Genomic DNA, 57,671 nt, shown 5'->3' with positions numbered 1-57,671 from the left:
GCTTTTTTAGAAGCAAGTAGATTTTATAGACAAATTTTAAATTTAACTCCACAAGGGGTTTATGAATTTGCTCATAATGAGCTTATGCAAGAGCGTTTTGATAGTCAAAAAGATAATGTTTTATTTGAAATTATTAACAATCAAGCCTTTTTAAAAGATGGATTTTGTATAAAACCTCAAGAGCTTGTGAAGACACTTTTGCAAAAAAGCAAGGCTAGGGTATTTTTTGAGTATGAATTTAAAGATTATTCTTATAAAAATGAAAAGTTTTTTTTAAATTTTAATAATCAAAAAATTTTAAAAGATTATGATGTGTTAATCTATGCTCAAGGTGCTGATGTTAAGAATTTTTTAGAGTATAAATATATGAAATTAAGTAGTGTAAGAGGTCAATGTACTCATTTAAAACCATTTTTAAAAAACCCGCATGCCTTATCTTCTAAAGGATATATTTGTCCTATTAATGAGGAGCTTAATTTACAACTTATTGGCGCAAGTTATGATAGGCTTAATCAAGATACAACGCTTTTAAAAAATGATGATTTGCAAAATATTGAAAATGTAAAAGAGTTTTTACACGATGAAAATTTAGAGATAATGGGCGGTAAAGTAGGATTTAGATCATATTCTAGTGATAGATTTGCCATAGCAGGTCAAGCCTATGATGAAAATTTTTATATGCAAAATTATAAAGCACTTTTATGGCATAAAAATAAAAATCAAGTCATACCAAATGATTTTATTCCTTTGTATTTTTCTATTGCTCATGGATCTAGAGCTTTTGCTAGTGCTATTGTTTGTGCTAGAGTGATGAGCTCATTGATTTTTGATGAGCCAAGAATAAAAAAAGAATTTTTATATGCCTTACATCCTGCAAGATTCTTAATTAGAAAGCTTAAAAAAGGACTTATTTAATCTTTGATTTATTAATTTTATATATTGGTATATTAAAATTAATATTTTAAGGAGGGTATATGAAAAGAAAAATTTTGCCAAATAATAATCAAAAATTTTTCAATGACGGACAAATGATTATTTCCAAAACAGATACTACAGGAAAAATCATATATTGCAATAGAATCTTTATTTCTCTTTCGGGCTATAGTGAGGAAGAATTATTGGGAAAACCTCATAATATAGTGCGTCATCCGGATATGCCAAAAGTTGTTTTTGAATTACTTTGGGAAAGACTTAAGAGTAAAAAAGAGATTATAGCTTATGTTAAGAATCTATCAAAAGATGGATCATTTTATTGGGTTTTGGCTTTTATCAGTCCTTCGTTTGATTCCAAAGGAGAAGTTGTTGGGTATTATTCTATGCGTTTAAAACCCAAAAAAGAAGCAGTTGAAAAAATAGAAAAATTATACAAAGAGCTTTTGATTGAAGAGCAAAAAGGTGGAAAAGGTGCATCAAGGAAGAAACTTGATGATTATTTAAATACAAAAGGGATGAGTTATGAAGAATTGGTTTTATCAATATAATATCAATCAATCTGTAAATTATTTTGCTTTATTTTTATTTTGTTTGATGGCAATCTTGGAAATAGTAGAAAATAATATTTTTGGTTTTATTTTTTGTGTGATTGGAACTTTAGTGGTGTTATTTGGGCTTGCTAGTGCTTATTATAGAAATAAAGAAGTTTTAAGGATTACTCAAGTTTTAAATGAGCTTACAAAAGGAAATTTGGAAGCAAGAATTACTCATATAGCTGTTCCAAAATCTGGAGTAGGAAAATTAAGTTGGGTTGTGAATGATTTAGCTGATCAAATGGAGGCTTTTAACAGAGAAATTCTTAATGCTATTTTAGCTGTAAAAGAACAAAGATTTTATAGAAAAGCAAGATTAGAAGGCTTAATGGGTACTTTCGCATATAATGCTAAAATTATTAATGAAGCTACTTTAGAAATAGAAAAAACTCAAAATTTATCCATAAGAAGTATTGTCGTTGAAAATGTTTCTAAGGATATGTCGGATTCTTTGCAAAAAGAATTAGCTTTGATTAATGTGAAATTAAATGATAATGCAAGCACTATGCATGATATATATGAGCAGGCAAATGATATTTCTACTCATTCTTCAAAAAGTGCCAAAAATGCAGAATTAATTTCAGTCGATTTGCAAAATTTAGGTGAAAATATCACTCAAATTCATACTTTAATGGATACTTTTTCACAGCAAATTAATAATGTTTCTTCTTTTATATCTATTATAGAAGATATTACAGAGCAAACCAATCTTTTAGCATTAAATGCAGCTATTGAGGCAGCTCGTGCAGGAGAGCATGGTAGAGGTTTTGCGGTAGTTGCAGATGAGGTAAGACATTTAGCTGAAAAAACTCAAGAGGCTGCCAAAGAAATTTCTGTGATGATTAAAGTATCAATAGAGCAAATGAGTAATATTAAAAATATAACTAATGAAGCTTATAAAGTTGCTAAAAAATCTAACTCAAGTTTAGAAGAATTCCAAGAGGTGTTTACCGGTGTTGATGAGAAAGCTAAAATTTTATTAGATGAGATTTCTAAGACAAGTGTTGATACTAATAAAATATTGCTTTATTTAGAGTGTTGTTTAAAAACATATCTAGCTTGCTCTTGTGTGATTAATTCCAAAATAGAAGATATAGAAGATAAAAATTTAGCCAAATTTGATTCTACAAGTAATATTTATGTTTTAAATCAAAATTTAAATTCTTATATAGAAAAATTATTTGATTGTATAAGAAACAATCAAATAGTCAAAGAGGAAAGAAAAATTTATGCACATATTAAGCAAATTCAAGATATAAATGAAAAAATGATAAGCGAAATAGAGCATAAAAAACATATTTAATAAGAGGTTAAATGAAAAAATACATTTTTTTAAGTTGTATATGTTTAAATGCGCTTGCTTCTAATTTAGAAGAAAGCTTAAGTGAGGGTGATGTTAATATAACTAAAGAACAAAAAACAAATGCAATTTCTAAACAAGTATTTTTTCAAAAACCGCAGGAGTATCAAGGTCAAAATGTCGATTTTGGTACTTTTGCTAGTAATTCTTTAGCACAGGTTTTAAATTTAAGCTCAAAGGACAAAACAGAAGCTAGTTTAGATTATAACGCTTTAAATGTAAATATTAAAAATATCAACTCAATTTTAGATTATGATAATGCTACTTTACTTTTAGAAAAACAAGCAAGAATAGGGCAGTTAGAGCAAGCTTATTCTTTGGGAATTATTAATCGTTATGAATTTGATGAAATCAATTTTGGTTTTAATTATTTCAATGATCAATATAAACAAGCTTATGCAAAAAATAGTTTTGGCGCTGAATTGCAATTTAGTCAATATTTTAAAGCATATGCTAATCATTATGATATAAAAGAAAATAATAGTGATGATAGTACAGAGTTTGGGGTTATATTTGATTTACCTTATTTAAATGTTTTAAATGTAAATTCTAACATGAAAGAAACACAAAATCAGTATAACATTACTTATTCTCCAATTTCTATTTTGGATTTATCGCTTAATTATCAAGATGAAAAAACAAGCGCAAAAGATCAAACAGCAATGTGGGTTAAGTTTAGACTAAATTATGAGCAAAGTTTAAGTAAGCAATTTTATAATAGCTTTTATCGTAAAAATAGTATAGCTGAGTTTAATCGCTATGATTTTGCTACTAGGACTTATTAATTGCTCATAAAACGAGTAATGTCGTTGTAAGTTACAAATACCATTAAGCTTAAAAGTAAAGCCATGCCAAAATAACTAAGATATTCAAAACATACTTTTGGTACTTCTTTTTTAAAAATTAATTCATAAAGATTAAAAAGTATATGTCCTCCATCTAGTGCTGGTATCGGAAGTAAATTTAGTACTCCAAGATTGATGGAAATTAAAGCTGTGATTAAAAATAAAACTACTATACTAGTATTTGCTGCTTTGGAGGTTATATCCACCATAGTGATGATTCCACCCATATTTTTAGCATCTAATTCCCCACTGATGATTTTAGCAAGACCTTTGAAAATAAGCAAAGAAGCATTTATGCTTTCTTCATAAGCATATTTCAAACTGCTAATTCCTGAGTGATAAATAGTAACAAACTCACCCTTAGGTGCTATACCAATAAGAGGTTTTTGAACTTTTTGATAAAACTCATTATAACCTTGGTCAATTTGCGGTGTTAAAGTGATATTGATAAATTTATTATCGCGTTCTATGTCAAGCAGGGTTGGTTTTGCGTGAACAAGTTTGCCAATTTCTTCAAAACTTTGAATTTGAACTCCATCTATAGCTAGGATTTTATCACCAATTTGTAAATTTGCTTTTTGTGCAGCTGAATTTGGTGCTATATTGCCAATAACAGGTGCAAGTTTTTGCACACCTAAAAAACCTATGGCTATATAAAGTAAAAATGCTAGAAAAAAGTTAAAAAATGGTCCCGCAAAAAGTATATAAATTCTAGCTAAAGGACTTAAAGTGTTATAGCTATTTGGCTCATAATTTTTTTCACTAGGATTTAAATCATCTTGTCCTTTAAGTTTAACATAACCGCCAAATGGTAGGGCGGATAAGCGATATTCTGTATTTTTGTAAGTTTTTTTAAAAATAGCTTTTCCAAAACCTATGCTAAAAATTTCTACATCAACCCTCATATGTTTTGCAGCTAAAAAATGTCCTAATTCGTGAAAAAAAATTAAAAAAGATATCACTAAAAGTGTTATTAAAAAACTAAAAGAATAAAATTTAAAGCCAATAGCTAAGATAATAAATAAAAATAAATATGATTTCAATTTATACCTTTTTTAAATGTTTTACATAAGCTAGTATGTATTCAAAAGCTGAATAAAGTGTAAGCACTAAAGCAATAAATAACAATGTATTGGCAAAAGGCCATTGCATGATTAAAAATATAATAGCTATCATTTGAAAAGTTGTTTTTATTTTACCTGCAAAAGAAGCACTTACATCAATTTTTTCACTTACCATAACCACTCTAAAGCCGGTGATGAAAAATTCTCTTACTAAGATAATGTAAACCATCCATGGATCAGCTTTTTGTGTAAGTAATAACCCTAAAAATGCAGCTAGAATAAGCATTTTATCTGCTAAAGGATCTATAATAGCTCCAAGTTTAGTAGTTTGATTCCAAGTTCTTGCAATATAGCCATCGAAAAAATCAGTTAAAGCAGCTATGCTAAAAATAACACAAGCAAAATAATTTACCCAACTAGGATGGATATTTTCAAAATCATTAATAAGTAAAAAAAACAAAAGTGGAGCTAATAATATCCTTATAAAAGCTAAGATATTGGGTAAATTCATACTTTTAAAATCCTTTATAAAGCACCCTTAAGGTAATATTACTTAAAGGTGGTACCACCATCTACGATCAAAGTATGGCCTGTGATCCAATTTGCCTTATCAGAGCATAAAAATAAACATGCGCCAGCTAGATCTTGTGGCTGTCCAATGCGGTTTAGCGGACTAAGATTGATAGTTGCATTTTTTACCTCTTCATAATTTGTAAATGCTTTAAGCGCGTCAGTATCAATTGGTCCACCGCTAACTACATTTACACGGATATTTTTAGAACCAAGCTCGGTTGCAGCATATCTTGCCATAGCTTCAACCGCTGCTTTAGCTGTACCATGACCAGCATAATTTTCAATATGAACTAAATTTCCTGTTGAAGAAATAGATAATATACTACCCCCATCAACTTTTTCCATTCTTTTTGCCGCTTCTTGCGCTCCAACAACAAAAGCATTTACAGTTGCTGTGAAAATATTATTAATACCTTTTGGCTTTAATTTCATAAATTTAGTATATCCACCTACAACAGCACGACCTGAAATGATAGCATTAGAGATGAAAAAATCTATTCTATCAAAATCTTGATCAATTTTTTCAAACAACTCTTTATATGTTTCTGGTTCAAGTATGTTAAATTCATAAGCTTTTGCTTTGATTTTATAATTATTTTCTAAATCTTTCACAATTTCTTGAGCTAAATCTGCATTAGAATTATAAGTAAAAGCTACATTAGCTCCTGCTTTTGCAAACTCATATACAATAGCTTTACCAATCCCTCTTGTTCCACCGCTAATTACTAAAGTTTTATTTTGAAAAAAAGTATCCATTAAAATCCTTTTATATTATAGTTTTTCATAATCGCTTCTATTTTTGTTAAATTGCAATCACTAGGTTTGCAAAGTGGCAAACGATATTCTAAAGTAGGGGTTAAACCTGCTATATACATTGCCGCTTTAATAGGTATAGGATTGCTTTCACAAAATAAAATTTTATTAATATTATATAACTCATCATTGATTTTTTTAGCTTCAATGTATTTTTCTTTTAAAGCTAGATGAGTTAATTTTGAAATCATATCAGGAAGTAAATTTGAAGTAACTGAAATCACACCCTTACCGCCATTTGAAAGTATAGGATAATTAATCGCATCTTCCCCGCTTAAAAGTATCATTCTAGGTTCATGCGCTAGCAAATCAACGCACTTATCAATGCTTCCACTAGCTTCTTTTACTCCGTAAATATTTTCACAATCTCTAAATAATCTTATAATAGTTTCTGTTTGAAGCTCACACCCTGTTCTTCCTGGGACATTATATAAAAGTACAGGTATATCTATACTTTTTGCTATTTCTTTATAATGAAGATATAAACCTTCTTGTGTGGGTTTGTTATAATATGGAGTAACGCTTAAAATTCCATCAGCTCCATGCTCTTGTGCAAACTTAGCCAAACTTACAGCTTCATGTGTGGCATTGCTTCCTGCTCCTGCTAAAACCTTACAAGAACTTCCTTTGCATGCATCTAGTGCTATTTCTATACAAATTCTATGTTCTTCATGGGTTAAGGTGGCACTTTCTCCGGTTGTTCCAACAGGCACTACTACATCAATTCCATTTGCGATTTGTCTTTTGATGAGTTTATGGTAAGTTTGCTCATCTAATTTTCCATTTTTAAACGGAGTTATTAAAGCTGTCATTGCTCCTATGATGATGTTATTGTCCATTTTCACCCCTTTTTAAGATTATTGTTGTAGATTTGTCTTCATTGAAGTATTTTCTAGCACAATGAATTAAATCATCTTTGCTTAGATTTTCTATATTTTTTTTATAATCAAGCAAAGGTTTTAAATCACCCTTTGCAAGATAAGATCCATAAATATTTGCAACGCTACTTGCATTGCTTAGTGAAAAAATAAAATCACTTTTTACGGTATTTTTGATTTTTTCCATGATAGCATCATCAAATTTGGCATTTTTTACATCTTCAAGAATTTTCAAAAGCTCTTTTTCAACATCTTCTGCTTTTATACCTTCATTACAAACACAAATAAATATAAATAAATTCTCATCTATATTTTCACTTGCATAGGCATAAAATTCATTGATTAGTTCTAATTTATCAATTAAAATTTCACTTATTAATGAGCTTTTTCCATTTCCTAAAAGCTCACTCAATGCGCAAAGTTTTGGCATATCTTCATGATTAAATGCAGGAATTTTGTATGCAAGTGCTAGTAGTTGCGTATCGCTTTCTTTGTGCAAGATCACGCGTTTAGCACCATCTTGTTCAGGTTCTTTTTCATGAACTATAGGGATTTCTTTGGTGTTTTTTATATCTTGAAAATGTTTTTTAGCAAGATTGAAAACTTCATCTTCATTAATATCGCCACTCACAAGCAAAATAGCATTTTTGGGTTGATAAAAAGTTTGATGAAAATCTTGTATATCTTCTATTTTCCAATTTTGTATATCTTTAAAAAAGCCTATTGGAGTCCAATGATATGGATGATGTAAAAAGGCATGATTGTATAATCTAAAATATAAATATCCTAAAGGATTATTATCAGTTCTCCAACGCCTTTCTTCTAAAACTACATTTCTTTCGGGTTGAAACTCATCATCTTTTAAATTTAAATTACGCATTAATTCAGCAAAAAGCCACAAAGATTTGTCTAAATTTTCACTAGAGCATTTTATAAAATAATGCGTATAGTCAAAACCAGTACTTGCATTATCCACTCCACCAAAACCCTTGACTATTTCATCAAATTCGCCTGCTTTTAAATTTTTTGTACTTTTAAAATTTAAATGTTCAAGCATGTGAGCTATGCCGCTTTTTCCCATTTTTTCATTTCTTGAGCCAACTTTATAAAAAATATCTACACTTATAACCCCGCTTTTTTTATTTACAGGTAAAGTGTAAATTTCAAGTTCATTTTCAAGGGTGATTTTTTTATAATTAATCATTTAAAATTAACTCCTATAGCTTGACTAATATGATTAAAACCATCTTGTTTTAAAAGTTCAATTAATCCTTGATTGATATTTTTAACAATGCTTGGTCCTTTGAAAATCATAGCTGTATAAATTTGAACCAAACTAGCCCCATTTTTAATGCGTTCATAAGCAAGTTCAGCACTATCTATACCACCGCTTGCTATTAAAATAGTATCTTGATAAATTTCTTTAGCTACTTCTTTAAAAAATGTCGCACTTTTTTGAGTGATTAATCTACCACTAATTCCACCAAAGGTTCTTGTATTATCAATTAAAGAATAATCTATACTAGTATTTGCCATGATAATACCATCAGCTTTTGCACTAATAGCACTTTTGCAAAGTGAAATTGCACTATCTATACTCATATCTGGAGCAATTTTTAAAATCACAGGTTTTTTTGTGATTTCTTTTGCTTGATTAAATAGGGTGTTTACAAATTCCTCACTTTGTAAATCTCTTAAATTTTTGGTATTTGGAGAGGATATATTAATCACAAACAAATCGCACAAATCTTTAAATTCTTTTAATAAAATAATATAATCATTAATAGCTTCTTCATTTGGAGTGATTTTATTTTTGCCTATATTTGCTACTAAAGGTATGCTAAAAGGATAGACTTTTTTTACTTCTTTTGCGATAGCATCTTTACCTTTATTATTAAAACCCATAGCATTTTGAATACTTTCTTGTTCAACAAGTCTAAAAAGTCTAGGTTTTTCGTTACCATTTTGAGGTTTTGGGGTGAAAGTTCCATATTCTAAAAAACCAAAACCTAAAGCACTTAGCGGTCTTATCATAGTTGCATTTTTATCAAAGCCACCTGCTAAGCCCACAGGATTGTAAAAATTTAAATTAAAAATTTCTTGATTTAAAATTTCATCATTTATTATACAATCTTTTGCAAAAAAACTAAGCCCTCCAGGAAATATACAATCTAGCGTTCGCATACTAAATTCAGCTAAAGCATGGGCATTTTCTGGATCTAATTTATATATTAAAGGTTTTAAACTTTCATAAGTCATATTTTTCCTTTTTTACAAAATAGCATATTTTACTAAAAAAATGATAATTCTTAGTTTTCATTTTCTTTAACTTTATCAGTTTTTTGTACTTTTTGTTTTAATTTTTGATAAATTTCACAATGTTGCATTAAATAAGCATCATTTCCTATAGAAGCTATTTTTCCTTTATCAAGCACAGCAATTTTGTCAGCATTTTCTATAGTGCTAAGCCTATGAGCGATGATGAGTATTAAGCGATCTTTTTTTAAGCTTTCTATAGTTCTTACTATGGCTTTTTCACTTTCATTATCAAGTGCTGAAGTTGCTTCATCAAAAATTAAAATTTGAGGATTTTTATATAAAGCCCTTGCTATGGCAATGCGTTGTTTTTGTCCACCTGAGAGATTTTTTCCATGCTCTTTTAATTCAGTATGTATGCCACCAAGCTCTTGAACAAAATCATAAGCATTAGCTTGTTTTAAAACCTCTATCACGCGTGTTTCGTTATATTCTTTAGCATAAGCAATATTTTGAGCTATAGTGTCATTAAATATATAAATATTTTGAGTTACCAAAGAAATATTTTCTCTTAAACTAATAATATCAAAAGAGCTAATGTCTTTTTGATTGATTAAAATCTCACCACTATCTTTTTCAAAAAAATACATCAAAAGATTGATAATAGAAGATTTTCCTCCACCACTTGATCCAACTAAGGCTAGAATTTCTCCTTTGTTAAAAGAAAAATTTACATCTTTTAATACCATTTTATCTTTTTGATAGCTTAAAGAGACATTTTTAAAATGAATATTTTGGATATTTTCTGTAAGTTTTTCATCGCCACCTTTAATTTGTGGTTCTAAATCAGTTAGATAAAAAGTTCTCTCACTAGCTGCTACTGCATTTTGCAATCTTGTATAAAGTGAAGAAAGTCTTTTAATAGGAGTATAAGCCATAAATAAAGCTGTAGTAAAGCTAAAAAAAGAACCTATGCTTAAACTTCCATCAATTACTTCTTTACCACCTATTATAATTACTATTGCAAAGCCAATTGAACCCATAGATTCCATTAAAGGGCTACTTAAAGCTTCAATTCTAATGCCTTTTAAGGAAAGTTTGCAAACTTCGCTATTAGTTTGGCTGAATTTTTGCATTTCACTTTTACCTGCATTAGAAGCTTTAATAAGTTCTATATTAGAAAAGATTTCACTTAATCTTGAAGTAAGATCAGAATTTTTTTCTTGAGTATTGCGTCCTATTTTTTTGATTTTTTTAGCAAAAATAGCAAGAGGGTAAATTGCTAAAGGTAAAATAACTAAAGCAAAAAAAGCAAGTTTTGGACTTTGATAAATTACCACACTTAAAAGTCCAATCGCGGTTAAACTTTCTCTTAAAATTTCAGGTATTATAGTAGAAACTATATTTTGTAAAGCTCCAATATCAGAAGTACACCGGCTGATTAATTCTCCGCTTCTGTATTTATGAAAAAAGCTCATATCTAAGCGTAAAAGATTGCCAAGAACTAATTCTCTTAATCTTCTTAAAATATCTATCCCAACATAAGATATATAATAAACTTGCATATAAGCACCAAGATTTTTTAAAACATAAATTAAAACAACAAGTAAAGGCATATAATAAAGCAAATCAACATTTTTTTCTATAAAAATTTTATTTAAAATAGGCTCTATGATGTATGCACTAGCAGCTGTGCCACCACTAGTTAAAAGCATGCCAATAATAGCTAAAACAAAATAAAACCAATAATCTTTATAATAAGGCTTAAAGCGAGTAAATACCTCTTTAAGCTTCATTTCTTTGTAATTTTTATCCATTTTTCTCCCATACCACACCATTTGGTGTATCCATTAAAAGAATATTCTCTTTAGCTAAATCATCACGGATTTGATCTGCTAGGGCATAGTTTTTTTCTTGCTTTGCCTTGTTGCGTAGAGTGATTTTTTCTTCTATTTCTTGACATTTTTCTTGACTAATGCCAAATTGAAAATATTTTATAGTATCCATAAAACCTATACCAAAAATAAAAGCAAGTTCTTTTAAGTTTTTTTCTACTTGTATTTTATAAGCTTTGTCTTTTAGGTTTTGATCTAAGTAAATATTACTTTCATTGATAAACTCATCAAGTAAAGCCAAGGCTTTAGAGGCATTTAAATCATCATTTAAAACTTCTAAGATATTTTTAGCTACTTCGCTTTCTATGGTAGTTTTTTCATCTATAAAAGCATTTAAATTTAAGCGTTTTTTTAAGCGATAAAATTTATCAAGTCTTTTTTTAGCAGCTTGTAAGTCTTCTAAAGCGTAGTTAAAATGCGCTCTATAATGCACACTTAAAAGATAAAATCTCAAAACCTCTCCGCTAAAAAGTTTTAAAGAATCTTTTAGAAAAAAGCTGTTTCCTAAGCTTTTGCTCATTTTTTCACCATTAATTTGCACAAAGCCATTATGCAGCCAAAAATTAGCCAGCTCATGATTGTTTTTACAACGACACTGACAAGCTTCATTTTCATGATGAGGAAAAAGTAAATCTATGCCTCCTGCATGAATATCAAGTTTATCTTTAAAAATACTTTCTATCATCACAACGCATTCTGTGTGCCAGCCTGGTCTTCCTTTGCCAAAACTTGCAGGATAAAATTTTTCATCAAATTTCCATAAAACAAAATCGCTATCATTTTTTTTAGCCACGCTTTCTTCTAGGCGTGATTGATTATCTTCTAAATTTCTTTTAGAGATATAAAAGTATTTATCATCTTTGCTGGTATCAAAATAAATTCCATCTTCAAGTTTATAAGCTAGGTTTAATTCTAAAAGTTTTTCTATATATATAATCATTTGCTCAATATAAGCTGTAGCCTTTGGTTTAAAATCAGGTTCTAAGATATTAAGCGCTTGCATATCTTCTTCATATCTTTTAATATAAAAATTTGTAATTTCTTCTAAACTTTTACCACTTTCTTGTATTTTTTTTAAAATTTTATCATCAATATCAGTGTAATTTCTAGCAAAAACCACTTCATAATCACTTGCTAGTAAAACTCTTCTTAAAAAATCAAAACAAACACTACTTCTTGCATGTCCTAAATGTGCATCATCATATACAGTAGGTCCGCATAGATAAATGTTTGCTTTTTTTGCCTCATTTGGGATAAATTCGCATTTTTTCTTTAAAACACTATCAAAAAAAACCATTAAAATAAACCTTTAAAAAAATGATAAATTCCAATTAAAAATTGTATTAAAATATCTTTAATTTCAAATAAGCCTAGAGCAAATAAACTTAAAAATACTATACTAATAAGCCAAAATTTAACCCTAAAAATACCCCAAAGATTTTTAAAGCCAAATTCTTTAATATTAGCATATAATAAATAAAAAGCACTAATAGATGAAGCTAATGCAATGCCTAAGCTCTTATAGGCTTCTTCTTTGATAAGTAAAATAATCACTATACTAAAAAATGCTGATATAAAAAGTGTTTTAAAGGCTATTATAGCGGCTATTTTTTGTTTAAATTTAGCATAAAGCCATAAAGAAAAAAGTTTTTGCAAACCAAAAGGTAAAAGTCCTAAAAGATAAGCTTGTAATAAAAATGCAGTGATTTTTGTATCTTCTTGATTAAAATTTCCTCTTTGAAATAAAAACTCTACAATTTCTTTAGCTAAAATAATCCCTACTATGCTAGCTAAAATCAAAAGCACGCTTAAATATTCAAAAGCTTTTTGCATAAAAGCTAAGGCTTTTTGTTCTTCATTTGCTTTTAAATGTCTTAGTATTTTTGGAAAGCTTACTTGACTTAGAGCGATTGCAAAAAGAGCTAAAGGAAGCTGAAAAACTCTGTTAGAATAATACAAATACGAAATACTTCCAGCCATTAAAAAACTAGCTATAGTAGTATCTAATAATGAACTAATTTGATTTGCCGAAGAGCCTAAAAGTCCATGGGTAAAAGTAGAGTGGAATTTATCTAAATTGGTCTTTGTTTTTTTAAGTTTTATGCTTAAATACATGCTTTTTAAAATTCTAGTATTTTTTAAAGCAAAAATATGCCATATAAGTTGAGCTAAACCACTTAAGACAGTCGCATATGAAAAATAATACAAGGCCTCTAAAGGCTCATCTTGATTGACAAAAAAACCTGCAATCACAACAAAAAGATTAAAAAATGAAGCAGAAAAAGAAGTGATGAAAAAATTTTGTTTATAATTTAATAAAGAGCCTAAAAAAGTTACCAAAAAAATAAAAAACAAATACCAAAAATTAATAGAAACCAAAGGCGCAGCCAAGATAATTGTTTCTTTATTAAAGCCAAAAGCAAAAATCTTTGTAAAAAATTCAGCAAAAAAACTCACTAAAATACAGGTTAAAAACACTATAATACTAAATTGCAATAAAACATTTATACAAAAAGCACCTTTTTTACTTGCTTTTAAAAAACTTGGTAAAAAAGCTTGTCCAAAGGCCCCTTCTGCAAAAATTCTTCTAAAAAAAGCAGGCATTTTTAAAGCCACAAAGAAAATATCGCTATAAATTCCAGCTCCTAAGTACAAAGCTAAAACAATATCTCTTAAAACGCCCATAATCCTAGAAAATAAAATTCCTAAGGCATTGATGATGAAATTTTTAAAAACAATATTTTTTCTCATTAGTTTTCATTCTTTAAACATTAGTTTGAGTATTATAAAATTTTTAATAGAGCTAATTTTAACTAAATTTTGATTTTATTTTTGCTAAAATCAAAATTTTATATATAATAAGGAAGCTTAAGCTATGGAAGAAAAGAAAATTTTATACACTAAAGACCCTTATAGAGAGCTTTTAATATTTGCTTCTGAAAATAAATGTGAAGTTGATGAACTTGATTTTAGGTTGTTAAGTTTTAGTACTTCTTATACTTATGATAATCAAGAATGGATAAAAGTTAATGAAAAAGAATTGAAAATTTTTGAAGAAGATGAGAAATTTTTAAATCATGAATTAAATATAGAACAAGAATATAAAATAGAAATTTATTTTAAAAAATTTGCACGCATTTCAACTTTTGAAGTTAGTTTATATACTAATGAGCTTTGTACTTTATTAAAAGCCAGCATTAGAGCTAGTGAAACTATTGCTTTTCATGACAAATTAGCTCTAGAGCTTTTAGAGGCTATTTATAAAGCGATGATAAAAGAAAAATATTTGCTTGGGTTTAGAATTTTTGATTTTAAAAAGCAAATTATTGATTTTAATGCTAAGGTTAAAGAGAAGCAAAAATTTGATTTTGAAGTTGAATTTGAAGTATGTAAAGGAATTAATCCGCAAGAGCCTACAAATGAAGAAATAAAATATCATTATTTAGAAAATCTAAAAAAGTATAATGATGTGATGAATAGAAACTATGTAGCACCTATAGGAAAAGACGAGGTGGCTATTGAGAGAATTAAGCCAAAAGAGGGTAGCGATGGCAAGGATTTAAGATTTAAAATTTTAAAAGCACTTCCACCAAAAATAAATAAAGAAAAAGTTATTTGTTCTGATAAATTTGAAGTTAAAGAAGATGATGAGAGTATAAAATATATTGCTAAAAAAGATGGTTTTATTATACAAAGAAAATCCATTTATGAGATAGAAAATTATTTAGAATTTAGTAAGGTTGATTTTAAAAGTACAGGTTCTATTTGGGCGGGTTTTGATAAGCAAGTTATTATTGTGATTAAAAATACAAACACTCTAGAAGATGCAATAGGTCCTAGAATTACTGTTGAGGCTCAGGAATTAGAAGTTACTGGTAATATGGCTCAAGATTCTGTTTTAAGAGGTAAAAAGATAATTCTTAAAGGCAATATGCATCATAAAAGCACTATTATAGGACAAAAGGTTGAGGTTAATATCTTAAGAGGATATTGTGAGGCTGAGGAGGTTTTTGCTGAAACTTTGGAAAATGGCTCTATCAAGGCTAAAAAAGTAAATATTAAAAAGGCTATGGGTGGAGAGATTATTGCTGATGAAATTTACATACAAGAACTCGGCGGAAATTGTTTATGTAGCGCTAAAAGTTTAATCCATGTTGAAAAAATTCAAGGCAGTGGAAATAAATTTATAATTCAAGATCTTAAAGCTTTTGGAGAAGAAAAAAGCGGAGAAGAGATACTAATACATGTTGATGGATTGAAAAAAGAACAAGAAAATTTAGCTAAAGAAATAGAAGAGACTAAACACACAATCAATATAAGTAAAGACTCCATACGAATTTTACAGCAAAAAGTAAAAGAATTAATGAGTGCAAAAAGAGCTATACCGCAAGCTTATAAAGCTACTATTAAAGATTTTAATCAAAAGATTGAAAATCTAAGTATTTTTGCCAATAAAATAGAATCTTTAAAAGAAGAAGAAAAAGCAAATATAGAAAAGCTTAAGAAAATTCAAGAAAAACTTTTAAAATCTAAGATTATTAATAAAAGTGGAAAATGGATGGATTTAAATGAAATTAAATTCATTTTGTTAAATCCTAGAAAAGAATTAAGCTATTATCCTCATGATGAAGAAAAAATTCAATGTTTTGAGCTTCAAAAAATTGATACAGAAAATGAGATGGAAGTTTTTGAAATTCGTGCTATTAGCAATTACAAGGAAGAAACTAAATGATAGTGGCAATAGAAGGAATAGTGAGTAAAAAAGAACCTACTTTTGTAGTTTTGAAAACTTCAAGTGGGGTAAGTTATGGTGTTTTTGTTTCGCTTTTTTGCTCAAGTAATTTTGAAAAAGATCAAAAGGTTGAGTTTTTAATCACACAAATTATCAAAGAAGACTCTCATAAATTATATGGATTTTTAGATATAAATGAGCAAAAAATGTTTGAGTTGTTGATTAAAATTAGTGGTATAGGAGCAACTACTGCTATGGCGCTTTGCTCAAGCTTAGATACTAATACTTTTTATGCAGCTTTGCAAAGTGGCGATGAGAGTGTATTTAAAAAGGTTCCTGGTATTGGTCCAAAGAGTGCAAAAAGAATTATAGCTGAGTTAAGTGATGCAAAAATCAATATAGAAAATTCTAATCAAGACCAAGCACAAGCTTTGGCAGCTTTACTTTCACTTGGTTTTAAACAAGAAAATATTTTAAAGGTTTTAAGAACTTGTGAGAGTAAAAATACTAGTGAGCTTATTAAAGAGGCTTTGAAAAAATTAGCATAATAAAAGGAAAAATATAATGATATATGGTGTAATTTTTGGCGCAAATTCTTATGAGCATGAAATTAGCATTGTAAGTGCTGTGGTATTAAAAAAAGTACTCAAAGCACAAAAAAAATTTATATTTTGTGATAAAAATAAGGAATTTTTTCTTATAGATGAAGAAAAAATGAATGCAAAAACTTTTAGCAGCGGTGCTTATAAAAAAGAAAAAGCCTTGGTGTTAAAGCAGGGTGGGTTTTTTATAAAAACTATGTTAGGTGAGAAAAAACTTGACATTGATATAGCGATAAATATCATACATGGAAAAGATGGTGAAGATGGCAAAATAGCTGCTTTGCTTGATTTTTATGGTATAAAATACATAGGCCCACGCATAGAAGCTAGTGTTTTATCTTTTAATAAGGTTTTAACTAAACTTTATGCACAAAGCGTAGGGGTGAAAACACTTGATTATAAGGTTTTAAATTTGCATAAAGAGCAAAATGTATCTTTGGATTTTCCTTGTATTTTAAAGCCTGCAAGATTAGGTAGTAGTATAGGTATAAGCATAGTTAAAGATGAAAGCGAGCTTAAGTATGCCAAAGATGTTGCTTTTGAATTTGATGAGGATGTTGTGATAGAACAATTTGTAAGTAACATTAAAGAATATAACTTAGCAGGTTGTATGATAGATGAAAAAATGGAATTTTCTATTATTGAAGAGCCTAGAAAAAATGAAATTTTAGATTTTGAACAAAAATATTTAGGTTTTTCAGAAAGTTCTAAAGTAAGTGAAGCAAATATTAGTGAAGAATTAAAACAAAAATTAAGGGATAATTTTATTAGAATTTATAATCCTTTATTTAAAGGAGCTTTGATTCGCTGTGATTTTTTTGTGATAGATGATGAGGTTTATTTAAATGAGATCAATCCAAATCCAGGATCTTTAGCAAATTATTTATTTGAAGATTTTACTAATGTAATTAATAGTCTAGCTAAAAATATAGAATTTGAAAAGCAAATTAAGATTGATTATGCTTTTATTCATAGTATTAATGGACAAAAAGGTAAGCTATAATCATGGCTACTTTTAGCAAAGATGAAATTTATACTGCAACTGAAGTGGTAAGAAATTTCAGTACTATGCTTGAAAAAACAAAAAAAAGTGAAAATGGTAGAGTGGTGATTGTAAAAAACAATAAATTTGAAGCTGTACTTTTGAACTTTGAAGAATATGAGCGTTTAAATGAAGCTGTGATGCTTTTAGAAAAGATTTACAAAGATAAAAAAGGCTAGAAATGGCAAAAACTAGAGTGTATTCTAATGGATATTTTTATAATTTAAGTTATGAAATCATCAATCCAAAATGCAAAAAAACAATTCTTATTTTACATGGTTGGGGTGCTAATAAAGAGCTTATGAAACAAGCTTTTGAAAAGCCTTTGAGTGATTTTAAGCAAATTTATTTAGATTTACCTGGTTTTGGAAATTCAAGTATAGATGCACCTATGGATTCTTATGCTTATGCAAAGGTTGTAGAAGACTTTTTAACTACGATAGAGCAAAAAGCAGATTATTTAATGGGGCATTCTTTTGGCGGAAAAGTTGCGACTATTATGTGCCAAAATGCTAATTTTCAAGGTTTGATTTTGCTTTCTAGTGCAGGCGTGGTTTTACCAAAAAGTTTTAAAGTGAAGTTTAAAATAGCCTTGTTTAAAATTTTGAAAAATCTCCCTTATGGGGATTTTTGGAGGAAATTTTTTATTAGTAAAGACGCTCAAGGCATGAATGAAGTGATGTATGAAACCTTTAAAAAGGTTGTTAATGAAAATTTAGAAAATGAATTTCAAAAGCTTAAAAATCCTATTTTGATTTTTTGGGGTAATGAAGATAAGGCTACACCTTTAAAAAGCGGAGCAATTATCCATTCTTTAGCACAAAAAGGGAAATTTTTTGCATTAGATGGGGATCATTTTTTCTTTTTAAAACATGCTGATTTTATAAATGAAAAAATACATGAGGAATTTTTAAAAAATGATTAGTATGATAGCTTTTTTAAGTTTGAATTTTTTACTTGGATTTTATCTGATTTTAGCCTTACAATGGTATTCTTATAAATTTTCACGCATATTTTTACACTTTTCCAAACCCTTATGGCATTTGTATTTTTTAATAATTCCTTATTTTGCTTTTGTGTTTTCTTTGTATAGTGGAAATTTTTATTTATATTTTATAGTTTTTGCTCTATCTTTACTATATGGTGGATATTTATATAAAAATTTAGATAAAAAGCTAGTTTTTACTGCTAGGATTAAGCGTTATTTTTTATTTTTGTTACTTTTTAGCTTGATATTTATGCCATTTTTTTGGATAGGTTTAGAAGCTTTAGTAGTTACATTTTTATTAAGCTTTTTTGTGGAAAAAATTAATCAGAAAAGTTTTATAAAAAAAGCAAGTAAAAAGATTTGTGATAATCCAAATTTAAAAATTATTCTAATAACTGCAAGTTTTGGAAAAACAAGTATAAAAAATTTTTTATACGAACTTTTAAAAGATGAGTTTAAGTGCTATAAGACTCCAAGAAGTGTTAATACTTTTATGGGTATAGTAAAAGATATCAATGAAAATTTGGAAAATAATACTGAAATTTATATCGTAGAAGCTGGTGCAAGAGAGCAAAATGATATTTTAGAAATTACAGAGTTTTTAAATCCTCAAATTTGCATAGTAGGTGAGATTGGTTTGGCACATTTGGAATATTTTAAAACTCAAGATAATATCCGCAAAGCTAAGTTGCAAGCTTTAAAATCCAAGCGTTTAGAAAAATACTTTTTACACTCAAGCACCTTATATGAAAATGAATTTTATGATGAGTATTTAAGTGATGTTAGGGCAAGTTTGGAAGGATTGGATTTTAAAATAAGATTAGATGATAGTATTTATGACTTTCATGCAAATTTACTAGGTGCTTTTAATGCTTATAATATTAGTGTGTGTATTTTGCTTGCACATTATTTAGGAATTAAAATAGAAAATATTACAAAAAGCGTATCGAATTTAAAGGCAGTAGAACATCGCTTGCAAGTGATTTCTAAAGAGCCTAAATTTATCATAGATGATGGTTTTAATGGAAATTTTAAGGGTATGAGTCAAAGCTATGAGCTTTGTAAAAGCTATCAAGGAAGAAGAGTTTTAGTAACTCCTGGTATAGTTGAAGTTAATGAAGAAGAAAATATAAAATTATGTAAAATTATTAATGAATGTTTTGATTTTGTGATTATTACTTCAGAGACTAATAGCGTGATTTTACAAAAACATATCACATTAGATTTTTATGTATTAAAAGAAAAATCTCAACTTGTGCAAACTTTATCAAGATTAACTCAAAATGGGGATCTGATTTTATTTTCCAATGATGCGCCAAGTTTTATGTAAAACCATTTAGCTTAAAAAGGCCAGATGGTCTCCATAAATTTTGTTCCCCAAGGCTTGCGTGTAGATTTGTCTATATCGCCTTCAGTTTTATAAAGAATTTTTGCATCAGCTATATATTTACTATCTATCATATTATCTTGAGAAATATCATAAGGTCTTATAACCCCACTTAGTTGAATGATTTGTTTTTCTCCATTGATTAAAAGCTCACGACTTCCTTCTATAAAATAATTTCCATTAGATAAAACCTTAATTACTCTAGCAGAAATTGTAGTTTGGAAATTTTCACTTCTAGTTTGACTTCCTGTGCCTTGATATTGTGAAGTACTTGCTGTGGTATAGCCTATATTTGTATAGTCATTAACAAAATCTCTAACTTTGCTAAGTCCAGCACCTGTAGTTATTTGTCCACCGCCTAAATTTACATTGTTGTTTTTGCTTGTAGATTTAGAGCCTTGTGAATTTTGTGTAGCATTTTCTCTAATGACTACGGTTACCAAGTCATTTACATTCATTGCTTTTTTATCAGAAAATAAAGGGTTATCTCCTTTACCAAACAGCGATCCAGGATTGCTTTGAGTATTATGATTTTGCTTAGGAGCTAGTTCTTCTACATAAGTAGGTGGTTTCATATTAATATGTGGATCAACTGTGGCACTACAGCCAAACATTACAAAAGGTAACAAGTAAAAATTAACATTTTTAAATTTCATAGCTTTATAACCTTATATTATTATGATGAATTTTAAAATAATTATATTATAAAAAACAATTATTTTGTTAAATAAAGAGGAAAAAATGAAATCTATGTTTTTATTAAACTGCATTGATGAAAAATTTTTGCAGCAGTGTTTAGAAAAGGTACGAGGTAAAATAGCTTTTTACTTTCCTGTTTTTTGTGAAAAAAATAAAGAAAAAATTACTTCATTTTGCACAAAAAGAAATCTTAAAATAGATTTTTTTAGTAGTTTTAAAAAAAATGAGTATCAAGGTAAATTCACTCAAAATTTAAATGATTTTTTTAAAAAAATTATTGAAGATTTTGAGAAAACAAAAAAAGAAAATGATTTTACTATAGTAGTTGGAGTAGATGATTTTGGCTTGATGGGGGATTTAAATTTGAATATAGCCTTAGCTAAAGAGCTAAACACTCCATTGTATGCAAAAAGTCAAGATGAAAATCATACTATGTTAAATTTTTTACTAAGCCAAAAGCTTAGCGACTTTGTTTTGTTAAAAGAAAATGAAGATTTTACTCAAGATTTATTACAAGAATATACTTATAAAACTCAGGCAAGATTTTCTTATGAGCTTTTTGAAAAAGCAAAAGCGGATAAAAAAATAGTAGTTTTACCTGAAAGTTTTGATGAAAGAGTATTAAAAGCTAGTGAATTTTTGATACAAAATGAAATTGTTGATTTGATTTTGCTAGGTGATAGCAATGAAATTTGTGCGAAAGCCAATAGTTTAAATATCAATATCGATGGTGTGCGTATTATAAATCCTAAAAATTCTCAATATAATGAAGAATTTGAAGAGCTTTTATATGAAGCTAGAAAAAGCAAAGGCATGAGTAAAGAAGAAGCTAAAAAACTCGTGCAAGATAAAACTTATTTTGCGACTTTACTTGTGCATACTCAAAAAGCCCATGCTATGGTAAGTGGTGCAAGTACAACTACTGCTGAAACTATTCGTCCTGCTTTGCAAATTATCAAAACAAAACCTGATGTGAGTTTGGTTTCTGGTATGTTTTTTATGTCTTTAGAAGATAAGGTTTTGGTTTTTGCTGATTGCGCTGTTATGCCAAATCCAACCCCTGAACAACTTGCTGAAATTGCTTATGTGAGTGCAAATAGTGCTAAAGCTTTTGGACTTGAACCTAAAGTGGCTTTACTTTCATATTCTAGTGGAGATAGTGGGAGTGGAGCTAGCGTGGATGCAATTAAAGAAGCTACTAAAATAGCTAAAGAAAAATATCCTCAACTTGAGCTAGAAGGTCCTATACAATTTGATGCAGCATATGATATGCTAACAGCAAAAAGTAAAATGCCAAATTCTAAAGTAGCAGGAAAGGCAAATGTATATGTGTTTCCTGATTTAAATGCGGCAAATATTTGCTATAAAGCAGTACAAAGAACAGCAAATTCTTTAGCTATTGGCCCGATTTTACAAGGTCTTAAAAAACCAATTAATGATTTAAGTAGAGGTTGCTTGGTGGAAGATATTGTTAATACTGTGATTTTAAGTGCTATTCAAGCACAAGAATAAGGAGAAAAATGAAAATATTAGTTTTAAATTCAGGTTCATCTTCAATTAAATTTAAGCTTTTTGAAAAAGATGAAGCCCTAGCATCTGGTTTAGTAGAAAAAATAGGCGAGCAAAGCTCTAAAATAGAACTAAAAGATCTAAAAAGTGGTCAAAAATACCAAAAAGAATTAGCAATTAAAGATCATGAGCAAGGTATTGAATTGGTAAATGAATTATTTGCTCAAAGTGGAATTTTACATGATTTAAATGAGCTTGATGGGTGTGGACATAGGATAGTTCATGGAGGTCCAAATTTAACTAAACATTGTTTAGTAGATGATGAAATTTTAAAAGAAATTGATAGAGTTTCTCATATAGCACCTTTACATAATCCTGCACATTTAATAGGTATTAAAACTATGATAAAAGCAGCTCCAAAAGTTCCCAATGTGACAGTTTTTGACACAGCTTTTCATCAAAGCATGCCTGATTATGCTTATATGTATGCTTTGCCTTATGAGTTTTATGAAAAACACCAAGTTAGAAAATACGGCTTTCATGGTACTTCACATTCTTATGTAAGTAAACAAGCTGCACATATACTTGGTAAAAATATTAATGAATTTAATGCAATTAGTGCTCACCTTGGAAATGGTGCGAGTGTTTGTGCTATAGAAAATGGAAAATGCGTAGATACTTCTATGGGCTTTACTCCACTAGAAGGTTTGATTATGGGAACTAGATGTGGTGATATTGATCCTGCTGTATTGCCATTTTTAGCAAAAGAATTAAATTTAAATCCATCTGATTTAGATACTATAATGAATAAAAAAAGTGGTGTTTATGGAATTTGCGGGTTTAATGATTTTAGAGATATTGAAGCGCAAATTGAAGAAAATAACGAAAAAGCAAGACTTGCTCTTGATATGTTTTGTTATCGTTTGAGTAAATATATTGGCTCATATTTTGCGATTTTACCTAGAGTCGATGCGTTGATTTTTACAGCTGGTATTGGAGAAAATGATAATATTGTTAGAGCAAAAGTTTGTCAAAGACTAGCACATTTGGGATTTGATATAGATTTAGATAAAAATACACAACTTAGAAATGGTGAGATTAGTAAAAAAGACTCTAAAATTAAAATTTTAATTGTTCCAACAGAAGAAGAATTAGAAATAGCTAAAATTACCACAGAACTTATTAAAAAATAAATAACCTTGAGTTTTAAACTCAAGGTTTGTTTTAAAATGCAGGAACTACAGCACCTTGGTATTTTTCATTGATAAAATCTTTTACTTTTTGACTTTGCAAAGCCTTTATTAAAGCTTTGATTTTAGGATTATCTTTATTATCTTGTGTAGTTACTAAGATATTTGCATAAGGACTTTCTTTACTTTCTATTAAAATAGAATCTTTTACAGGATTTAAATTTGCTGATAAAGCATAGTTTGAATTAATCACTGCAAAATCAACATCATCTAAAGCTCTTGGAAGTTGTGCTGCTTTTAACTCTTTAAATTTGATATTTTTTGGATTATCTTTAATATCAAGTGGAGTTTTTAATGCGATATTTTTAAAACTAACTAGTTTAGTACTAGCGATAATATCTAAAGCTCTGCTTTCATTTGTCGGATCATTTGGTACAGCTATAGTAGCATTTTGTGGAAGATCTTGGATATTTTTATATTTTTTAGAATAAACAGCCATTGGTTCGATGTGAACTTTTGCAACGCTAATTAATTTTGTGCCTTTATTGGCATTAAACTCATCCAAATAAGGTTGGTGTTGGAAGAAATTCGCATCAAGTTCTTTACTATCTGTACTAAGATTTGGTAAAACATAGTCATTAAATTCTTTAATTTCTAATGTGTAACCTTCTTTTTTTAATAAATCTTTAGTTTGTTCTAAAATTTCAGCATGAGGCACAGGTGTTGCACCTACAGTGATAACTTCATTAGCAAATAAACTTGCACCTAAAATTGTGCTTGCAGCGAGCAATTTTAACAATTTCATATTAACTCCTTTTTTATAGTTTTTTAAAATGTTTGATTATATTGTAAAAATATTAATAAGATGAGAAAAGTTTTATTTTTGTTTGTTTTTATATTCTTTAGAAAAGCATTTAAGTTCTTTTATAAATTTTATATAACCACCTTTATACCAACTTTTTTGAGCATTAATAAGGGCTTTTCCAATTTTATAAGAATAAGTATTTTGATTTTTAACACCCTCGCTTTTGTAATCATCATAGCTTGATAAAGGTGGAAGTTTAAGGTAAGGTTTTGTTTTCAAATCTTTTTGGTATTGTTTAGCTAGTTTTGTGTGTTTGTAATAAATCTTTAGTAGAGTAAAAGGTAAAAAAGGAATTTTTTTCTTATTCTTAGTGCACTCTATAAAGGCATAACCTAGTTTGTATGATAAATGATATCTTGTGCGTTGGATGGATTGCTTGTTGTCTTTGTGAAAAGAGCCTATATATTTACTTCCTCCAAGTTTTAACCATTTTTCATAATATTCTTGCCATTTAGGCCATGTTTGATTGCAAAATTTACTATTCCAAAAACGACTGTTGGTGCCACAAGCATGAACTATAGAAGCATTTTGTGTAAGATTTGTAAGATAATGAGTACTTCCCGTGTATTTGTCTTTTAAATTTTTGACTTTAAAGTGATTTTCATAAACCATTAAGGAAAAAATTCCTTGATCTTGCCAATTTTTAGTATTTTGTGAAAGATAGTTATAAATGAATTGATAACACTGTAAAGGATTTGGTATAAGATCGTTAAAGACTAAAATTCCTGTTTGATATACACGCTTATTAAGATATTTTTTTTCTAAAGGCAGTGCTGTGTGAATTAATGTTTTACCTAATCTTGCACCAAAATGATATTTTCTAGCTCTTAATTTACTAAGTTCATCTATACTTTTTAAAAGTAAAACATCAAAATCAAGATAGATAATACTTTCGCATTCATCTAAAAACTTAAAAGCTTCAAATCTTGCAAAAGCCATATGCGTCCATCTTCTTAAGAAAAATAAATTATTAATATCATTTTGATTTTTACTAAGAGTGGTTAAAAAATCTTCTTGAGTAAAAAGAATAAATTTAATTGTTTTATTTTTAACAATTTTTTGCATGATATTTTGATCATTCAAGCTAAAACCATCATGTAAAATGTAAAACACATCTACCTTTTCACCCATAACATCCATGATATTAATGAGCAAGGTTCCTATGGTAAAGCTTGAATTTTTAGTCGCTGCTAGTAAAATACCAAGTTTATGCTTCATTGTTTATCTTTTGGTGATTTTATAAAGAATATTTCCTATAAATTGTATGATTTGCACTAGTATAATTAAAATCACAACAGTTTGAATCATAATATCAGTTCTAAAGCGCTCATAACCATAGCGAATGGCCACATCACCTAAACCACCACCACCAACAGTTCCTGCCATAGCAGAAAAACCAATAATAATAATCAAAATTAAAGTAATACCATTAATAATACTTGGTAAAGCCTCGCTAAACATAACTTTAAAGATAATTTGTGCTTTACTAGCTCCATAAGATCTTGCTGCTTCAATGATAGCAGGATCAATTTCTTTAAAAGCACTTTCTATCATTTTGGCTAAATAAGGTGCAATTCCTATGGTAAGTGGTACTATGGTAGCAGTTGTTCCTATGCTAATACCAATGAGATATTTTGTAAAAGGACTTAAAACTACAATAAGTACTAAAAATGGAAAAGATCTTAAAATATTGATAATAAAATTAAGCACACTGTAAATGCTTTTATTTTCCCATAAGCCACCTTTATCAGTAACAGTAAGCACAATTGCAGGGATAAGCGCGATTAAAAAGGCTAAAAAAGTGGCTGTAAAACTCATATAAAGAGTTTCTAGTAATGCCGGATAAAGTATATTTTCAAAATTTCTTAAAATTGTTTCTAAGTTCATTACACAAGCTCCCAAATAACGCCATTTTCTTGTAAATAATTTAAAACTCTTTCTTGATCTTTAGCTTCTATATTGATCACCAAATTTCCTAAAGCATTGTTGTTTAATTTTTCTATCTTACCCCAAACTATATTAAAATCAATATTTAAACTTCTAGCCATATGAGTGATAATGCTTTGGTTTGCTTTTTCTTTGCAAAAGTATAAGCGCACATTAACTCCATTTAGTGGTAAAAAATCACTTTCCCCTAGAAATTCACGCATTTTTTCACTTGGTTTTAAGAATAAATCTTCGATTTTCCCTTGACCTATGATTTGTCCATGCTCTAGCAATACAGCCTTTTGTGCTATTTGTTTTACTGCCTCCATTTCATGAGTTACTAATACTACACTGATGTTAAATTCTTGATTGATTTTGGCAATAAGTTCTAAAATATTATTTGTAGTATTTGGATCAAGCGCAGAAGTAGCTTCATCACTTAGTAAAATTTTAGGATTTAAAGCAAGGGCTCTAGCTATGGCTACTCTTTGTTTTTGCCCACCACTTAGCTCATTTGGATAAGCTTTGCTTTTAGCTAAAAGTCCCACAAGATCTAAAAGTTCATTAACTCTTTTTTGAATTGTGCTTTTGTCAAAATTATGAATTTCTAAAGGCATAGCTACATTTTCAAATACATTTTTTCTACTCATAAGTGCAAAATGCTGAAAAATCATCCCTATATCTTTTCTAAATACTCTTAACTCTTTTTCTTTTAAAGTAGCTATTTCTTTACCAAAAACTTCCACACTACCGCTTTGATAATTTTCTAAACCATTAATACATCTTAGCAAAGTTGATTTTCCTGCCCCGCTGTGTCCAACAAGAGCATAAATTTCTCCTTCTTTAACTTCTAAAGAAACATCATTTATAACTAATTCTTTGCCATAATATTTTTTAAGATTTTGTATTTTTATCACTTATTAGCCTTCTAAATTAGAAATTTCATCATTGATTTTTTCAAGTTGAGTTTTAATGCTTTCAAGTTGAGTTTTATTTTGCTCAACAACCGCAGCCGGTGCATTAGAAATAAATTTTTCATTTTTCATCATAGCATCTAGCTTGTTAAATTCTTTTTCAAGTTTTGTTTTTTGACTATTAAGTCTATTTAAAACACCGCTTAAATCAAGATCTTGAGTTGGTATAAATACTTCTAAATTCTCGCTTACATCTCTAATGGATTTTTCCAAATTTGTATTGATAAACTCGATGTTTTCACATTTTGCAAGTGTTGAGATGAAATTAGTGTAATTTTTTAACTCAGCCATTAAACTCTCATCGTTTAATTTTATACAAGCTTTTTGAATTTTTGCATTTGCAAGTTCTACTAAGGTTTTTGCACGGCGTAAACTCACTATGCTTTCTATAATGATATTAAATAATTTTTCGATTTTTTCATCTCTAGAATTAAATTTAGGATATTTTGAAATCATTATAGATTCATGAGTTTGGATAGAAGTTTTACTTAACTCATGGTATAAATGCTCGCTAATAAATGGCATAAAAGGATTTAAAAGCTTTAATGCTTCTTTAAAAATACTTCCAAGCTCTTTTATGCTTGATTTTTCAGCCTTACTAAGTTCGATTCCCCAATCACAAAATTCATCCCAGAAAAATCTATACAAAGTATTTGCCGCATCATTAAAGCGGTAATTATCTAAATTTTCTCTTGTTTCTTTTACGCATACTTCAAAACGAGACAGCATGTATTTTGCCAAGTTAGTTTGAATTTTGCTTTTATCTAAATCTTCAAATTTTTCTTCATTTAAAAGTAAAAATTTGCTTGCATTATAAAGCTTATTCGTAAAATTTCTAACTTGTATGAGTTTGTCATTGCTTAATTTTATATCTCTACCTTGGATAGCTAAAAGAGCAAGGGTAAAACGCAAGATATCAGCACTGTATTCATCCACGCTTTGCACAGGATCAATGACATTACCTAAAGACTTACTCATTTTTCTACCTTGCTCATCTTTAACTAAAGCATGCAAATATATATCTTTAAAAGGAAGTTCACCTAAGGCATTAGTGCTTTGAAACATCATTCTAGCAACCCAGAAAAATAAAATATCAAAACCAGTGATTAATAAAGAATTTGGATAAAAATCTTTTAAATCATCTTTATGCCAAAGTGTATTTTTACCCCAGTCTTTATTACCCCAACCTAAAGTACTCATAGCCCAAAGACCTGAAGAAAACCAAGTATCTAAAACATCAGGATCTTGTTTGAAATTAGTGCTTTGGCATTTTGGGCATTGGCTTGGAGTTTCTTCGCTTGCCCATTCATGAGAGCATTCACAGTAATACACAGGAATTTGATGACCCCACCAAAGTTGTCTTGAAATACACCAATCTTTTAAATCTCTCATCCAAGCATTAAAACTATTAATCCAATGTGCAGGGTAGAATTTGCTTCCACCAAGATTAACTTTTTCTATACTTTCTTTTGCGATTTCATTTTTTACAAACCATTGTTTAGAAATATATGGCTCAACCACATTTTTACAACGATAGCAATATCCTACTTGATTAGTATAATCTTCTATTTTTTCAACAAAACCTTTTTCTTGTAATTCTTTTATAATAATATCTCTTGCATCTAATCTTTCTAAGCCTTTAAAATGCAAGCAATGTTCATTTAAAATACCTTTTTCATCAAAGATGGTAATAAATTCAAGTTTATGTCTTAAGCCTACTTCATAATCATTATGATCATGTGCTGGGGTCACTTTTACAAAACCTGTACCAAATTCCATATCTACATGCTCATCAGCAATAATAGGAATTTTTTTATCTATTAAAGGTAAAATGACATTTTTGCCTATTAAATGCTTAAATCTTTCATCGCTTGGATTAACCATCACAGCGCTATCACCAAAATAAGTTTCTGGTCTTGTGGTGGCTACTACGATATATTCTTGAGAATTTTCTAAGAAATATTTTAAATAATATAATTTTCCTTTATTTTCTTTGTGTTCTACTTCTATATCGCTTAATGCTCCATCATGAGTGCACCAATTTACCATGTAATTTCCACGCACGATAAGCTTTTTATCATAAAGATCTACAAAAGCTTTTTTTACTGCATTTACCAAACCCTCATCCATAGTAAAACGCAAACGACTCCAAGCGGGAGTGATACCCAAAATTCGCATTTGCTTAACTATGGTACCACCGCTTTGCTCTTTCCATTCCCATACCTTTTTTACAAATTCTTCTCTACCGAGTTCTTCTTTTTTAATGCCTTGAGCTAAAAGTTGTTTTTCTACAACATTTTGTGTTGCAATCCCTGCATGATCAAGTCCTGGCTGATAAAGAGTTTTGTAACCATCCATTCTTTTATAACGCGTTGTGATATCTTGTAGAGTACAAGTTAGAGCATGACCTATATGCAAAACACCTGTTACATTAGGTGGTGGCATCATAATACAAAAGTTTTTACCTTTTTCTTGAATTTTTTCATTACCATTGATTTCAAAATATCCGCGTTCTTCGCAAATTTTATAATATTCTTTTTCTAGTGATTTATCATACATAATTGCTACCTTGAGAATGAAAATAAATTGTTATGTTAGCTTAAAATTGTTAAAGAAGTTTTGAAATTTAGAAATTAGTTATAAAAACTAATTTCTACTTTACGATTATTTTGTCTTTGAGAATCAGACTTATCTTTAGTAGGATAGGTGTCTTTTCCCAAAGATTCTATTTCTATAACCTCAGTAAAACTAAAGAAATGTTTAGCCACATTCATTGCTCTATTTAATCCTATCATATAGTTTGCAAAAGTACTACCTCTATCGTCTGCATAACCTTGAATTTTAACTCTTTTGAGTATATCTTCTCTTGCTAGATTTTGATTGATTTTTTCAAGTAGATTTTCATTGCTGTATTCACTATATCCATTTCTTTCAAATAAAAATTTCAAATCAGAAATTTTAACATCTACATAATTGTATTTTTTCTTATTTTTAGCAAAAACAATATCTTTATTATATATGCTTAGTTTCATATTGTCATTTGAAAGCATATCGATAAAAATAGTTAAATTGTAATCTTGAGAATTAATTTTAACAGGATTAATCATTTCTTTTAACATATCAACCCTATAATCACTTAAACTTTTTCCATCCAATACATAAACTTTAACAAAATCATTACTTAATCTTGGTTCATATCTGCTAGTTTTACCTTTTGTAATGTATTCTTGCATAGTATTTTTATATTTTGTTGTTTTTTCTTTTTTTATGCTTGTTTGTTTGTTGTTTTCAACGAGAACTTTTTGTTCTTCTTGGGCTACTTTAGGAGTAATAGTTTCATTTTTAGAAACTTCAGCTATATTTGTTTGGGTTGTTGGCGCGACTTCTTGAGTGCTTGTATTTTCATCTATGATAGGATTATTTTGTACTGGAATTTCTTCTTTTAAAGACTCCGGATTTATTTGTTGTGATGGATAATAAGTATTATCACTTATATTATTTCTTTCTTGATTGTATTGAGTACTTGGCGGAGTGTAGCTTTGATAAGAACTACTTTTTTTATAATCATATACATAAGTATTTGAATCATCTTCAAAATACCACATATAAAAACCAATACTAGCGCCTATTAGCACCACAAAAGCTATACTAAAAGCAATAATACTTTTCATTTTTTATCCTTTGTGAAGTCCTCAAAAGGACTTTGATTATTTATAATTTTTAATAGAATTTTCTAAAATTTCACTTGCTTTTTCAATACCTGCAAATTCTTTTACTTTTACCCATTTGTTTGGCTCAAGCATTTTATATGTTTCAAAGAAATTTTTGATTTTATCTAGGCTTGCTTTTGGTAAATCATCTAAACATTTAATATTATCATATCTTGGATCTATTTTACTTACAGGAACAGCAAGTAATTTTTCATCCATACCGCTTTCATCTTCCATTAATAATACCCCTATTAAACGACAAGGAATCACAGCTCCTGCTTGGATAGGGTATTCATTTAATACTAAAATATCAATAGGATCGCCATCATCTGCAAGAGTATTTGGTATAAAACCATAGTTTGCTGGATAAAACATAGCTGAATACATCACGCGATCAACCATGATGGCTCCGCTTTCTTTGTCAAGTTCGTATTTAATGTTTGATCCATAAGGAATTTCAATAACTGCATTAAGTTTATTTGGTACTTCTCCAACTTTGATTTTGCTAATATCCATTTTTTATCCTTTATTTTAATAAATCATTGATTAAATTTTTCATATCGGCTACGATAGCTTCAATACTTCTTTCACCATTGATTACATGGTGGATATTTTCTTTAGTATAAAAATTTGTTATTTCTTCTAAAGGTTCTAAATAAACTTTCATTCTATTATTAAAAACTTCTTCGTTATCATCAGCACCTCTAGCACGCCCTAAAACTCTTTCTCTAGCAACTTCTTCGCTAACTTTAACTTCTATCACACCTTTTAAAATTACTTCACTTTGATTTTTTAATACCTTATCAAACTCAAGCATTTGTTCAACACTTCTTGGATAACCATCTATTAATATAGTATTAGTTGGTGCATTTTTTAAAGCAGTGATGATAGTATTAACTACCACTTCCAAAGGAACCAAATTTCCTTTAGAAATAAAACTATCAATAGTCTTTCCAAGTTCGCTTCCACTAGCCACTTCTGCTCTTAGCAAATCACCTGTAGAATAATGAGTAATGCTTGCATCATCTGCAGCTATGATGCTTGCATCGGTTGTTTTACCACTACCTGGTGCACCTATGATTAAAAATAATTGTTTCATTTAGTATTCTCCCTTAATCTTATACCTAGTTCTCTCATTTGTTCATTGCTTACTTCGCTTGGAGCTTGAGTCATAAGACATTGCGCTCTTTGTGTTTTAGGAAATGCTATAACTTCTCTAATACTTGAAGATTTTGTTAAAAGCATAATAAGTCTATCAAGACCTATTGCTATACCACCATGTGGTGGTGCTCCAAAACTTAATGCATCAAGTAAGAAGCCAAATTTCTTTCTTTGTTCTTCTTCATCAATATTTAAAAGCTTAAATACTTTTTGTTGGATAGGACTTTTGTGAATTCTTATACTACCACCACCTAATTCTACACCATTTAACACCACATCATGTGCAATAGAATTAATTTCTTCTAAGTCTTGCTCATCAATATTTTTTGGCATAGTAAATGGATGGTGCATTGCAGAATAGCTTCCATCATCATTTTGTTCAAACATAGGAAAATCAATAACCCATAAGAATTCTAATTTATCCTCATCGATAATTTTCATTTCATCGGCAAGGAATAATCTAAATCTGCCCATATAATCAAGCACAGTTTTTTTAATCCCTGCGCCAAAAAATACTACATCACCAACTTCTAATTCACATCTTTGGATTAAAGCATTTAAGTCCTCTTCGCTAAAGAATTTACAAAGTGGGCCTTTAGGACCATCTTCTTTCATTTGTATAAATGCAAGCCCTGCTGCTCCAAATTTACGCACAAATTCTTCAAATCTTTGCATTTGGCGTTTAGAAAAAATCGTATCGCCTTTTGGAACTCTTAAAGCTTTAATACGATTTTTCTTCGTGTCTTTTGCGATATTTGCAAAAATTTCATTATTTGATTTTGCAAAAATATCAATCACATCAATAAATTTCATATCAAATCTTAAATCAGGCTTATCAGAGCCATAATTTTCCATAGCTTCTTTGTAACTCATTTGCCTAAAAGGTATGCTAATTTCTTTTCCGCAAGCTTTGAAAATATCTTTAAGTAAATTTTCTGCCATAGCTATGATATCTTTTTGTTCACAAAAACTCATTTCTATGTCTATTTGAGTAAATTCAGGTTGGCGATCTGCTCTTAAATCCTCATCTCTAAAACATTTTGCAATTTGAAAATATCTATCAAATCCTGAGCACATTAAAAGTTGTTTGAAAAGTTGAGGGCTTTGAGGTAGGGCATAAAATTCACCTTGATGTACGCGTGATGGTACTAAATAATCCCTTGCGCCTTCTGGAGTAGCTTTGGTTAAAATAGGGGTTTCAACCTCTAAAAATCCCATTTTTGCTAAAGAATTTCTTGTTGCTATACAAGCAGTTGATCTTAGAGCAAAATTATCATAAAGTTTTTTGCTTCTTAAATCTAAAAATCTATATTTTAATCTTAATTCTTCATTTACACTTTCATCGCCTATAGCAAAAGGTACTACAGCACTTTCATTTTCAATAGTAAGTTTATTTATAACAACTTCTATTTCTCCGGTTTTTAATTTTGGATTTACAAGTCCTTCACCGCGTGGGCGAATTTTTCCTTGTGCTATTAAAACATATTCATTTCTTACTGATGAAGCTATATTATGTGCTTCTTGATTATCTGCTGGATCGCATACTAATTGTATAAGTCCGCTACGATCTCTAAGATCGATAAAAATTACACCTCCATGATCACGGTAAGAATTTACCCAACCACATAATGTTACTTCCTCGCCAACATTTTGTATGTTAAGCTCTGTATTATAATGAGTTCTCAAAATTTTTCCTTAGCTTAATTTTGTTCAATTTTGTTATTATAGTATTTTATTCTTTTGCTTAGCTAAGTTTTGTTATAATTTTTTTATGAAAAAATGTATCAATATAGAAAAAATTCAAAAAGTAGGCTTATTTTGCAGGTTAAATACAAATTTAAATGAGCAAATTGCTTTTTTAAAAACAATTTTTTTGCAAAAAAATATAGAGCTTGTGCTATTAGATCAGAAAAAAAATAATCTTAAAGATTTACAGAAATTAGATTTTTTAATTTCTCTAGGTGGGGACGGCACGCTTTTGTCTTTATGTAGGCAAGCTTATCAAGCAAAAAAGCCTATTTTGGGTATAAATGCAGGAAATTTAGGTTTTTTAACTGCTTTTTCTTTTAGTGAGGTAGAAAGTTTTTTAAAAGATTTTTTTAAAAGTAATTTTAAAATAGAAAAAGCCAAAATGCTTCAAATAATGCTTTGTAAAAAAAATAAGATTATTAAAAAATTTGCTTTTAATGACGCAGTTTTTTCTCGTGATAATGCTTTAATGGCAAATGTGGAAGTTTTCTTTGAAAATAAACTTTTTAATGCTTATTATGGAGATGGTTTGATTATAGCTAGTTCAAGTGGTTCAACTGCTTATAATATTAGCGCAGGTGGACCTATAGTACATCCTTGGAGTGAAATTTTTGTTCTAACTCCGGTTTGTTCTCATTCTTTAACTCAAAGGCCTATAGTTTTACCTTATGGTTTTGAGCTTGAGCTAAAAGTTGAGCATTGTTTGCTGTATTTAGATGGGCAAGAAGTGATTAATCCTAAAGAATATGATAGAATTCTTATAGGGCTTAGCAAGAAAGAACTTAGTTTTATACATAAAAAAGATAGAGATTATTTCCAAGTTTTAAAAGAAAAGTTAAATTGGGGTAAGTGATGATAGAAAGTATTTTAATCAACGAAAATTTAGGTTTTAAACAAGCAAAATTAGACTTAGAAGCGGGACTTACTGTCTTTACTGGTTTAAGTGGTGCTGGAAAGTCTGTGCTTTTTAAGGCCATTTTGGCAGCTTTTGCTTTAAGTGAGAGCGAAGCTAAAATGGTGGAAGTTTTGTTAAATGATGAGCTTGAATTAGATGAGTTTGGCATTGAAAATGAAGAATTAAATGTATTTAAACTTTTAAAAGATAAAAGCTCGCGTTATTTTGTCAATAATCAACTTATTTCAAAAAAGAATTTAGCCTTACTTTCTAAGAAATTTGTAAAATATCTTTCAGCTAAGGAAAATAATGAGTTTTCAAATGAAAGATTTTTAAACTTACTTGATTTTATGCAATCAAAAGAAGATAAGAAATTTAAAGATTTTTTAAATGAATATAAAAATGTTTATAAAGAATATATAGAAAATAAAATTAAATTAGAAAAAATTCAAGAAGAAGAAAAAAAGGTAGAAGAATTAAAAGAATTTACAAACTTTGAAATACAAAAAATCCAAAGTATTAACCCAAAAATAGGCGAATTTGATGAGTTGATGAGTTTAAAAAAAAGGCTTTCTAAAAAAGACAAAATTGATGCAGCTTGGAACAGGGCAAGCAAAATTTTTGAATTAGAATCAGCAGTGATTGAAGCTTTGCAAATTAGTGATGTTGATAGTTCATTTTTTTCAGAGTGTTTAAATGAACTAAGGGTGGTGTGGGAAAATCAAAGTTTTGATGATTTTGATTTTGATATAGAAGAAGTGCTTGATAGGATAGAAAAACTTTCTTCTTTGATTTCAAAATATGGAAGTATAGAAGAAGCTTTAGAAGCTTTAGAGAAGAAAAAAGCAGAATTAGCTCATTATGAAAATTTAAGTTTTGAAAAAAAAGAATTAGAAGAGAAAGTGCAAAATGCTAAAATACTTTTAGATGAGAAAAGCCAAAAATTAAGTACTTTGCGCAAAAAAAGATTAAAAGAGCTTGAGAAATTACTTAATTTTTATCTTGAAAAACTTTATATGAAAGAGATTAAATTAGAGCTTAAAGATTGTGCTTTGAGTATTTTAGGTAAAGATGAAGTGAATTTAAATATAAATGAAGCTAGTTTGAAAAATTTAAGCTCAGGTGAGATAAATCGTTTAAGACTTTCTTTTATCGCAACTGAATGCAATGTTACTAATAAAGCTAGTGGGATAATATTTTTAGATGAAATTGATGCAAATTTAAGTGGTAAAGAAGCAATGAGTATAGCTGAAGTTTTAAAAGAGCTTGCTAAGTTTTATCAAATTTTTGCAATTTCACACTTACCACAGCTTTCATCAAAAGCAAGTAATCACTTCCTAGTAGAAAAAATAGGAAATGAAAGTAGGGTAAGAAAGATAGAAAAAGAAGAAAGAGTAAAAGAACTTGCTAGAATGGTAAGCGGGGAAAATATTACCCAAGAAGCTTTAGAATTTACTAGAACTTTGCTTTAAAAACAAAAAGTAAATTTCAATATGATATAATTAGTTTTTTAAAATTATTTAAAGAGAGTGTTTTACCATGGAAGAAAAAATTTTAATCATTGATGATAATAAAATGCTAACTAAACTTTTAGCAAAAAAAGTAGAAAATACTTTAGGATTAAAGGTAGATGTTGCTTTTGATATGAATAGTGCAAAAGATTTATTGAAAAATGATTATTTTATGGCTTTTGTAGATCTTTGTTTACCAGATGCTCCTAATGGTGAAGTGGTTGATGTAGTTTTAGAAAAAAATATCCCCGCTATTGTTCTTACAGGAAGTAATGACGGACAAACTCGTAAAAAATTTATGGAAAAAGATATTATTAATTATATTCAAAAAGAAAGTGAAGATTGTATTAATGAAATGTTAAATTCTATTAGAATGCTTCAAAAAAATAATAAAACTAAGATAATTTTAGCAATTGCAAATGTAACTTTACGCGCAGAAATGAAGAAAAACTTAAACAATCAGCTTTTTAATGTTTTAGCAGCAGCTCATGGAGAAGAGGCACTAAGTTATTTAAGTGATCATCCTGATACAAAATTAGTAATTTGCGATGCTACTATGCCGGTAATTAATGGGGAAGATTTACTTGTAGAAATTCGCTCAAAATATTCTAAAATAGAACTTGGTGTGATTATGGTTGGGGATAAAGATGATGCATTAGAAGCAAGAGCTTTTAGAAAAGGTGTGAATGATTATGTGATTAGACCTTTCCAAAAAGAATCACTAAATTGTAGAGTAAATAATTGTTTAGATTATATGCAAAAATGTGTTTTGCTAGATGAGTATAGTTTAGGTAAAGATTTATTAACAGGACTTGATGATTATGCTACTTTTGAAAAAAGATTTTTAGATTATTTAGAAGATATACAAGAAAATGAAGAAATGGCGTTGGCTTTGATTGATATTGATAATCTTGCAACAATTAATTATGAATTAAGTTATGATTGCGGTGATGGAGTGATAAAATATACAGCCGAAAAGATTAAAGATCAAATTCGTGGTATGGATTTAGCTACTAGAATTGAAGATGGTAAATTCTACATTGCTTTAAAAAATATAAGCAATAAAGAGGCTTTAAAAGCTTTTTCAAATATAAGAGTTAATATTTCCAAAGAAAGCGTTTTGATAGCTTTAGACGAGGTTGATTATAGCATCTCTGTGGGGGTTGCTTTTGGTAGTAAAGGAAGCCAAATGCAAGATTTGTTCAATAACGCACAAAAGGCATTAGATTTAGCTAAGGCTAATGGAAAAAATAGGGTAGAGGTATGTTTTTAGATTGTGATTTTAGTGAAAAAATCATAGATACTCATTGTCATCTAGATAGCCAAGCTTATTTTGGATATTTAGATGAGATGTTAACGCATGCATTTGAAAATGGTGTAGATAAAATCATTATACCAGGTGCAGATATAAAAGATCTACCAAGAGCAAGAGAGATAGCACATACTTATGATAATGTGTATTTTTCTTGTGGGGCGCATCCTTATGATATAGATGATTTTGATTTAGAAGTTTTAAAAGAATTTATAGATGATAAAAAATGTATCGCAGTGGGTGAGTGTGGACTTGATTATTATCGTTTAAATACTAATGATGATACTATTAAAACAAGACAAAAAGAAGTTTTTATAGCTCAAATACAACTAGCCATTGAATATAAAAAGCCATTGATTGTGCATGTGCGTGAAGCTAATGAAGACAGCTTTAATATTCTAAAAACATACTCAAAAGAATTGCAAGGCGGTGTTTTGCATTGCTTTAATGCAAGCGAGCTTTTACTTCAACTAGCAGATGAAGGATTTTATTTTGGTATAGGCGGGGTTTTAACTTTTAAAAATGCAAAAAAATTAGTGGAAATTTTACCTAAAATTCCAAAAGATAAACTTGTTTTGGAAACAGATGGGCCTTATTTAACTCCAGAACCACATCGTGGTAAAGTAAATGATCCTATTTTAACGCATTTTGTAGCACAAAAAATATCTGATCTTTTAAAATTATCTAAAGTTGAAGTAGTAAAACTTACGAATTTAAATGCTAATCGTTTGTTTTTTCAAGGTTTATAATGAAAAAAAACTTTATATTTTTTATATTAGTATTATTATGCTTAAATGCTAAAGCCTTGCAGGTAACTCCTGAATATTATACTCAGCAAGCTCAAATTCTAAGAAATTTAGACATAGAAGCAAGCTATCTTAGTGATATGTTATTTTTAGAATTTAAAGAATCTTCTTTAAATATGCATTCTAAAACTTTAGTTGATACTATGAGAGAATTTTATAAAATCACTCCAATTATCCGTAAAATTTTAGAAAAAGAAAATATTCCTCAAGAATTTTTATATTTGGCAATTGTAGAATCTGGTTTAAAAATTCATAGTGTTTCTAGAACTAAAGCAGTAGGTGTTTGGCAGTTTATGAAGCCAACAGCACAAACTTTAGGTTTAAGAATAGATCCTTATGTTGATGAGAGAAGAGATTTAGTCAAATCAACTTATGCAGCCATTGCTTATTTAAAGCAATTAAAAGAGCAGTTTGGAAAATGGTATTTAGCAATTTTAGCTTATAATTGTGGTGATGGTAAATTACGCCAAGCTATAAAAAAAGCAAAAAGTGATGATTTAAGAATCTTGCTTGATCCTGATAAAAAATATTTACCATTGGAAACTAGAATTTTTATTAGAAAAATTCTTACTATGGCATTTTTGGCTAATAATAATGATTTTTTGATTTCACAAGATAGTGCTTTGCTTAATTATGCTCTATCGAGTGAAGTTAAAAAAATACCTGTTCCGCCAAGTGTTTCTTTAAGAGAGCTTGCTAAAGTGGCTAAGATGTCTTATAATGAATTTAAGCGTTATAATCCACATTTTAATTATGACTTTACTCCGCCTGATAAAAAAGATTATTATATGTATATTCCTTTAAGCAAAAGTGTGGCTGTAGAAAATGCATTAGAGAATGTAAAGCTAGCTAAAGTGGATACAACTATCCCACATACAAAAATTTATATAGTAAAAAAGGGTGATAGCCTTTATACTATTGCAAAAAAACATAAAATTAGTGTTGAAAGCATTAAAGAATATAATAAAATCAAAGGAAACTTGATTAATATTAATCAAAAACTTGTGTTAAAAATTAAGGAGAATAACAATGCAAAAATCAAAACTACTCAAAAATTACCAAAAAACTCTCATACAAAAGTCGTTAGTCGTTAGTTGTGTAGGGGTTTTATTTAGTGCTTGTAGTATGGTGCCTATTAGCACACCTACTGTGTATTATCCAGAAAGAGATTTTAAAAGTATAAAGCATAATAATACAGGCTTAAAAGGCACTATGAAACCTTATACTATTAATGGTAAAACATATTATCCAACCGTAGTAGAGGTAGGTGAGACTGCTGATGGTATAGCTAGTTGGTATGGACCGGGCTTTCATGGTAAAAAAACTTCCAATGGTGAAACTTATGATCAACATGCTTATACAGCAGCTCATAAAACTTTACCTATGAATACTATAGTAAAGGTAACTAATTTAAAAAATCATCGTCAAACTACCGTAAGAATAAATGATAGAGGACCTTTTGTAGCAGGTAGGATTATAGATTTATCTAATATGGCCGCAAGAGATATTGATATGATTCAAGCAGGAACAGCTCCTGTAAGACTTGAAGTAATTGGTTTTGGAACAAGTGCAAATTCAGGTTCAGTGCATACTAATTCTAATTTAGGTAGCAGTGGGGAGATTGCTGATAGTGGCCATATTTTCCAAGGTGGAGCTTTTATGGTGCAAATTGGGGCATTTAGAAATAAAAGTGGCGCAGAGTTAATAGCAAGTAGATATAAAAATTATAATTCTTATACTTCAACAATACAAACAAGTGCTAAAGATGGTTTACATAGAGTATTTTTAAAAGGCTTTAGAAGCGAGCAAGAAGCAAGGGATTTTGTTGATGGTGGTTCTTTTCCCGGTGCGTTTATAGTAAGAGAGTAAAATTATGATAGAGCTTATTTTTTTAGATGTAGATGGTTGTCTAACAGATGGTAAAATCATCTACACACAAAATTATGGTGAAATTAAAGAGTTTAATGTAAAAGATGGTGCAGCAATTGAGGCTTGGCAAAAGCTTGGCAAAAAAGTTGCTATTATTACAGGCAGGACTAGCGAGTGTGTATATTTTAGAGCTAGAGATTTAAAAATTGATCTAGTATATCAAGGTATTAGTGATAAATTAACTTGCGCTAAAGAAATTTTAGAAAAATTAAATTTAGACTTTTCTCAATGTGCTGCTATTGGGGATTATTATAATGATATGAGCTTACTTGAAGCAGTTGCTTATAGTTTTAAGCCAAAAGATGCGCATAAGGCTTTAAAAACTGATAAAGTTTTAAACAGAAAAGGTGGTAATGGAGCAGTGAGTGAGATGATAGAAATTTTAATTGAACATAATAATATGCAAGCTCAATGGGATAAACTTTGGCGATAAAAATTTTTGCTATATTAATGAGTTTATTTGCCTTTGTTATGGTGATTTTAAGTACTCAAGATCCTTATTTGTTTGCAATAAAACCGCAAAAGGTAGATGTGGCAAATATGCAAGCTTTTGATGTGCTTGATTATGAGCTTAATACATCTGTTACAAAAGCTAGCTATCAAGCAAGTCGTTGGGTAAAATACCAAGATAAAGATATTTTTGATGATTTTAAAGTGCAAGCACTTGATTATAATTTAAGTTCGGATTTATTAGTAAGAAATGATGAAAAATCCATTTTAGAAGGTAATGTAAGTTATTTTGATCAAAATCAAACTTCTATTTTTACTCAAAAAGCAATTTATGATATGAAAAATAAAATTTTATTTTCCAATGAAAAATTTAAGGCATATATAGGGTTAAATGAGGTTTTTGGGGATAATTTTTTATATGATGTGAGTCAAAAAGAATTAAAAATTCAAGGAATAAAAGCATGGTTTTTAGAGCAATAATTTTTTTGTGTTTGTTAAATTTATTTGCATTTAGTGCTCAAAAAATAGAAGTTTATGCTAAAGATTTTTATTTGGATGAGAAAAATGAAACGAGCATATTAACCGGTGATGTGGAAGTAAAAAAAGGTAAAGATATTTTAAATTCGCAAAAATTAGTCATTTATATGAAAAATAAACAACCCATTAAGTATATAGCTACTAAAGATGCTAAATTTAAAATTATGATGAAAGATAAGATTTATCATGGAAGTGGTGATGAGTTTGTTTATAATGTAGCTAAAGATACATATGAAATTAATGGTAATGCAAAAATTATAGAAGTGCAGTCAAAAAAAGAGCTTATAGGTGATAAAATTATAGTAGATAGAAAAAATATGACTTATAGAGTAGTTAGTAAAGATAAAAAACCTGCTAAATTTGTATTTGAAGTAAAAGAATGATATTAAATGCTAAATTTTTAACTTCTGCTTCTAAAATAAATGAAGCTCCACAGCCTATATATACTGAAATTGCATTTTTAGGCCGCTCTAATGTAGGAAAAAGTTCTTTGATTAATACTCTTTGTAAGAATAAAAATTTAGCAAAAAGTTCTTCAACTCCGGGCAAAACCCAACTCATTAATTTTTTTGAAGTTGATTGTAAAAAAGATGAGGATAAATTTAAATTGATGTTTATTGATTTACCTGGTTTTGGCTATGCTAAAGTGAGCAAAAAAACTAAGGCTATTTGGAATAAAAATTTAGATGAGTTTTTAAAAGAGCGTAGTTCTATCAAACTTTTTATTCATCTAATAGATTCAAGACATGAAAATTTAGATATTGATGCAAATTTGGATTTGTATTTAGATTCTTTTATTAGAGCTGATCAAAAAAAAATAATAGTTTATACAAAAGCAGATAAGCTCAATCAAAGTCAAAAAGCAAAAATTTTAAATGTAAATAAAAATGCCATTTTAGTTTCAAATTTGAAAAAAAGTGGTATTGATAAATTAGAACAAAAAATTATTTTAGAGAGCTTAGGTTTTAATGAGGAGTAGAAATTTAGTAAAAAATAGATTTGATTTTTCTTATTTATTTTTTTATTTATCTTTGATTTTTTATCAAGTGCTAAGCTCTGTTTATTATTGGATGCCTCCTTTGTTTGGCGTGTTTTTTTGTTATATGATAGTGCTTTTAAAAGAAAAAGAAAGAACTCTTAATAAGCTTGATTTTAGATGGTATTTTTCTTTGTTTTATCTTTTATTAATTGATATTATCCATGGATTTTATCTTTTTAGTTCTTGGATAGCTTTTTTTGTTTTTTATCATCTTTTTGTTGATTGGTTTAAAAGTAAATTAAAACTAGGCCATTATTTGCTCGTTATATTTACCTTTTGTGCTTATATTTTTATCTATCTTTTTGATGTATTTTTGGCGTATTTAGATAATAGTCAAATTTTAAAATTTGGTATTGAATATCTATGGTTTTTTGTCGTTGAAGCTTTGATTTCTTTTGTTATTTTTAAAGGGAAAATCTAATATGCGTATGCGTTTGGTGATGGGATTTATAGCTTGTTTTTTTATACTTTTACTTGCTAGAGTGTATTATATAAGCATTAAATCTAATGTTTATTATGAAGAAATAGCTAAACAAAATGCCATTAAAACGCAATTTTTAGCACCTGTAAGAGGGCAAATTTTAGATGTTAAAGGTAGGCCCTTAGCAGTAAATAAATTAGGTTTTTCAATCTCTATAAAGCCATATTTGTATATAAAAAAGAAAAACAGAAATCTTTTAGAGCAGGAATTGCAGGTTATAGTAGATGCTTTTCCTGATTTAAACATAACTAAATTAAAACGAAATTATATAAAAGCAGATTCTTATTATAATCAAGATTATATAGAAGTAGTTCCATTTATAGAATATGATGCTATGATTAAGCATTTTACTAAGCTTAATTTGCGTGAAAATATGCAAGTTAAATCTACTACTCAAAGATTTTATCCTTATGATGCTTTAGCTAGCCATGTTATAGGTTATGTTGGAAAAGCAAATTTAAACGATATGAATGAAAATGAAATTGCAAGATTAACTAGCTATGTAGGGCGTAGCGGTATAGAGCGTTCTTATAATGAAATTTTGCAAGGTCAAAAGGGTGAAAAAGTTAGCAAAGTAAATGCGTTAAATAAAGAAATAGAAGAACTTTCTTATAAAAAACCTACTTCAAGTAATATCACTTTAAGCATTGATCTTGATTTGCAAGAATACTTGGCTAGTATTTTTGAAAATTTAGCAGGCGCTGCTATAGTAATGGATGTAAAAAGTGGAGCTATTTTAGCAGCGGGTAGTTTTCCTGAATATAATCTCAATCCTTTTGTTACCGGTATTAGTCAAGAAGAATGGGATAAACTTTCTAATGATTTAAACCATCCTTTTACTAATAAACTCATTAATGGTCTTTATCCTCCAGGTTCAGTTATAAAAATGGGAACAGCTTTAGCATTTTTAGATAGTGGAAAAGTGAATGAAAATCATAAATATTTGTGTGATTCTAACTTTGAACTTGGTGGTAGAAAATTTAGATGTTGGAAGGCTATAGGTCATGGTTATGTAGATATGACAGATGCTATTAGAGAAAGCTGTGATGTATATTTTTATAAAGGAGCTTTGGAGGTTGGTATTGACATTATTAGTTCTGTTTTTGAAAGAATAGGTTTTGGTGCAAAAACAGGAGTGGATTTACCTAATGAATTTATAGGAACGGTTCCTAATAGAATTTGGAAAAAAGAAAAATACAATCAATCTTGGTATCAAGGTGAAACTTTAAATACAAGCATAGGTCAAGGTGATTTTCTTGCTACTCCTATGCAAGTGGCTAAATTTACAGCTATGATTGCTACGGCTAAAAATATCACACCGCATTTTTTACATAGCATTGATGATAATGTTACTAAGGTAAATTTTGACAATAATGAAAGTGTTTTTACGACTTTTGAATTATCAAAACTTCCACTTTTAAGGCGTGCGATGTATGAGGTGGCCAATGTTGATGGTGGAACTACAGCAAGATTTTTAAGAAATTCTCCTATTACTATAGCAGCCAAGACAGGAACAGCTCAAGTAGTTGGAATTTCCCAAAGTGAAAAAAAGCGTATTAAAGAAGAGGATTTAGAGTATTTTTTAAGATCTCATGCTTGGATTACTTCTTATGCGCCTTATGAAAAACCTCAATATGTAGTAGTAGTTTTAATCGAACATGGAAAAAGTGGTAGTAGCGCAGGCGGACCTGTACTTGCTAAAATTTATCAAAAACTTATAGATTTGGGTTATATTGATAAAAAATATATTAAGAAAAAAGCTAAATGATTAGCATTCCATCGCCATAAGAATAAAAACGATATTTGTTTTTTATAGCTTCATGGTAAAGTTCTAAAGTTTTTTCTCTACCTATAAAAGAGGCCACAAGCATAATAAGAGTTGATTTTGGTAAGTGAAAATTAGTGAGTAAAAAATCAAGTCTTTGTGGGGTATTTTGTGGGTGTAAAAACAAATCACAAAAACCTTCTTTTAATTTTTTTCTATGATAATACTCTATACAACGAGTAACTGTGGTGCCTACACCAAGTATTTTTTTAGAAGAATTAATCAAAGCACAAGTTTCATCATCAACATAGAAAAATTCTGAATGCATTTTATGCTCGCGTATATCTTCGCATTCTACACCTTTAAAAGTTCCCGCACCAACATGAAGTGTGATAGTATGGATATTATGATTTTTTTTAAGTTCTTTTATCATTGCTTCGTTAAAGTGCAAGCTTGCAGTGGGTGCAGCAACCGCACCTTGATTTTTGGCAAAAATGCTTTGATAGTTAATGTTATCTTGTGCTTCATCTGCTCTTTTAATATATGGTGGTAAAGGTATATGGCCTATTTTTTCTAAAATTTCAAAAACTTCATGATGATTGAATTTTTTTTCATCATTAAAAAATTCTACTTCTCTTGTGCCATCATCGTGTAATTTTTTGATTTTAGCTTTTAAAGAATTTTCAAAATATAAAATTTGTCCTTCTTTAACCTTGCCACGAATTTGAACTAAAAAATCATTATTTTTTAAAGGGTGATTAATGAAAAGTTCTATTTTGCTACCACTTTCTTTAAATCCATAAATTCTTGCTTTTATTACTTTAGTGTCATTAAAGATAATTTCACAAGGTGGTAAAATTTTAGCTAAGTCCTTAAAATGTAAATGTAAAATTTGATCTTTACATCTTTCATAAACTAAAAGTTTAGCATTCTCCTTGGGTAAGATAGGAAAATTTGCTATAAGTTCATTAGGTAAATCATAATCATAACTAGAAAGCAAAAGATCTTTATCAATCGTTTTCATCATTTTCTTTTTGACTAGGATTAACTTTTTTGGCTATGTAAATAGAAATTCCATAAAGTCCGCACAAAGGAACGGCCATTAAAAATTGTGAGATTATATCAGGTGGTGTCATCATAGCTGAAAAAACAAAAATCACTAAAACTGAAACCCTAAAGTGTTTTTTTAAAAATGCATCATCAATAAGTCCAAGTTTGGCAAAGAAAAAGGTTATCACAGGCATTTCAAACGCTAAACCAAAGGCAACTACAAGTTTAGTAAAAAATCCCACATATAAGCCTATGCTGATTAAAGGTTTAAAATCTTGAGTTTGCACCCCAAAATCAATTAAAAATTTAAAAGCCAAAGGTATGACTATATAATAACAAAATAAAGCTCCAAGCGCAAACATAATGCTAGCAAAGCTTACAAAAGGCACTACTAATCTTTTTTCATTATCATAAAGTCCTGGTGCTACGAATTTCCAAAACTGCCAAAAAATAACCGGTAAAGAAATCAAAAAAGCTGTAAAAAATGAAACTTTCATTGCAGTAAATAAAGGCTCTTGTAATTCAACGAAAGTCATTTGTTTTGAAATTTCAGGTAAAGCTGCTTCAACGGGTGCTTTTAGTATATCTATGATATAACTATTAAAACTAAAGCATACAAAAAACATTACAACAACACAAGCTACGCTTATAAATAATCTTTTTCTAAGTTCTACTAAATGTGGTTTTAATTCTTCAAACATTCTTAGCTTTCCATTTTTTGAGTATTTTTTTCATCTTTTTGAGTTTTTTCTTCTACACGCGAAAGTTCTTGTATATCTTTTTCTAAATCATTAATTTCACTTTTTAACTCTTTGGTATTATTTAAAATATCTTCTTTGAGTTGATCAAATTCTTCAAAACTCAGTTTTTTTTTGATATTTTCGTTAGTTTGTGAAAATTCATCTTTGTATTTTTGTGCTTCATCTTTTAACTCTGCTATTTTTAATTCTTTATTGATACTTGCTTTTGCTTCATCAATATTACTTTTAATGGCTTTTAAAATTTTTGCAATTTCAACTATAGTTGAAGGTAGTTTTTCAGGCCCAAGAACTAAAATAGCTATAACTAAAATAACTAAAATTTCTCCAAAACTCATTATTTTATCTTCTTTCGCTTAAATATATAGTTTGCATTTTACATAAAAATACTTAAAAATACTATTACTTTTATAATATTAATATATAAAGATATATTGATATATTAATATATTTTTGTTATGCTTATTTTAAAATGAAATGGAGTAAAAGATTATGGAAAAGTTATTTTTTATTTTTAAAGATTTTTTGATTTTATTTGTTGAAATTTCTATTTTATTTATATTAGTTAGCATGCTTATTGCTTATCTTAATGAGCGTTATGCTAAATTTTTCAATGAACATTTAAAGAAAGATTCTTTTGTAAGTTATATAAAGGCTATTCTTTTGGGTAGTTTAACTCCCTTTTGTTCATGTTCAAGCATACCACTTTTAAATGCATTTTTAAAAGCTAAAGTACCACTTGGAGTATGTATAGCTTATTTGATAACTTCGCCTTTAATTAATCCTATTATAGTAGTGATGTTTGTAGTAAGTTTTGGCTTAAAAATCTCTTTATTTTATGTGGGATTTTTATTTAGCGTGATTTTATTTATTGCTTTTTGTGTTTCAAAAATAAACACTCAAAGATTTTTTAATGAAGACTTTTTAAAAAATGATTTAGAACAAACTTCAAAGTGTTGTTCTAATGATACTTCTAAAAGTTTATGCTGTGAAAAACCTAGTTCTATTTTTGTTAAAAATTCTAAAATTAGCAGTAAAATTTTAAAATTTAAGACTAAAACAAAAGAAAGTAAAATCAAAATATTATTTATGCAAAGCTTTAATGAATACAAAAAAATTCTGCCATATATTATTATTGGTATGGGTATTGGGGCTTTTATACACGGCTTTTTTCCACAAGATTTTTTTCAAAATTATATGAAAGATTATGGGGTATTGGGTGTATTTATAGCAGCATTTATAGGGGTTTTGCTTTATATGAATTGCACTACTATGATTCCTGTAGCACTAGCTTTAACTACCAGTGGAATTCCGCTAGGTATAATGATGAGTTTTTTAATAGCAGGAGCAGGGTGTTCTTTACCTGAGCTTATTTTGCTTAAAAGAATTTTTAAAACAAGCTTTTTGTTTTTATTTGCAGGTATGATTGTTTTTATTGCAATTAGTTTTGGACTTTTAATGTTTTTTATATAAGGAATTTTATGCAAGAATTTTTAAAAATAACAAGTGCAATTAACGATGAAAGTAGGATTTTAATCCTAGCTTTTTTACAAAAATATGGAAAACTTTGTGTGTGTGATTTGCAAAGCTCTTTAAATATGAGTCAATCAAGGCTTTCAAGACATTTAAAAATTTTAAAAGAAGCTAATTTTTTAGAAGTAGATAGACAGGGTGTTTGGGCGTATTATGGAGTAAAAGAAAATTTAAATAATTTTTGCAGCGATATATTAAAAAATATCAATGAACTTTCTATAAAACTCCCTGAATTTAAAAGAATTTCTTGTGAATGCAAAGCTTAAGTGCTAATATACAAAGCTAGTTCATCGCTTAAAAGATAATTAGTATTATAAAAAATTCCATTTTTATATACTAATTTCCCTTTTTTGCTAAGAAATATTGCTTTTTCTTTTTCTAAAGGTTCTAGCTTTGTTTCATCCACTCCTATAATGCTTCTAAGTCCTAGAAAAATATGCTCTAAACACAAATCTTTTGAATTTAAATTTTCAACCTCCCTAAAACAGGGATTTGCTATATAATCTTTTAAACTTTTTTTAGTATAAAATCTTTGATTTTTTGAAAATCCTACTGCACTTAAACCACATCCTATATAGTCTTTTCCTTGCCAATAAGCAAGATTATGTTTGCAAATTTGTCCAAAATTACTGATTTCATATTGTTTATAACCAAGATTTTCAATTGCTTTGATAAAATGTTTTGCAAGGCGTGGAGCGTTTTTTTTATAATGAAATTTTTTAGCAAATCTTGTCTTTTCTTCTATAGTTAAATTATAAGCACTCACATGGCTAATATCAATTAAAGCGAGTTTAGAAATTTCATAATCAAGCATTTTACTATCATCGAGTTTTGTATCATAAATTAAGTCTAAATTTATATTATTAAATCCTGCTTTTTTTGCATTTTCTATACTTGTAAAAATGCTTTTTTGATCATGAATACGCCCAAGGAATTGTAATTTTTTTTCATGAAAACTTTGCACCCCAAAAGAAATGCGGTTAAAACCTAAATTTTTTATCTCTTTAAGCCAAGAAAAATTGCTTGAGTTAGGATTTGCTTCTATGCTTATTTCATTATTTTTTTGTAAATAACTTTGCAAAAAAATAAAAATTTTTTCATAAAAATTAACACTCATTAAACTAGGAGTACCACCGCCTATAAAAATAGTTTTTATGGAATTTTTATCAAGCTTGAAAAAATCTAATTGATATTTTATATCTTGCATTAATGCGTTTAGATAATCTTTTTCAAAATCTTTTTTTTTAAGTGAAGTAAAAGAACAATAAAAACATTTACTTTCGCAAAATGGTATATGTATATATAAATGCATAAAACTTCTTTAAAATGTGATTATAAATTCGTATTTTTTTGTTAGAATTATATTATTAAAAAGTCAAGGATAAGAAAATCATGGAAAAAGAAAAAAAATATAGGCCAAATGTAGCCGCAATAGTGCTATCATCAGCTTATCCTTTTGAATGTAAAATTTTACTCGCTAAACGCAATGATATGGAAAATATATGGCAGTTTCCTCAAGGTGGAATAGATGAGGGAGAGGATGCTAAAAGTGCGTTATTTAGAGAATTAAAAGAAGAAATAGGTACAGATGAGATTGAAATTTTAGCCGAACATCCTGAATGGATTAGTTATGATTTTCCACCTAAGGTTGCACAAAAAATGTATCCTTATGATGGTCAAAATCAAAAATATTTTTTAGTTAGATTAAAAAACAAAGCTATTGTTAATCTAAATACTAAAAATCCTGAATTTGATGCTTATAAATTTGCTTCATTAGAAGATGTGTATGATATGATTAATCATTTTAAAAAGCCTATATATATTAGGGTTTTAAAATATTTTAAAGAAAGGGGGTATATTTAATGCTGGTCGTACAAAAATATGGGGGAACGAGTGTAGGAACGCTTGAGCGTATTGATGAAGTTGCTAAAAGAGTGGCAAAAAGTAAAAAAACTTGCGATAAATTAGTTGTAGTAGTTTCTGCAATGAGTGGAGTTACTAATGAGCTTATTGATTTTGCACATCATTTTAGTAAAAATCCTTCAGGTCGTGAGATGGATATGCTTTTAAGTAGTGGTGAGCGTGTAACTTCATCTTTACTTGCTATTGCATTAAATGAAATGGGTTTAAAAGCTACTGCATTTTCCGGACGCAATGCAGGGATTATTACAGATGATGTTTATACTAAAGCAAGAATTGAACACATTGATACTACAAATATCAATAAAGCTTTAGATGAGGGGTATATTGTAGTAGTTGCTGGCTTTCAAGGTATCGACAAAATGGGTAATGTTACTACTTTGGGTCGTGGTGGAAGTGACTTAAGTGCAGTTGCATTAGCAGGAGCTTTAAATGCTGATTTGTGTGAAATTTATACTGATGTAGATGGGGTATATACTACCGATCCTAGAATTGAGCCAAAGGCTAAAAAGCTAGATAAAATTTCTTATGAAGAAATGCTAGAGCTTGCAAGTTTGGGAGCTAAAGTTTTACAAAATCGCTCTGTAGAGCTTGCTAAAAAATTAAATGTAAAATTAGTTACTAGAAGTAGCTTTAATGAAAATGAAGGGACGATCATTACTAAGGAGGAAAATATGGAACAAGCTTTGGTTAGTGGTATAGCACTAGATAAAAACCAAGCAAGGGTTACTTTAAGAAATATTGATGATAAGCCAGGAATTGCTGCTGAAATTTTTGGAACTTTGGCAAATGAAAATATCAATGTAGATATGATTATCCAAAATGTAGGTGTAGATGGAGCTACAAATTTGGGCTTTACTGTGCCTGAAAACGAGCTTGATTTAGCAACTAATGCTATGAAAAAAGTTTTAGGTGCTAATGCTAATATAGAAACAGATAGTGCAGTGGTAAAAGTTTCAGTTGTGGGTGTGGGTATGAAATCACATTCTGGAGTAGCTTCAGCAGCTTTTAAAGCATTGGCAAATGAAAATATTAACATACAAATGATTTCTACAAGCGAAATTAAAATTTCAGTCATCGTGCATGAAAAATATGGCGAATTAGCTGTAAGAGTATTGCATGAAGTTTATAAACTAGATGTATAAATGAGCAATAGTTTTTTAAAATTTACCCTAGAGCAAATCCGAGAAAATGGCACTTATACAAGTTGGTTAGAAGAAAGGCGTCTTGAATGGTCGCCTTTGATAGCTTCTAAATTAGCTTTGCTTTTACAAGGTTATACTTTTATTGTGATTACTGATGAGCAAAGAGCTTGGTTTGAAGAGTATTTTTTAAGCCAAATCAATGCTAGTACCACAAGACCTTTAGTGCCTTTTGTGTCTTTAAAAGGAATTTATAATAAGGCTTGCAATACCCAAGAAGATATAGATTTGCTAAATGATCTTTTAAGTATTTCTTTTCCTAATGGTTATGCTTTTTTTTATATAGGAACTAATACAGGATTTAAATTTAAAATCGCCAATTCTAAAGCAGAAAGTATGCTTTGGCTTTTTGATGAGCAATTGCAAAATAGCTTTTATCTTTCCTCACGCGATAAGGAATTAGACTATAAACTTATTTCTTTATATAAAGTATTTGAGCAAAGCTTAGAGGCTGTGCTTTTTTCTAAGGTAGAAATTTGAATCTAAGAAATAAAATCATTATCCATAATGATTTTGAACTAATGCAAGAAAAGCTCACAGAAGAATATGGAACAAAAAATCTTAGATTTTTCATACCTAAAAACCCTGATTTAGAATTAAGATTAAATGACTTAACTTATGACAAAAACGCTCAAGCAACGGCAAGGGCTATTATGAAAGAAAGTTATATGGCTGAAGCACAAGCTAAAATTATTGTTATACTAGCTAAGTCTTTTCGTGAAGAAGCACAAAATTTTTTATTAAAGCTTTTTGAAGAGCCACCAAAAAATGTATATTTTATTATCGTAGCTCCTTCAAAAAATGTTTTTTTACCTACTATACTTTCAAGATTTGTCATAGAAAAGCATAAAATTCAAAAAGAAAAGATGTCTTTAAATTTAGATCTTAAAAAAATGGATCTAGCTCAAATTGCTTCATTATTAAAACAATATGAAAATATAGACAAGCATGAGTGTTTGGATTTAATTAGTGCTTTAAGCTATGAGTGTTTTAAACAAGATATAAAATTAAACGATGAAGAAATTGAATTTTTTTATAAAGCTTATGAGCTTGCTAAATTAAATGCAAAGCCAACTATTTTACTAAGCACCATAGCTTTAATTTTACACGAGAGAAAAAATGAAAATCATTAAAATCAATCCTAACACAGACTTTGAGCAAATTTCTAAATATATAAAGCCACATAAAGCAGGTGAGAAAATTATGAGTGAAAAAACTCAAATTCATTTTTTTCTTATCAAAGAACTAAGAGCACCTGCTGCAAATATACTTAAACAAGATGCGCTAAGGGTTGGAGCTGAACTTGTAACACATAAAGAAGTTATACTAGGTAAAGAACATACTAATGCCTTACTTATGGTAACACAAGATCAAGCTAAAAAGCTTATAGAAAAAGAAAAACTACAAGATTTTAAGCTTAAAAATTTAGCACTATTTTTAAAGTCTAATTTCGCTAAACCAAAATATGCAAAAATTATGGGTGTGATTAATATTAATGAAGATAGTTTTAACGCTCAAAGTAGGGTTAAAGAAAATGAAGTTTTAGAAAAAATAGAACTTATGATTTCTCAAGGGGCTGATTATATAGATATAGGCGGGGTTTCTTCAAGACCTGGTAGTGTGTATTGTGGGAAAGAAGAAGAGTTTAAGCGTTTAAAAAATACCTTAGATTTAATCTATAAAGAAAAACTTTATGAAAAATGTATTTTTAGTTTAGATAGTTTTGATGAGTATTGTTTAGAATATGCTTTAAATAAAGGCTTTAAGCTTATTAATGATATCACCGGTTTTAAAAATGAAAATTTAGCCAAACTAGCTTTAAAATACAAAGCCACTTATACACTCATGCATATACAAAATACCCCACAAAATATGCAAGATAACCCACATTATGAAGATGTGTTAGCCGAGCTTGATGATTTTTTTACACAAAAGCTAGAAAGACTAAGTGAGCTTGGTTTAGAAGATGTGATTTTAGATGTTGGTATTGGTTTTGGTAAAAGTCCTTGGCATAATATGATGTTAATCAAACACTTAGAGCATTTTTTACGCTTTGAAAAAGAACTTTTGATTGGAGCTAGTAGGAAAAGTATGATAAATGCTTATTTTAATTCAAGTGTTGAACAAAGACTAGCGGGTACGCTTTATTTGCATTTAGAGGCTTTTAAAAATGGTGCAAGCATTATAAGAGCACATGATGTGTATGAGCATAAGCAAATGTTTGAACTTGCAAAAGCTATGGATGAACTTTCTTTGGAGTAGTGATGACTTATCAAGAGTATTTAGAAAAGGTAAAATTAGCAAAAGAATGGATGAGGGCTTATTATGAAGATGATGAGCCTTTAGCAAGCGATGAAGAATATGATAAACTTATAAGAGAGTTAAAAGCATTTGAAACACTTCATCAAGAAAAGATTTCTAAAGATTCTCCTACGCAAAATATCGCTCCTATTATACAAAGTGAATTTCACAAACTTGCACATAGTGCAAAAATGTGGTCTATGGAAGATGTTTTTGATGAAGCTGAGCTTAGAGCTTGGGCAAAAAGAGCTAAATGTGAGTTTGATTTTTTCATAGAACCTAAATTTGATGGAGCGAGTTTAAATCTTACTTATGAAAATGGTATTTTAATCAGCGGTGCTACAAGGGGTGATGGAGAAGTAGGCGAGGATATTACTTTAAATGTAAAAGAAATATCAAACATACCTCAAAAAATTCCTTATAAAGACAAGATAGAAATTCGTGGCGAAGTGGTGATTTTAAAAGAAGATTTTGAAAAAATCAATGAAAAAAGAGCTAAAGATGGCTTGAGCTTATTTGCAAACCCACGCAACGCAGCAAGTGGCTCTTTAAGACAGCTTGATACAAGCATTACAAAAGAAAGAAATTTAAAATTTTATCCTTGGGGAGTGGGGGAGAATTCTTTAGAATTTAGCAAGCACTCTGAAGTAATGGAGTTTGTAAGAAGTCTTGGTTTTTTAAAAGATGATTTTGTTTTTTGTGTTAAGACTTTAGATGAGGTTTTAGAAAAATATCACGAGCTTTTAGAAAAAAGAGATCAAAAGCCTATGATGATGGATGGTATGGTTGTAAGGGTAGATGATTTAGCTCATTGTAAGCTTTTGGGTTATACCGTGAAATTTCCAAAATTTATAGCTGCGTTTAAATTTCCTGCTTTGGAAAAAACTACAACATTACTTGGGGTTAATTTACAAGTTGGAAGAAGTGGGGTGATTACCCCTGTGGCGGTTTTAGAGCCTGTAAATTTAGATGGGGTTATCGTAAAGTCTGCAACCTTACATAATTTTGATGAGATAGCTAGACTTGGAGTGATGATAGGCGATAGCGTAAGTGTGATAAGAAGTGGAGATGTTATACCTAAAATCACTAAAGTTTTTACTCAAAGGCGTGATGGTTTAGAAAGTAAGATCACTAAACCAACTCTTTGTCCTGAGTGTTTAAGTGAACTTTTAGATGAGGGTGCTTTTTTAAAATGTCAAAACTTAGATTGTAAAGCAAGACTTGTAAATTCTATCATACATTTTGTATCTAAAAAGTGTTTGAATATAGACGGCCTTGGAGAAAATATCGTCGAGCTTTTGTTTAAAGAAGGAAAAATCACTAACATAGAAAGTATATTTTTCTTAAAATATAGTGATTTTGAAGGCTTAGAAGGCTTTAAAGAGAAAAAAATCAACAATCTTCTAAGTGCTATTGAGAATGCAAAAAAATGCCCCTTATCAAGGTTTATCACTGCTTTGGGTATAGAGCATATTGGTGAAGTAGCAGCTAAAAAATTAGCTCAATCTTTTGGCTTTGAATGGTTTATGCAAAGCTATGAAGCTTATGCAAATTTAGAAGGCTTTGGCGAGCAAATGGCTAAAAGCTTAGAAGAATTTACCCATGTCAATGCAAATCGCATTAAGCATTTTTATGAAATTTTACATTTAGAAGATGAGAAAAAAGAGCTTATTATAAATGATAATATTTCTAATAAAACCTTTGTTATCACAGGCACTTTAAGCAAATCACGCGATCATTTTAAAGAACTAATTGAAAACTTTGGAGCAAAGGTAAGTTCAAGTGTGTCTAAGAAAACTGACTTTGTATTATATGGAAGTGAAGCAGGCTCAAAGCTTGAAAAGGCTCAAAACTTAGGGGTTAAGTGCATCAATGAAGCTGAGTTTAACGCTCTTTTAGGCGGTGATGATGAGGTATGATGTCTTTGTAAGTGCAAAGTTAAACATTTCTCGCAACAAAGCTTGTGAGCTTATAGAAAACAAGCAAATTTTACTCAATAGTGAGTTTAAAAAAACCTCTTTTAAAATCACATCTTTAAATCCTTTAGAAGATGAGAGTTTAAAACTCACGCTTTTAGAAGAGCTTTTTGTAAGCAGAGCTGCTTTTAAGCTCAAGCATTTTTTACAAGAGTATACATTTACTATCAAAGATAAAATTTGTTTAGATATAGGTTCATCGACCGGAGGTTTTGTGCAAATTTTACACCAAAATAATGCTAAACACATTACAGCTTTAGATGTAGGTTCTAACCAACTTCATGAGAGCTTAAGAAATTTAGAAAATATCCAAATTTGTGAAAACACTGATTTGCGTGAGTTTAAAAGTGAAATTTTATATGATGTTATCACTTGTGATGTGAGTTTTATATCTTTAACACATTTGATTTTTCATATAGATAAACTTGCTAAAGATCTTATCATCTTGCTTTTTAAACCTCAATTTGAAGTAGGTAAAAATGCTAAGCGCGATAAAAACGGAGTGGTAAAAGATACCAAAGCCATCAAAAATGCTAAAGAAAGCTTTGAAAAAGCTTGTGCAAAGCTTGGTTGGATCTTGCAAGCAAGTCAAGAGTCACACTTAAAAGGAAAAGAAGGTAATGTTGAGTTTTTCTACGCCTATAGAAAAAACTAAGATCACAAATTTAGCCATGGGGCGTTTTGATGGTATGCATTTGGGGCATTTTGAGCTTTTTAAGCATTTAGATGAAAATGGTGCCTTATTTATCATCACTAAAGAGGAAAAAGAAGCCCTAACACCTAAGGATTTTAGAGTAAATTTGGTTGATTTTCCTTTGATTTTTTGTGATTTTGATAAAATCAAGGACTATAAAGGCGAGGATTTTTTAAAGCTTTTAAAGCAAGAATTTCCCAAACTAGAAAAGATCATTGTAGGTTATGATTTTAAATTTGGCAAAGAAAGAAAATGCAGTGCCAAAGACATACAAAGTCTTTGTGGTATAAACACCATCATCATAGATGAGTTTAAAATTCAAAATAAAAGTGTTCATGCAAGTATGATTAAAACCTTACTTAAAGAAGCAAAAGTCAAAGAAGCTAAAAATTTTCTAGGTAGATTTTATAATATACAAGCAAATATCATCAAAGGTCAAGGCATAGGCGCTAAAGAGCTTTTTGCAACTTTAAATTTACATACAAAAGACTTCTTTTTACCCAAAGATGGCGTATATGCGACTTTAGTAAAGATTGAAAATAAAAGCTATCATAGTGTAAGTTTTATAGGCATAAGATCTACTGATAAAAATTTTGCTTTAGAAACGCATATTTTAGATGAAAATTTCACAAACACAAAAGTAATTTCAGTTGAGTTAAGTTTTATTGACTATATAAGAGCTAATGAGAAATTTAACGACTTAGCCTTATTAAAAGCACAAATTAGTAAAGATATTGACAAAGCAAAAGAAATTTTAGGAAGATTAAATGAAAGATGAAATTTTTAAAAAACCCTTGGAAAAACAATTTGAATTTGATAAAAGCGTAGCAAGTGTTTTTGATGATATGGTGTCAAGATCTGTGCCTTTTTATACGCAAAATTTAAAACTCATAGTCGAACTTATTGATCATTTTGCACCACAAAATGCGAGAATTTGTGATCTTGGTTGTTCTACGGCTAGTTTATTGCTTGCACTTTATGAAAAAAGAAAAGATTTTCTTTTAAGCGGGGTTGATGAAGCTAATGCTATGTTAGAGATCGCCAAAAACAAATGTCAAGCCTTTGGAGCTAGGGTGGAATTTCATCAAAAAAATTTAGATGATTTTGAGTTTTTTAAAAATGATGTTTTTATAGCTACTTATACTTTGCAGTTTATCCGCCCACCTAAAAGACAAGAATTAGTTGATAAAATCTATCAAAACTTAAAAGAAAATGGTATATTTGTGCTTAGTGAAAAAATTCTTTATGAAGATGTAAAAATAGCTAAAAAAATGATACAAATTTATGAGCAATATAAACTAGAGCAAGGTTATAGTAAGCTAGAAATTTCAAGCAAACGAGAAGCCTTAGAAAATGTCCTCATTCCTTATACTCAAAATGAAAACATAACTATGCTTAAAAAGGCAGGATTTTCTAAAGTAGAAAGTGTTTTTAAATGGGTAAATTTTGAAACTTTCATAGCTTTTAAATAAAAATATTTTTTATAACAATGTGTTTTAGAAAAATAATTATGAAGCCATGGAAGCAAAAATATTATTTTTTTAACCATAAAGTCTATTTTATAGTAATTTTAAATTTAAGATACTTCTTATCTTAAATTATACTTAAGTAAAAATTTATAAATAAAATATTAATATTCCAAGTTCATTATCAAAATATTGTCAATGAATATTGTAAAACACACAAACAAATAATGAATCAATCAAATACATTAACTATTTTTGAAAGGATTTACATGTTAAGATTTTTATCCAAAAATCACCTCACG

The 57,671-nt window shown here is 29.0% G+C and carries 57 protein-coding genes and 1 pseudogene (1 of these 58 running past the window's edge); 35 read left to right on the top strand and 23 right to left on the bottom strand.

Translation table 11 applies throughout. From position 1 onward, the window contains the following. The 4 genes in view from mnmC to L8V85_RS07050 are tightly spaced (at most 59 nt apart) and all read left to right on the top strand, a layout consistent with a single transcriptional unit that may run on beyond the window. Positions 1–915, top strand: partial view of a bifunctional tRNA (5-methylaminomethyl-2-thiouridine)(34)-methyltransferase MnmD/FAD-dependent 5-carboxymethylaminomethyl-2-thiouridine(34) oxidoreductase MnmC gene (gene mnmC, locus L8V85_RS07065; RefSeq protein ID WP_263737733.1) — the end only. The gene continues 921 nt to the left of window position 1, outside the view; the window shows 915 of its 1,836 coding nt (coding positions 922–1,836); its start codon lies beyond the left edge, outside the window; it ends in the stop codon at positions 913–915. Positions 916–974: 59 nt separating this feature from the next. Beyond that, positions 975–1,481, top strand: coding sequence for a PAS domain-containing protein (locus tag L8V85_RS07060; protein WP_133319244.1), 507 nt, complete (start codon positions 975–977; stop codon positions 1,479–1,481). After that, a complete protein-coding gene (locus tag L8V85_RS08380) occupies positions 1,456–2,829 on the top strand; it encodes a methyl-accepting chemotaxis protein (RefSeq protein WP_220566631.1) in 1,374 nt (457 codons plus the stop codon). Before L8V85_RS07060 ends, L8V85_RS08380 begins: the two co-directional genes overlap by 26 nt. Before the next feature lie 11 nt (positions 2,830–2,840). Further along, positions 2,841–3,671 (top strand): hypothetical protein, encoded by an 831-nt coding sequence (locus tag L8V85_RS07050; RefSeq protein ID WP_263661289.1) that lies wholly within the window; start codon positions 2,841–2,843, stop codon positions 3,669–3,671. Here the strand turns inward: L8V85_RS07050 and rseP are convergent. Genes rseP through murJ form a run of 9 tightly spaced genes read right to left on the bottom strand, consistent with a single transcriptional unit; the run spans position 3,668 to position 13,961 of the window. After that, positions 3,668–4,774: an RIP metalloprotease RseP gene (gene rseP / locus L8V85_RS07045; protein ID WP_263661290.1), complete on the bottom strand. Its 1,107-nt coding sequence runs from the start codon at positions 4,772–4,774 to the stop codon at positions 3,668–3,670. The two genes, L8V85_RS07050 and rseP, sit on opposite strands and share 4 nt — an antisense overlap. A 1-nt stretch (position 4,775) precedes the next feature. After that, a complete protein-coding gene (pgsA, locus tag L8V85_RS07040; protein ID WP_263659587.1) occupies positions 4,776–5,306 on the bottom strand; it encodes a CDP-diacylglycerol--glycerol-3-phosphate 3-phosphatidyltransferase in 531 nt (176 codons plus the stop codon). 38 nt (positions 5,307–5,344) lie between these two features. Next, a complete protein-coding gene (locus L8V85_RS07035) occupies positions 5,345–6,124 on the bottom strand; it encodes an enoyl-ACP reductase (RefSeq protein ID WP_263659588.1) in 780 nt (259 codons plus the stop codon). After that, positions 6,124–7,020 (bottom strand): 4-hydroxy-tetrahydrodipicolinate synthase, encoded by an 897-nt coding sequence (dapA, locus tag L8V85_RS07030; protein ID WP_133319239.1) that lies wholly within the window; start codon positions 7,018–7,020, stop codon positions 6,124–6,126. The genes L8V85_RS07035 and dapA overlap by 1 nt, the downstream gene beginning before the upstream one ends. After that, the gene (locus tag L8V85_RS07025; protein ID WP_263737732.1) at positions 7,010–8,263 is read right to left on the bottom strand and encodes a M16 family metallopeptidase; all 1,254 of its coding nucleotides are present in this window, start codon (positions 8,261–8,263) and stop codon (positions 7,010–7,012) included. The genes dapA and L8V85_RS07025 overlap by 11 nt, the downstream gene beginning before the upstream one ends. Next, positions 8,260–9,318, bottom strand: a complete 1,059-nt coding sequence (locus L8V85_RS07020) for a quinone-dependent dihydroorotate dehydrogenase (RefSeq protein ID WP_133319237.1) — start codon at positions 9,316–9,318, stop codon at positions 8,260–8,262. The genes L8V85_RS07025 and L8V85_RS07020 overlap by 4 nt, the downstream gene beginning before the upstream one ends. A 50-nt stretch (positions 9,319–9,368) precedes the next feature. Beyond that, the gene (locus L8V85_RS07015) at positions 9,369–11,132 is read right to left on the bottom strand and encodes an ABC transporter ATP-binding protein (RefSeq protein ID WP_263737739.1); all 1,764 of its coding nucleotides are present in this window, start codon (positions 11,130–11,132) and stop codon (positions 9,369–9,371) included. Next, positions 11,125–12,507, bottom strand: a complete 1,383-nt coding sequence (cysS, locus tag L8V85_RS07010) for a cysteine--tRNA ligase (RefSeq protein ID WP_263737731.1) — start codon at positions 12,505–12,507, stop codon at positions 11,125–11,127. Before cysS ends, L8V85_RS07015 begins: the two co-directional genes overlap by 8 nt. Beyond that, positions 12,507–13,961 (bottom strand): murein biosynthesis integral membrane protein MurJ, encoded by a 1,455-nt coding sequence (gene murJ / locus L8V85_RS07005; protein ID WP_263737730.1) that lies wholly within the window; start codon positions 13,959–13,961, stop codon positions 12,507–12,509. Before murJ ends, cysS begins: the two co-directional genes overlap by 1 nt. Before the next feature lie 124 nt (positions 13,962–14,085). Between murJ and L8V85_RS07000 the strand changes: the two genes are divergently transcribed. From L8V85_RS07000 to L8V85_RS06975, 6 genes are read left to right on the top strand one after another with little or no spacing between them, the layout of a single operon-like run. Then, positions 14,086–15,942: a FapA family protein gene (locus L8V85_RS07000; RefSeq protein WP_263737729.1), complete on the top strand. Its 1,857-nt coding sequence runs from the start codon at positions 14,086–14,088 to the stop codon at positions 15,940–15,942. Then, positions 15,939–16,490: a Holliday junction branch migration protein RuvA gene (ruvA, locus tag L8V85_RS06995; protein ID WP_220566641.1), complete on the top strand. Its 552-nt coding sequence runs from the start codon at positions 15,939–15,941 to the stop codon at positions 16,488–16,490. The genes L8V85_RS07000 and ruvA overlap by 4 nt, the downstream gene beginning before the upstream one ends. A gap of 16 nt (positions 16,491–16,506) precedes the next feature. Then, entirely contained in the window at positions 16,507–17,547 is a 1,041-nt protein-coding gene (locus L8V85_RS06990) for a D-alanine--D-alanine ligase (RefSeq protein WP_263737728.1), read from the top strand. 2 nt (positions 17,548–17,549) lie between these two features. Further along, on the top strand, positions 17,550–17,765 hold the full coding sequence (locus L8V85_RS06985; RefSeq protein ID WP_087699049.1) for a type II toxin-antitoxin system Phd/YefM family antitoxin: 216 nt from the start codon (positions 17,550–17,552) through the stop codon (positions 17,763–17,765). A 2-nt stretch (positions 17,766–17,767) separates the two neighbouring features. After that, positions 17,768–18,511 carry an alpha/beta fold hydrolase gene (locus L8V85_RS06980; protein ID WP_263737727.1) on the top strand — a complete coding sequence of 248 codons (744 nt, stop codon included), beginning with the start codon at positions 17,768–17,770 and terminating at the stop codon, positions 18,509–18,511. After that, positions 18,504–19,904 carry a Mur ligase family protein gene (locus tag L8V85_RS06975; protein WP_263737726.1) on the top strand — a complete coding sequence of 467 codons (1,401 nt, stop codon included), beginning with the start codon at positions 18,504–18,506 and terminating at the stop codon, positions 19,902–19,904. Before L8V85_RS06980 ends, L8V85_RS06975 begins: the two co-directional genes overlap by 8 nt. Before the next feature lie 11 nt (positions 19,905–19,915). On the opposite strand, the gene flgH is transcribed toward L8V85_RS06975, so the two are convergent. Continuing rightward, positions 19,916–20,617 (bottom strand): flagellar basal body L-ring protein FlgH, encoded by a 702-nt coding sequence (gene flgH / locus L8V85_RS06970; RefSeq protein ID WP_133319229.1) that lies wholly within the window; start codon positions 20,615–20,617, stop codon positions 19,916–19,918. Between the two features lie 85 nt (positions 20,618–20,702). Here flgH and pta point away from each other — a divergent pair, with 85 nt between their 5' ends. Further along, positions 20,703–22,172, top strand: a complete 1,470-nt coding sequence (pta, locus tag L8V85_RS06965) for a phosphate acetyltransferase (RefSeq protein ID WP_318529733.1) — start codon at positions 20,703–20,705, stop codon at positions 22,170–22,172. Positions 22,173–22,180: 8 nt separating this feature from the next. Then, positions 22,181–23,362, top strand: coding sequence for an acetate kinase (locus L8V85_RS06960; RefSeq protein ID WP_263671581.1), 1,182 nt, complete (start codon positions 22,181–22,183; stop codon positions 23,360–23,362). Between the two features lie 31 nt (positions 23,363–23,393). Here L8V85_RS06960 and L8V85_RS06955 read toward each other — a convergent pair whose 3' ends face one another. The 9 genes and pseudogenes from L8V85_RS06955 to aspS form a co-directional block, all read right to left on the bottom strand. Beyond that, positions 23,394–24,164, bottom strand: coding sequence for a MetQ/NlpA family ABC transporter substrate-binding protein (locus L8V85_RS06955; RefSeq protein WP_263671580.1), 771 nt, complete (start codon positions 24,162–24,164; stop codon positions 23,394–23,396). Between the two features lie 72 nt (positions 24,165–24,236). Beyond that, positions 24,237–25,442, bottom strand: a complete 1,206-nt coding sequence (locus L8V85_RS06950; RefSeq protein WP_263737725.1) for a glycosyltransferase — start codon at positions 25,440–25,442, stop codon at positions 24,237–24,239. Between the two features lie 9 nt (positions 25,443–25,451). Then, a pseudogene (locus tag L8V85_RS06945) lies at positions 25,452–26,108 on the bottom strand (methionine ABC transporter permease); the annotation flags it as partial. Between the two features lie 2 nt (positions 26,109–26,110). Then, complete coding sequence (locus tag L8V85_RS06940; RefSeq protein ID WP_263661301.1) at positions 26,111–27,067, bottom strand: methionine ABC transporter ATP-binding protein; 957 nt, start codon at positions 27,065–27,067, stop codon at positions 26,111–26,113. Between the two features lie 3 nt (positions 27,068–27,070). Next, positions 27,071–29,683, bottom strand: a complete 2,613-nt coding sequence (locus tag L8V85_RS06935) for a valine--tRNA ligase (protein ID WP_263737724.1) — start codon at positions 29,681–29,683, stop codon at positions 27,071–27,073. A 74-nt stretch (positions 29,684–29,757) separates the two neighbouring features. Beyond that, on the bottom strand, positions 29,758–30,795 hold the full coding sequence (locus tag L8V85_RS06930) for a hypothetical protein (RefSeq protein WP_263666776.1): 1,038 nt from the start codon (positions 30,793–30,795) through the stop codon (positions 29,758–29,760). 36 nt (positions 30,796–30,831) lie between these two features. Beyond that, on the bottom strand, positions 30,832–31,350 hold the full coding sequence (gene ppa / locus L8V85_RS06925) for an inorganic diphosphatase (protein ID WP_220566652.1): 519 nt from the start codon (positions 31,348–31,350) through the stop codon (positions 30,832–30,834). A gap of 10 nt (positions 31,351–31,360) precedes the next feature. Further along, entirely contained in the window at positions 31,361–31,933 is a 573-nt protein-coding gene (locus L8V85_RS06920) for an adenylate kinase (protein ID WP_263737723.1), read from the bottom strand. Further along, positions 31,930–33,681, bottom strand: coding sequence for an aspartate--tRNA ligase (gene aspS, locus L8V85_RS06915; protein ID WP_133319218.1), 1,752 nt, complete (start codon positions 33,679–33,681; stop codon positions 31,930–31,932). The genes L8V85_RS06920 and aspS overlap by 4 nt, the downstream gene beginning before the upstream one ends. 85 nt (positions 33,682–33,766) lie before the next feature. Here aspS and L8V85_RS06910 point away from each other — a divergent pair, with 85 nt between their 5' ends. The 12 genes from L8V85_RS06910 (at position 33,767) to mrdA (ending at position 44,472) form a co-directional block, all read left to right on the top strand. Then, positions 33,767–34,597, top strand: coding sequence for an NAD(+)/NADH kinase (locus L8V85_RS06910; RefSeq protein WP_263737722.1), 831 nt, complete (start codon positions 33,767–33,769; stop codon positions 34,595–34,597). After that, positions 34,597–36,111 carry an AAA family ATPase gene (locus tag L8V85_RS06905; protein WP_263737721.1) on the top strand — a complete coding sequence of 505 codons (1,515 nt, stop codon included), beginning with the start codon at positions 34,597–34,599 and terminating at the stop codon, positions 36,109–36,111. The genes L8V85_RS06910 and L8V85_RS06905 overlap by 1 nt, the downstream gene beginning before the upstream one ends. Before the next feature lie 67 nt (positions 36,112–36,178). After that, on the top strand, positions 36,179–37,423 hold the full coding sequence (locus L8V85_RS06900) for a diguanylate cyclase (protein ID WP_263737720.1): 1,245 nt from the start codon (positions 36,179–36,181) through the stop codon (positions 37,421–37,423). Beyond that, the gene (locus L8V85_RS06895) at positions 37,414–38,211 is read left to right on the top strand and encodes a TatD family hydrolase (protein WP_263673161.1); all 798 of its coding nucleotides are present in this window, start codon (positions 37,414–37,416) and stop codon (positions 38,209–38,211) included. The genes L8V85_RS06900 and L8V85_RS06895 overlap by 10 nt, the downstream gene beginning before the upstream one ends. Then, positions 38,211–39,362 (top strand): lytic transglycosylase domain-containing protein, encoded by a 1,152-nt coding sequence (locus L8V85_RS06890; RefSeq protein WP_133319213.1) that lies wholly within the window; start codon positions 38,211–38,213, stop codon positions 39,360–39,362. Before L8V85_RS06895 ends, L8V85_RS06890 begins: the two co-directional genes overlap by 1 nt. Beyond that, positions 39,298–40,137: a septal ring lytic transglycosylase RlpA family protein gene (locus tag L8V85_RS06885; protein ID WP_133319212.1), complete on the top strand. Its 840-nt coding sequence runs from the start codon at positions 39,298–39,300 to the stop codon at positions 40,135–40,137. Before L8V85_RS06890 ends, L8V85_RS06885 begins: the two co-directional genes overlap by 65 nt. 4 nt (positions 40,138–40,141) lie before the next feature. Next, on the top strand, positions 40,142–40,630 hold the full coding sequence (locus L8V85_RS06880) for an HAD hydrolase family protein (protein WP_133319211.1): 489 nt from the start codon (positions 40,142–40,144) through the stop codon (positions 40,628–40,630). Further along, complete coding sequence (locus L8V85_RS06875; RefSeq protein ID WP_133319210.1) at positions 40,621–41,127, top strand: hypothetical protein; 507 nt, start codon at positions 40,621–40,623, stop codon at positions 41,125–41,127. The genes L8V85_RS06880 and L8V85_RS06875 overlap by 10 nt, the downstream gene beginning before the upstream one ends. Beyond that, positions 41,109–41,567, top strand: coding sequence for a lipopolysaccharide transport periplasmic protein LptA (gene lptA, locus L8V85_RS06870; RefSeq protein WP_133319209.1), 459 nt, complete (start codon positions 41,109–41,111; stop codon positions 41,565–41,567). The genes L8V85_RS06875 and lptA overlap by 19 nt, the downstream gene beginning before the upstream one ends. Beyond that, positions 41,564–42,163, top strand: coding sequence for a ribosome biogenesis GTP-binding protein YihA/YsxC (yihA, locus tag L8V85_RS06865; protein ID WP_133319208.1), 600 nt, complete (start codon positions 41,564–41,566; stop codon positions 42,161–42,163). Before lptA ends, yihA begins: the two co-directional genes overlap by 4 nt. After that, the gene (locus L8V85_RS06860; protein ID WP_133319207.1) at positions 42,153–42,644 is read left to right on the top strand and encodes a hypothetical protein; all 492 of its coding nucleotides are present in this window, start codon (positions 42,153–42,155) and stop codon (positions 42,642–42,644) included. The genes yihA and L8V85_RS06860 overlap by 11 nt, the downstream gene beginning before the upstream one ends. 1 nt (position 42,645) lies before the next feature. Then, positions 42,646–44,472 (top strand): penicillin-binding protein 2, encoded by a 1,827-nt coding sequence (mrdA, locus tag L8V85_RS06855; protein ID WP_263737719.1) that lies wholly within the window; start codon positions 42,646–42,648, stop codon positions 44,470–44,472. On the opposite strand, the gene queA is transcribed toward mrdA, so the two are convergent. Genes queA through tatB form a run of 3 tightly spaced genes read right to left on the bottom strand, consistent with a single transcriptional unit; the run spans position 44,465 to position 46,615 of the window. Next, complete coding sequence (gene queA / locus L8V85_RS06850; protein WP_263661309.1) at positions 44,465–45,493, bottom strand: tRNA preQ1(34) S-adenosylmethionine ribosyltransferase-isomerase QueA; 1,029 nt, start codon at positions 45,491–45,493, stop codon at positions 44,465–44,467. The two genes, mrdA and queA, sit on opposite strands and share 8 nt — an antisense overlap. Then, positions 45,480–46,220: a twin-arginine translocase subunit TatC gene (gene tatC / locus L8V85_RS06845; protein WP_133319204.1), complete on the bottom strand. Its 741-nt coding sequence runs from the start codon at positions 46,218–46,220 to the stop codon at positions 45,480–45,482. Before tatC ends, queA begins: the two co-directional genes overlap by 14 nt. Before the next feature lie 2 nt (positions 46,221–46,222). Beyond that, entirely contained in the window at positions 46,223–46,615 is a 393-nt protein-coding gene (gene tatB, locus L8V85_RS06840) for a Sec-independent protein translocase protein TatB (protein WP_412175250.1), read from the bottom strand. Positions 46,616–46,769: 154 nt separating this feature from the next. Here tatB and L8V85_RS06835 point away from each other — a divergent pair, with 154 nt between their 5' ends. Together L8V85_RS06835 and L8V85_RS06830 are read left to right on the top strand one after the other, a co-directional pair. After that, positions 46,770–47,750: a permease gene (locus tag L8V85_RS06835; RefSeq protein ID WP_263737718.1), complete on the top strand. Its 981-nt coding sequence runs from the start codon at positions 46,770–46,772 to the stop codon at positions 47,748–47,750. 8 nt (positions 47,751–47,758) lie between these two features. Then, complete coding sequence (locus L8V85_RS06830; RefSeq protein ID WP_133319201.1) at positions 47,759–48,076, top strand: ArsR/SmtB family transcription factor; 318 nt, start codon at positions 47,759–47,761, stop codon at positions 48,074–48,076. On the opposite strand, the gene hemW is transcribed toward L8V85_RS06830, so the two are convergent. Further along, positions 48,073–49,122: a radical SAM family heme chaperone HemW gene (gene hemW, locus L8V85_RS06825; protein WP_263737717.1), complete on the bottom strand. Its 1,050-nt coding sequence runs from the start codon at positions 49,120–49,122 to the stop codon at positions 48,073–48,075. The genes L8V85_RS06830 and hemW overlap by 4 nt on opposite strands. Before the next feature lie 80 nt (positions 49,123–49,202). On the opposite strand from hemW, the gene L8V85_RS06820 reads away from it, so the two are divergent. Genes L8V85_RS06820 through cmoA form a run of 9 tightly spaced genes read left to right on the top strand, consistent with a single transcriptional unit; the run spans position 49,203 to position 57,375 of the window. Beyond that, positions 49,203–49,673, top strand: a complete 471-nt coding sequence (locus tag L8V85_RS06820; RefSeq protein WP_133319199.1) for an RNA pyrophosphohydrolase — start codon at positions 49,203–49,205, stop codon at positions 49,671–49,673. After that, positions 49,673–50,875, top strand: coding sequence for an aspartate kinase (locus L8V85_RS06815; protein WP_133319198.1), 1,203 nt, complete (start codon positions 49,673–49,675; stop codon positions 50,873–50,875). Before L8V85_RS06820 ends, L8V85_RS06815 begins: the two co-directional genes overlap by 1 nt. Then, positions 50,876–51,412: a HobA family DNA replication regulator gene (locus L8V85_RS06810; RefSeq protein WP_263661313.1), complete on the top strand. Its 537-nt coding sequence runs from the start codon at positions 50,876–50,878 to the stop codon at positions 51,410–51,412. Between the two features lie 41 nt (positions 51,413–51,453). After that, entirely contained in the window at positions 51,454–52,065 is a 612-nt protein-coding gene (locus tag L8V85_RS06805; protein ID WP_318529734.1) for a DNA polymerase III subunit delta', read from the top strand. Next, complete coding sequence (folP, locus tag L8V85_RS06800) at positions 52,052–53,194, top strand: dihydropteroate synthase (protein WP_263737715.1); 1,143 nt, start codon at positions 52,052–52,054, stop codon at positions 53,192–53,194. Before L8V85_RS06805 ends, folP begins: the two co-directional genes overlap by 14 nt. 2 nt (positions 53,195–53,196) lie before the next feature. Beyond that, the gene (gene ligA, locus L8V85_RS06795; protein ID WP_133319194.1) at positions 53,197–55,152 is read left to right on the top strand and encodes an NAD-dependent DNA ligase LigA; all 1,956 of its coding nucleotides are present in this window, start codon (positions 53,197–53,199) and stop codon (positions 55,150–55,152) included. Beyond that, on the top strand, positions 55,142–55,864 hold the full coding sequence (locus L8V85_RS06790; RefSeq protein ID WP_133319339.1) for a TlyA family RNA methyltransferase: 723 nt from the start codon (positions 55,142–55,144) through the stop codon (positions 55,862–55,864). Before ligA ends, L8V85_RS06790 begins: the two co-directional genes overlap by 11 nt. Then, positions 55,830–56,681: a bifunctional riboflavin kinase/FAD synthetase gene (locus L8V85_RS06785; protein ID WP_263737714.1), complete on the top strand. Its 852-nt coding sequence runs from the start codon at positions 55,830–55,832 to the stop codon at positions 56,679–56,681. The genes L8V85_RS06790 and L8V85_RS06785 overlap by 35 nt, the downstream gene beginning before the upstream one ends. Next, positions 56,671–57,375 carry a carboxy-S-adenosyl-L-methionine synthase CmoA gene (gene cmoA / locus L8V85_RS06780; protein ID WP_133319192.1) on the top strand — a complete coding sequence of 235 codons (705 nt, stop codon included), beginning with the start codon at positions 56,671–56,673 and terminating at the stop codon, positions 57,373–57,375. The genes L8V85_RS06785 and cmoA overlap by 11 nt, the downstream gene beginning before the upstream one ends. The last annotated feature ends 296 nt before the right edge of the window (positions 57,376–57,671 follow it).

The sequence above is a fragment of the Campylobacter sp. IFREMER_LSEM_CL2090 genome, assembly GCF_025771865.1.
In the GTDB taxonomy this organism is placed as follows: Bacteria; Campylobacterota; Campylobacteria; order Campylobacterales; family Campylobacteraceae; genus Campylobacter_D; species Campylobacter_D lari_D.
The sequence above is the reverse complement of the archived record's forward strand: the minus strand, read 5'-3'. Positions and strand labels throughout refer to the sequence as shown.

Coding starts and splice junctions, on each gene's coding strand:
- L8V85_RS06890 (WP_133319213.1), top strand. CDS start 38,211: ATGAAAAAAAACTTTATATTTTTTATATTAGTATTATTATGCTTAAAT.
- L8V85_RS07025 (WP_263737732.1), bottom strand. CDS start 8,263: ATGATTAATTATAAAAAAATCACCCTTGAAAATGAACTTGAAATTTAC.
- L8V85_RS06785 (WP_263737714.1), top strand. CDS start 55,830: ATGTTGAGTTTTTCTACGCCTATAGAAAAAACTAAGATCACAAATTTA.
- ligA (WP_133319194.1), top strand. CDS start 53,197: ATGACTTATCAAGAGTATTTAGAAAAGGTAAAATTAGCAAAAGAATGG.
- L8V85_RS08380 (WP_220566631.1), top strand. CDS start 1,456: ATGAAGAATTGGTTTTATCAATATAATATCAATCAATCTGTAAATTAT.
- L8V85_RS07020 (WP_133319237.1), bottom strand. CDS start 9,318: ATGACTTATGAAAGTTTAAAACCTTTAATATATAAATTAGATCCAGAA.
- dapA (WP_133319239.1), bottom strand. CDS start 7,020: ATGGACAATAACATCATCATAGGAGCAATGACAGCTTTAATAACTCCG.
- L8V85_RS06860 (WP_133319207.1), top strand. CDS start 42,153: ATGAGGAGTAGAAATTTAGTAAAAAATAGATTTGATTTTTCTTATTTA.
- L8V85_RS06880 (WP_133319211.1), top strand. CDS start 40,142: ATGATAGAGCTTATTTTTTTAGATGTAGATGGTTGTCTAACAGATGGT.
- yihA (WP_133319208.1), top strand. CDS start 41,564: ATGATATTAAATGCTAAATTTTTAACTTCTGCTTCTAAAATAAATGAA.
- pta (WP_318529733.1), top strand. CDS start 20,703: ATGAAATCTATGTTTTTATTAAACTGCATTGATGAAAAATTTTTGCAG.
- L8V85_RS06895 (WP_263673161.1), top strand. CDS start 37,414: ATGTTTTTAGATTGTGATTTTAGTGAAAAAATCATAGATACTCATTGT.
- L8V85_RS06820 (WP_133319199.1), top strand. CDS start 49,203: ATGGAAAAAGAAAAAAAATATAGGCCAAATGTAGCCGCAATAGTGCTA.
- L8V85_RS06985 (WP_087699049.1), top strand. CDS start 17,550: ATGGCTACTTTTAGCAAAGATGAAATTTATACTGCAACTGAAGTGGTA.
- L8V85_RS06910 (WP_263737722.1), top strand. CDS start 33,767: ATGAAAAAATGTATCAATATAGAAAAAATTCAAAAAGTAGGCTTATTT.
- cysS (WP_263737731.1), bottom strand. CDS start 12,507: ATGGTTTTTTTTGATAGTGTTTTAAAGAAAAAATGCGAATTTATCCCA.
- tatC (WP_133319204.1), bottom strand. CDS start 46,220: ATGTTTGAAGAATTAAAACCACATTTAGTAGAACTTAGAAAAAGATTA.
- L8V85_RS06950 (WP_263737725.1), bottom strand. CDS start 25,442: ATGAAGCATAAACTTGGTATTTTACTAGCAGCGACTAAAAATTCAAGC.
- cmoA (WP_133319192.1), top strand. CDS start 56,671: ATGAAAGATGAAATTTTTAAAAAACCCTTGGAAAAACAATTTGAATTT.
- L8V85_RS06930 (WP_263666776.1), bottom strand. CDS start 30,795: ATGAAAAGTATTATTGCTTTTAGTATAGCTTTTGTGGTGCTAATAGGC.
- L8V85_RS06815 (WP_133319198.1), top strand. CDS start 49,673: ATGCTGGTCGTACAAAAATATGGGGGAACGAGTGTAGGAACGCTTGAG.
- hemW (WP_263737717.1), bottom strand. CDS start 49,122: ATGCATTTATATATACATATACCATTTTGCGAAAGTAAATGTTTTTAT.
- folP (WP_263737715.1), top strand. CDS start 52,052: ATGAAAATCATTAAAATCAATCCTAACACAGACTTTGAGCAAATTTCT.
- L8V85_RS06900 (WP_263737720.1), top strand. CDS start 36,179: ATGGAAGAAAAAATTTTAATCATTGATGATAATAAAATGCTAACTAAA.
- L8V85_RS07050 (WP_263661289.1), top strand. CDS start 2,841: ATGAAAAAATACATTTTTTTAAGTTGTATATGTTTAAATGCGCTTGCT.
- lptA (WP_133319209.1), top strand. CDS start 41,109: ATGGTTTTTAGAGCAATAATTTTTTTGTGTTTGTTAAATTTATTTGCA.
- L8V85_RS06830 (WP_133319201.1), top strand. CDS start 47,759: ATGCAAGAATTTTTAAAAATAACAAGTGCAATTAACGATGAAAGTAGG.
- L8V85_RS06885 (WP_133319212.1), top strand. CDS start 39,298: ATGCAAAAATCAAAACTACTCAAAAATTACCAAAAAACTCTCATACAA.
- L8V85_RS06980 (WP_263737727.1), top strand. CDS start 17,768: ATGGCAAAAACTAGAGTGTATTCTAATGGATATTTTTATAATTTAAGT.
- L8V85_RS06955 (WP_263671580.1), bottom strand. CDS start 24,164: ATGAAATTGTTAAAATTGCTCGCTGCAAGCACAATTTTAGGTGCAAGT.
- L8V85_RS07035 (WP_263659588.1), bottom strand. CDS start 6,124: ATGGATACTTTTTTTCAAAATAAAACTTTAGTAATTAGCGGTGGAACA.
- L8V85_RS06920 (WP_263737723.1), bottom strand. CDS start 31,933: ATGAAACAATTATTTTTAATCATAGGTGCACCAGGTAGTGGTAAAACA.
- L8V85_RS06935 (WP_263737724.1), bottom strand. CDS start 29,683: ATGTATGATAAATCACTAGAAAAAGAATATTATAAAATTTGCGAAGAA.
- tatB (WP_412175250.1), bottom strand. CDS start 46,615: ATGAGTTTTGGAGAAATTTTAGTTATTTTAGTTATAGCTATTTTAGTT.
- pgsA (WP_263659587.1), bottom strand. CDS start 5,306: ATGAATTTACCCAATATCTTAGCTTTTATAAGGATATTATTAGCTCCA.
- L8V85_RS06810 (WP_263661313.1), top strand. CDS start 50,876: ATGAGCAATAGTTTTTTAAAATTTACCCTAGAGCAAATCCGAGAAAAT.
- L8V85_RS06805 (WP_318529734.1), top strand. CDS start 51,454: ATGCAAGAAAAGCTCACAGAAGAATATGGAACAAAAAATCTTAGATTT.
- L8V85_RS06960 (WP_263671581.1), top strand. CDS start 22,181: ATGAAAATATTAGTTTTAAATTCAGGTTCATCTTCAATTAAATTTAAG.
- L8V85_RS06990 (WP_263737728.1), top strand. CDS start 16,507: ATGATATATGGTGTAATTTTTGGCGCAAATTCTTATGAGCATGAAATT.
- mrdA (WP_263737719.1), top strand. CDS start 42,646: ATGCGTATGCGTTTGGTGATGGGATTTATAGCTTGTTTTTTTATACTT.
- L8V85_RS06790 (WP_133319339.1), top strand. CDS start 55,142: ATGAGGTATGATGTCTTTGTAAGTGCAAAGTTAAACATTTCTCGCAAC.
- murJ (WP_263737730.1), bottom strand. CDS start 13,961: ATGAGAAAAAATATTGTTTTTAAAAATTTCATCATCAATGCCTTAGGA.
- L8V85_RS07060 (WP_133319244.1), top strand. CDS start 975: ATGAAAAGAAAAATTTTGCCAAATAATAATCAAAAATTTTTCAATGAC.
- ppa (WP_220566652.1), bottom strand. CDS start 31,350: ATGGATATTAGCAAAATCAAAGTTGGAGAAGTACCAAATAAACTTAAT.
- flgH (WP_133319229.1), bottom strand. CDS start 20,617: ATGAAATTTAAAAATGTTAATTTTTACTTGTTACCTTTTGTAATGTTT.
- queA (WP_263661309.1), bottom strand. CDS start 45,493: ATGAAAACGATTGATAAAGATCTTTTGCTTTCTAGTTATGATTATGAT.
- ruvA (WP_220566641.1), top strand. CDS start 15,939: ATGATAGTGGCAATAGAAGGAATAGTGAGTAAAAAAGAACCTACTTTT.
- L8V85_RS07015 (WP_263737739.1), bottom strand. CDS start 11,132: ATGGATAAAAATTACAAAGAAATGAAGCTTAAAGAGGTATTTACTCGC.
- L8V85_RS07000 (WP_263737729.1), top strand. CDS start 14,086: ATGGAAGAAAAGAAAATTTTATACACTAAAGACCCTTATAGAGAGCTT.
- L8V85_RS06975 (WP_263737726.1), top strand. CDS start 18,504: ATGATTAGTATGATAGCTTTTTTAAGTTTGAATTTTTTACTTGGATTT.
- L8V85_RS06835 (WP_263737718.1), top strand. CDS start 46,770: ATGGAAAAGTTATTTTTTATTTTTAAAGATTTTTTGATTTTATTTGTT.
- L8V85_RS06905 (WP_263737721.1), top strand. CDS start 34,597: ATGATAGAAAGTATTTTAATCAACGAAAATTTAGGTTTTAAACAAGCA.